Here is a 47,747-nt window from a genome sequence, read left to right as displayed (position 1 = left end):
AACGTACATTCATCGTCGCCTCCCTGTCGGAGGCCCGGGACGAATCGATCGATGAGTCAAAAATCAGGCGCCGCGCACTTTACTGAAAAGCAGGGCCACTACCTGGCCTTCATCTATACCTACTCGTACATGTTCGGACGGCCGCCTGCCGAAACCGATATGCAGCGCCACTTCGGCGTCAGCCCGCCCTCAGTCCATCAGATGATTGTCACGCTCGAACGCAACGGCCTCATTCGCCGTCAAGCCGGTGCCCCCAGAAGCATCGAAATCCTCGTGCCACCAGAAAACTTGCCGATCCTAGATTGGCTCGGTATCAAACCGTCAAAACCACTGTGACGAGCCACTAGATCCAAGCCTGTCTCCAGGGCTGCAAGTTTCTTCGAGACCGCAGGCTGAGTGATGTGCAGGTAGTTAGCCGCCCGCTGGATGCTTCGATACGTGTCGAGGGCGATCAATAGTCTCAAATGACTGAGATTCAGATTGTTTCGCAGAAAGAGCATGCGGCAGTCCATCTTCGATATAACCTAATGGTTATATTAAGCACGACAAAGCATCAATTGACTTCATATCATCACGAATGCCTAATTTCTCGCGTCGCATAAAAAATAGGCGGTGCGCGCACGGGGATGACCCGGCAGCGACTTCGTGGGTCGATCAAGCAAAAGGAGAAGGTCATGAAGTCGCTGTTGGGGATTGGAGTTGCAGCCTGCGCCGGCCTTGTGTTGGGAGCGATTTCGATCCCGGCGCCGGCCAAGGCGGGGGAATGGTACCCTCTTGCATTCAATGGAAAGAGCGTCGGCGGCAAAGAAGGCAAGTTCGACTATGTGCCGCTCAGTGCAACTGGGAAGGCCAGCAAGAATTGGTCGATTTGCGTCTCGTTTCCGCACATGAAGGACGCGTTCTTCCTAGCTGCAAACTATGGCATTGTGGACGAAGCCAAGAAGCTCGGCGTCAGTGTCCAGACGTTCGACGCCGGTGGTTACACCGAACTTGGCAAGCAAATATCGCAAATCGAAGATTGCGTCGCTGGCGGCGCGAACGCGCTTATCATGGTCGCCATCGCGCGCGATGGCATGGACAATCTCCTCGGCGAACTCAAGCGCAAGAACATCCCAGTAGTTGATGCGATCAATGGTGTTTCGTCGAAGGATACGGCCGTACGGGTCCTGACAAGCCCCTATGATGAAGGGCTCCGCGCTGGCCAATACCTGGCCGCAAATCATCCGGTGGGCAGCAAGCAAGTCAACGTTGCGTGGCTTCCTGGCCCCGCCGGTGCGGGCTTCGTCGTCGCATTTGACAACGGCTTCAAGGAGGGCATTAAAGACAGCGCGGTCCACATTGTCGAAACGAAATACGGCGACATCGGCAAGGAAGTCCAGGCGCGGCTTGTCGAAGACATCCTGCAAGCGCACAAGGATATCGAATACGTCGTCGGCACCGCGGTGATGATCGAGGGGGCGTATCCGCTTCTGCGAGCTCGCGGCATCGAGGACAAGGTCAAGCTCGTCTCCGTCTACACGACGCCCGGCGTCTACGAATTCCTTAAAACTGGTGGCATCGAAGCAGGCGGAGCCTCGCCCGTCGTCTCGACCGCCCGTATCGCGCTCGATGAGGCCATCCGCATTCTCGAACACAAGGTCGAGTACACGGACGTTGGTACGATCGGCAAGGTCTATTCCAATAGCGATATTGCTTCACTTGATCGCGGCACGGTATTGGCACCAAACAACTACCGCCCGGAATTCTCTTACAAACCGTAGCACAAACAGCGGGCAAGGCTGCCAACCGCGCGGAAGAGCTCAATGTCGACGCCGACTTCATTCCCCGTCGCGCAACCTATCGGCGCGCAGAAGTGGCCCGCCATGCGCGTCCGCGGTTTGACAAAGCGATACGGCCAGGCAGTCGCCCTGGACGATGTGTCGCTGGATGTACAGTTTGGCGAAGTCCATGTATTGTTCGGAGAGAACGGGGCGGGCAAGTCGACGCTCATCTCGCTGATATCCGGAGCGCGACAACCTAGTTCGGGATCGATCGCGATCGAAGGCCACGTCTGCCGGCTTGACTCCGTCGCGACGGCGCGAGCCCATGGGGTTCGCGCCGTATTTCAGGAGCTGTCCCTCGTCCCGCAACTGACGGTCGCCGAGAATATCATGCTTGGCGAGGAGCCGACAAACGGCCTTGGCCTGCTGTCCAAGTCGAAGGTTTTGCGAGAGGCGAAACGCCTGGTCGATGAGCTCGGCTTCGATCTCGATGTGGATGCGAAGATTTCGACACTTGCACGCGGCAAGCAGCAGATGGTCGAAATCTGCAAGGCCCTCCGGCAGAACCTCAAGCTCCTGATTCTCGATGAGCCGACTGCGTCATTGTCTGAGCACGACGCTCAATCTTTTTTTGCGCTGATCAGGCGTCTCAGGAGCCACGGCACCGCAGTCATCTATGTCACGCATCGGATGCACGAGATTTCCCTGCTCGGAGACCGGGTTTCGATCCTGCGCGACGGCCGCCACGTTAAAACCGTCAGAGGCGGAACGTCGAGCGATGAGCTCATTCGCCTGATGTCCGGACGTGAGGTGGCTGCACTCTATCCCGAGCCGGGGCCCGATGTCGGACCCGTTCAGCTGGCCATCGAGAACGTGACACTCGCGCAAGAGACCGGTGTCGTCCAGGTGATCGATGCAACCATCAAGATTCGAGCCGGCGAGATCGTCGGGCTCGCGGGCCTTGTCGGCTCCGGTAAAAGCGAATTGGCCCAGGCCTGCTTCGGGCTAAAGAAATTCGAGCAAGGCCGGATATTGATCGAAGGAGCGCCTGTGGCGATCCGCAGTCCTTCGGATGCTATACGGCAAAGGCTTTGGTACACGCCGGCCGACCGCAAGAACGATGGCCTGATGCTCGAGCGCAGTTCTCGTGAAAACCTTGCCCTGTCAAGTCTGGCCATGGGAGCTTTGCAGGGCGCGTGGATCAGGCCCAGGCGTGAGCTGGATTACCTATCTAACGTAGTCAGTGCTGTCGACTTCTCGATCGGGCGGTTGAAAGATCCAATCTCCGTACTGTCGGGTGGAAATCAGCAGAAAGTCCTCTTGGCAAAGAGCCTCGTTCAGGACGTGAAGGCGTTCGTTCTCGACGAACCAACCGTCGGCGTCGACATCGGCGCCTGCATGTCGATCTATCGTTACCTGTCCGAGTTGAGCGCGAGAGGCGCGGCCATACTCCTCGTTTCCTCGAACCTGCCGGAGCTGATCGGACTGACGCATCGCATGATGGTTATGTGTGACGGTCGTCTGGTCGCCGAGTTCAAACGCGAAGACTACGATGAGTATCGTATTCTCCAGACATTCTTCTGAGGGAGGGCGGCAAGTTGGACGGCGCAGCGCAGGGCATCGTGAATCGACCGGCGAAATCTCGTTCCGAACTTCTTAACCTTCTGGCGCAGAACCGGAATGCTATTGCTCTGCCGGTCATGTTCGTCGCCGCGGCGGTCGTGTTCACAATCGCATCGCCCAACTTCGGCACATTGGAGAACGTCGCAAACGTTGCAAGGCAGGCAGTCTACCTGCTGATCGTCGCTCTCGGTCAGTTGATTGTAATTGTGAGTGGAGGGCTCGATTTATCGGTCGGCTCCGTCATTTCGCTGACGTCGGTCGCGAGCGCGATGACGATGTCGGCAATGTACGCCGCGTTTCCGGACATGCCGTCGCTCGCGATCGCCGCCGGTCTTGGCGTGGGCGCGTCGATTGGCGCACTGGTCGGTCTCGTCAATGGTATCGGCGTCAGCGTGTTCCGTATCGTGCCGTTCATGATGACGCTCGGCATGTCATCCGTCCTGTTCGGAATCACCCTGATGATTTCGGGCGGGGTGCCCGTCTACGGTATGCCGCCGCTGCTTGGCGGGTTGTTCGGATTCGGGCGCATCGCGGGCTTTCCGATTCCTGCCATTGTTGCGCTTGCCGTCGTGGGAGCGACCTATGTCGTGCTCGAATGGACGCGGTTCGGTCGTTACCTCTACGCAACAGGTGGCAACACGCGTGCCGCGGAGTTGTCTGGCGTCAACACGCGCCGCGTCTGTGTCATTGCGTTCGTTCTCTCCGGCGCGCTCTCTGCCCTGTCCGGGTTGTTGCTAACAGCGCGATTGGGGACCGGCGAGGCCAATGTTGGTGCCAGCATGCCGCTGGATTCGATCGCCGCTTGCGTGATTTCAGGGGTGAGTCTTGCCGGCGGACAGGGACGGGCATTCGCAGTGGTGCTCGGAACCTTGTTGATCATCGTAGTTCAAAACGGGCTGAACCTTATGCAAGTCGGGGCCTATGCGCAATCAATGGCCGTTGGCGGTATTTTGATCCTCGCAATGGCCTTGGCCCGACGTTGAAGTCTTCATATCCAATCGAAATAGGCGAGCTTGCAAATGATCGGTGAAAACTCGATCGCCGCTGTTCTTCTAACGGAGAGATGACCAGGATGCCAAAAGCAATCGATTTAGCCTACGTCACCTACCAGGCGACCGACCTTGGTCTCATGGAAGAGTTCATGCACGATTTTGGACTCGTGACGGCGGAGCGACGTAATGACCTGCTGTTCCTGCGTGGTGCCGACTCCGCTCCGTTCGTCCACGTCACGCGCCTCGGCTCCAATAGCAAGTTCCTAGGCGGCGGACTACGGATGGCCAGCCGAGCTGATCTTGACGAACTCGCGTCGATGCCGGGCTCATCGCCGGTCGAGAAAGTCGAGGATTGGCCCGGCGGCGGATGGCGGGTTCGCATGATTGCGCCGGACGGTTTCATCGTCGACGCGGTCTGGGGGCAGAAGGAGGTCGAGACTCTATCGCATCGCCCTAGAAATCCGGTCAACTGGGGTGATAACAAGGAAAGGGTCAATGCCTCCCTGCGGCCCAAGCGCGAGGCAGGTCTCGTTCTCAGGCTCGGTCACTTCGTCCTGCGAGTGACTAACCACGCGGAAACGCTGTCCTGGTTCCAGACCCGCTTTGGTCTTCTGACGTCTGATGTGATGTGCGTCCCGGGCGATGAGAGCAAGATCATCGGAACGTTCGTGCGATTTGACCGCGGAAGCCAACCCGTCGACCACCACTGTCTGTTGATCAACGAGGCGTCCGAGATTGGTGTCCATCATTGCAGCTTCGAGATGCAGGATATCGACGCCGTTATGGGCGCGCATGACTATCTCGTGAGTAAGGGGCACAAGCTGGATGTCGGCGTCGGCAGGCACCTGATCGGAAGCCAGATATTCGACTATTGGCGCGATCCATTCGGTTTCCGCGTCGAGCACTACACGGATGGGGACGTAGCAAACAACAATTACAAAGGGCTCAACTATCAGGTGTCCGCCGAGGACACGACGCAATGGGGGAGTGATCCCACGCCCGACTTTTTTCACTGAAGCGACGCACGGCTCATTTGCGAAAATACTCCACCGATCTTCCGTTGGTGATCCCGTGGCATGACACCTCTCGAAGTTGGGATTCGACGGGCAGCTTCCTGTTGGATCCAGGAACGCTCGCGCAAGCAGGATAGGTAGATGTTCAAGACGAATGATGTGCTCAGGCAGTTCGAAATCGGAGCCGTGCAGGCTGGCGCTTGCTCGATGCCGCGTGGCTGGTCCAAGGCCCAGGGACGGGAAACCTTTGACGCCGTCTGCCCGGCGGACGAAACGGTCACTGTGAAGGTCGCCGGTGCAACAGCAGAGGACTATGAGACCATCGTCAGCGACGCGGCGGCGGCGCATCTCAAATGGCGCATGGTGCCTCCTCCGCGCCGCGGTGAATTCGTCGCGCGGATCGGCCGCCTGGTCGAAGAGCATATCGACGGCTTGGCCGCGCTCATTGCTCTAGACACCGGCAAGTCGCTCATGGAGGCGACGGCAGAGCTCAGGGAAGTCATCGACATGGCGGGCATGGCGGCCGGGCAATCGCGGATGCTCTATGGCTTTACCCAGCAGTCACAGCGATTCAAGCACAGGATGTACGACCAGTGGCTTCCGCTCGGCTTGGTCGGAATTATCTCAGCCTATAATTTCCCGGCTGCGGTCTGGGCGCAGAACGGCTTTCTCGCCGCGATCGGCGGCAACACCGTGATATGGAAGCCGAGTCCGAAGGTGCCGCTTACTGCCCTTGGCTTGCAGCACCTCTGCAACATTGCAATGAAGGAGTTCGGCTTCCACGGCGTGTTTTCGCTCTTCTTGCCCGCAGACAACGAGACGGCCGAATTGCTGGTCAGGGACAAGCGGATCGCCCTAGTGTCATTCACGGGCTCCAGCAAGGTCGGACAAAGGGTTGCCGAACTGGTCGGGACGACACTCGGTCGGCGATATATGCTGGAGTGTTCGGGCAACAACGGTTGCATCGTCGATGAGACCGCAGACCTGAAGCTTGCAGCGCGCAGTATTACGTTCGGGGCTGTAGGCACCACCGGTCAGCGCTGCACCAGTACTCGGAGAATTATCGCGCAACAGTCGATCATCACGCCGCTAGTTGATTTGCTGGTTCGCTCCTTCGGGCAAATTAGGGTCGGAGATCCGAGGGAGGAGGGAACCGTTGTGGGTCCCCTCGTCGATCGCGCGGCGGTCGCCCAATTCGAATCTACGGTGAAACAGGCGATCGAACTTGGAGGAAAGGTCGCTTGTGGTGGAAAGCGAATCGATCGTCCAGGCTACTATGTCGCGCCAACGATTATCACCAATGTCAGGCCGGAGTGGCCTTGCGCTCAGCACGAGACGTTTGCGCCGATCGTGTTTGTCATGGAATATGCCAACATCGAGGATGCCATCCGTATTCACAATGACGTGCCGCAAGGCTTGGCGTCCGGTATTCACAGTACTAGTCTCGCCAATATAGAACTGTTCCTATCCGCGGCTGGGAGCGACTGCGGGATCGCCAAGGTAAACATGGGAACGACGGGTGCGGACATCGGAGCGGCTTTCGGCGGGGAGAAAGAAACCGGCGGTGGACGAACGGCGGGTTCGGACTCCTGGAAGGGCTATATGCGTCGCCAGAGCGTATGCATCAACTGGGGTGGAGAATCTCCGTGGGACTCACGAATAAGCCTGTAGGCAAGATCATTGATTATCGCGTCGGTGGAGCAAGCGCGTGACCTCGTTTAATGTTTCTCCGATCGTTCCACTCGAAGCCGATTTGCGGGCGATGCTGGGCCGTTGCGGTGCTGCGAACTTGTCGAATGTCTTGCTGAAGCGGGGGTTTCGCAACACGTTCCTGCTTGGGTTGAAGTCTGTATCTGGAACTACAGATCCGATGGTGGGCCCGGCCTTCACAATGCGTTGGATTCCCGCGCGCGAGGATGTGGACAGTATGGACCTATATTCGCGAAATGATAGTCTTCATCGGCGCGCAATCGAAGAATGTCCGCCTGATTCGGTGCTGATAATGAGCACGGGAAATGACTCCCGTGCGTCGTGCATGGGCGACATGATGGCATTGCGATTGAAAATGCGTGGCGTGGCCGGTGTGGTGACTGACGGCGGTTTTCGCGATGCGCCGGGTATCCGTTCGAGCGGTTTGCCATGCTTCGAACTGGAGAGTTCTGGTCCCGCGACGCCGATTTGGTTGCATCCGGTCGAATTCAATACGCCCATCGGCTGTGCCGGCGTTCCAATTTATCCCGGCGACATCATCGTGGGCGACGGTGAGGGCGTCGTTGCAATCCCGCGTGGTGTGGTTCGCGAGGTCGCTGAAGAAGCAGTGCGTGTTGCCGAATACGAAGTCTTCGTTGCCATGCATCTTCGGCGTGGCCGATCCATCTATGGGCTGTTTCCGGCTACCTATGAGAGTAGATTCGAATATCAGAAATGGCTGAACGACGGTCGCCCGGGGGCAAGTGGTTGAACAGCGAGGTTGCTCGACCGCATCAGGGCGAGTGGCAAGGGGGCCTGACGAGCAGTCGGTGCCTAAGCGGCCGCTGTTTCATAAATGATGAGTGAGCGAGGCGTCCCTCAGTTTTTGAACCCAGGGACGCCACGCACTAAGCACTCGGTTCGAGTGAGCTGGTTTTGCAAGTTATCTGAACAGAGACGGAATTGCGCTTAAGGGCTTGCCGATCGGTTCCAGGATCTGGAGGCAACCGAGCTTCGCAGGCCATCGCGATCGTGTGAAATCCATCGGTCGCATAGCGGCGGACCGCGGGTGCCACCCGGCACCCGGCCTTCCCTGCGGCCTCTTAGCTCGAGAGGTTGACGCGACCACGCAAAGCTCGGACGATATCAGTCGCAAGAACGCAAGTTCCCGCCCGCTGATTGACGGGGTGGTCGATGACCGAGCGTTCGCGACACATCCAAATTCAAGCGGCCTGCGCGCCAGTTCTGGACGCGATCGATTGGTGGTGCAAACGCGTCTCTTGTGGATTCCACAGCGTCGACGGCGGCTTAAGTGCCATGGATGACCCGGCGTAGTCGGATCTCCCTTCTCGCCAGAGCTCTCAGCCCGAAATATGCTCTTGCGTTCGAGCGCCAGGTCGCAACTGACGTGGCCCCGGCACCCTTGCAAAAAATAATCGGGGTCAGCGATCCAGATAACGTTGCTTGATGAGCCAGGCGAAGAAGGCGAAGCATAGGGCTCAAGCAATCATGATGCTAAACGAAGGCAGCCCCACGCTATGCCTCTCACATTGCTCAAGTATGGGCTGAAACGCGACTACGTTCCGCACCGCGAGATTCCTGGGACGCCGGATCTGAGGCGCCGCTATGATGTGGTCATCGTCGGCGGCGGTGGGCATGGCTTGGCGGCTGCCCACTACCTTTCCAAGTATCATGGTATCCATAACGTCGCCGTTCTGGAGAAGGGTTACCTTGCGGGAGGTAACACGGCCCGTAATACGACAACCATTCGTTCAAACTACATCACAAATCAATCGATACGCTTCTACAAGGAGGCCGTTTCACTCTACGAGGACATGTCGCATGAGCTGAATTTCAACGTCATGTTTTCGCAACGCGGCCAGCTCACGCTCGCGCATTCAGAGGCGACTCTTCGATCCTTCCATCTGCGGGCCGAGATGGGCAAGCACCATGAAACGCGGATTTCGGTGGTGGATCCGCGCCAGGTGAAGGAGATCTGCCCTCATCTCAACATGGATGAAGGCGGTCAGCACGAGATCCTCGGCGGCCTCTGGCACGAGGACGGCGGCACGGCACGGCATGATGCGGTCGCATGGGGCTACGCGGCGCAGGCCGCCAAGCGAGGCGTGGAAATCCACCAGCGGACCGAGGTGCTCGGCTTCGACACGTTCGGCGACAAGGTGTCGTCCATCAGAACCAGCCGCGGAACGGTGAGCGTCGGACACGTGATCCAGGCAGCGGGCGGGGCCAATCAGCACGTTGCGAAATTGGCGGGCATAGATATGCCCATTCGGTGCTTCCCGTTGCAGGCCATGGTAACCCAGCCGCTGAAGCCGTTCCTCCACACGCTGGTGTCCTCGGCCAATCTGCATACGTATCTCGTGCAGTCCTCCCGCGGCGAAATCGTAATCGGCGGCGGTTCGGATCCGTATCAATTGATTTCGACGCGCTCGACCCTCGACCTGAAAGAGCAACTGGCTCACGGCGCCGTGCAGCTATTCCCGTTCCTGCATAACGTGAAGCTGCTGAGGCAGTGGGCAGGCATCACCGACATGACGCCGGACTACACCCCGATCATGGGCGCCAGTCCGTTCAAGAACTATTGGCTCGATTGCGGTTGGGGCACCTGGGGCTTCAAGGCGACGCCCGTTGCCGGAAAATACCTTGCCGAGACCGTCGCGAACGAGCGGGTCGCGGACATCCTGCTTCCGTTCAGTCTTGGCCGCTTCGAGACGATGGCTCTCATAAATGAAATGGGTGCGACGGCGGCAAGCCACTAGGATCTGTTGGATGAAAATCATGAATTGCCCGCTGAACGGGCCACGAAACATCAGCGAGTTCACCTGCTTCGGGCCCGTTCACGACGCCATCGATGCGCAATCGGCCAGCGATGACGCCTGGTGCCACTACCTATTCTACCAGGAGAACAAGGCTGGGATCATTCGCGAGTGGTGGCGACACACGCCTTCGAATTACTACTTCATCGCCGAACGACACACCGTCACCGACGAAATCATCACGACATACAGCGCGAGCGAGCTTTCTCGCATCGAGAACAAGTCATGATTCCGCGTTTGCCCCTGCCATATGGGACCCGTATCGATCGAAGCCAGGTCCTGACCTTCAAATTCGAAGGCAGGACATTTCGCGGGCTCTCCGGTGACACCCTGGCAAGCGCGCTCGTCGCTTCGGGACAGTGGCTCATCTCGCGGTCGTTCAAATATCACAGGCCGCGAAGCGTCATGACTATGGCGGGGCAGGACGCCAATACGCTGGTCCAGGTCGCCGGAGAACCCAACGTCCTGGCGGACGTCCATCCTCTCCGCGAAGGCCTCGAAGCGACAGCGCAGAATGTGAACGGGTCGCTCGAAAATGATCGCGACGCGCTCCTCGACCGGCTCGGCCGGTTTATGCCGGTCGGCTTCTACTACAGGACGTTTTTCGGTCCGGGCAAGAGCAGCTGGCTCCGGTTCTGGGAGCCGCTCATCAGAAAAAAGGCCGGTCTCGGCAGGGTCGATACCTCCGCTCCCCGAGTCCGCTATGAAAAGCAGAACCTGTTCTACGACGTTCTGGTCGTCGGCGGCGGCCCCGCCGGCCTTTCGGCCGCGATCGAGGCTGCGGAGGCGGGTGCGCGCGTCCTCGTGGTGGACGAGAACCCTGAGCTCGGTGGCTCGCTGACCTATGCGCGGTTCGACGACAAGCTGGAGGCCACCGCGCTGTTGCTGCGCGATTTGAGACGGCAGATCAAAGCGCATCCCGGCATCGATGTTCTCACCAATGCCGTCGCGAACGGCTGGTATGCCGACAACTGGATTCCTGTCATTACGGCGAACCGGCTGTACAAGGTGCGTGCGAAGGAGGTCATCCTTTGCACCGGCTCGCTCGACCAGCCGGTGCCGTTTCGCAACAACGACCTTCCCGGAATCGTGCTGGGATCGGCCGTACAACGATTGTTGCGACACTACGCCGTGAAGCCGGGCCGGCGCGCGTTGGTTTTCGCCGGCAACCGGGACGGCTACCGGGTGGCGCTGGACCTCGTGGAGGCCGGTGTCGAGGTGGCGGCGGTCGTCGATCCGCGCGCCACGCAGCAACACGCTTCATTCGCCGCAGAGCTCGAGATGAAAGGCGTGCGGATCATCCTCAACGCCAAGATAGCAGCGGCCGCAGGCACCGCGGGCAACAAGCATCTCAAGGCCGCCAGGATCACGCGCGCCGACGCGGATACGTCGGACTGGATCGATTGCGACCTTCTTTCGGTGTCCTGCGCCTATACTCCGACCTATCAGCTCGCTTTGCAGGCGGGTGCGAAATTGAGCTACGACGATGGCACGGCGCAGTTTACGCTCACCAACGTTCCCGCGCATTTGACGCTGGCCGGATCGGTCGCGGGCAATTTTTCCCTTCCTTCGGTTCTCGCGGCGGGACGCAAGGCAGGTGGGAACGCCGTGCAGGCACTGGGTCTTCCTTCGCGTGAAATCGAGGTGCCCGAGGACGAGGAACGAAGTCTCAGCAGCCTCGAGCTTCCCCTTGTCGGGCATTCCAAGGGGCGCGATTTCGTCGATTTCGACGAGGATCTCCAGGTCAAGGACATCGAGAACGCGGTTCGCACCGGCTACGACGAGCTTGAGCTCGTGAAGCGTTTCTCGACGGTCGGAATGGGGCCGTCGCAAGGCCGTCATTCGGCTCTCGCCACGGCCCGCATCGTAGCGCGTGCCACAAAGCGCAAGGTCGCCGATATCGGCGTCACGACATCGCGGCCGCCATTCGGCCCCGAAAAACTCGGGCTCCTCGCAGGGATTCAGCAGAGCCGTTATCGCTACACATCGGTCCATCATCGTCACGTCGAGGCCGGTGCGAAGATGACGCCGGTGGGAGCGTGGTGGCGCCCGTTGTATTACGGCGACCAAAAATCCGCCGATGCACTGATTGTCGACGAGGTGAACCGCGTCAGGCAGCGCGTCGGCATCCTCGACGTCTCGACCCTCGGCAAGATCGAACTGCGCGGACCGGACGCCGGGCTGTTGCTCGATCGCTTCTGTTCGATGAACTACGCCAAGCAGCCCGTCGGCAGGGTCCGGTATTGCCTGACGCTGAACGAGATGGGATCGGTCATCGACGATGGCGTGGCCTTCAGGGTGGCGGCGGATCACTACTACGTCACAGCGACGACCGGCGGAGTGGATCGCATCTATGCCGACATGTGCTGGCAGAACGTTCAATGGGGGCTCGACGTCGACATCCACAACGTAAGCGCCGGCTTTGCGGCCTTTAACCTCACCGGACGTCTCGCCCGGCAGGTTCTCGAGGCGGCAGGCGGCATGGATGTCTCCTCCGAAGAACTGCCCTTCCTGGGCGGGCGCATCGGCCGGATCGCGAACTGTCCCGTCCGCATCATGCGCATTGGCTACTCCGGCGAGCTGAGCTTCGAACTGCACACGCCTCAATCCTATGGAGAGGCCTTGTGGGATGCTCTGATGGAAGCCGGCAAGCCGCTTGGACTGCGACCCTACGGCCTGGAAGCGTCGCGAATCCTGCGTCTGGAGAAGGGGCACATCATCATTGGTCAGGATACCGATGCCGTCAGCACCGCGGACGAGCTGGGAATGGCGTGGGCGCTCGCGATGAAGAAGCCCTTCTTCATCGGCAAGAGGTCGACCGAACTGCTTCGCCGTCTTCCCGCCAGGCGTCGCCTGGTCGGGTTCGAGCTTGCATCGTCTGAGCAGGACAGGCCGGACGAAGCGTGCCTCATCCTGGAGCAGGGCGAGGCGGTCGGTCACGTCACGTCGACCTGCCTGTCGCCGACCTTGGGGAAATGGATTGGTCTCGCCTTCGTGCCGGCCGATCTGGCCGAGCAAGGCAGGGGCTTGCTGATCAAAACGCGGAAGGGCGCGCAGCTACGAGCTCGCATCGTCTCTCCGCACTTCTTCGACCCCGAAAACAAGCGGCAGGAAATCTGATATGGCTGTTCTCGCGGCAGGTCGGCGGACACCGCTCGGCGATGTGTATGCCGAACATTCGGATGGCATTCCTTCTTCCATCGATGCGACACTCGTCCGGACGACGGTCGTGCCTGAGAGGAAGGGCGAAGGGCCGATCGAAGTCTTGGATCTGACCCGGTATGCCCGCTTCGGCATCAAGGGCAGGGGCGCCAGCGATTGGCTGAGGTCCAAGGCGATTCCGCTGCCAGAGCCGGTCAATTCGCTTGCCCCGGTTGCCTCGCGAAAGCTCGACCTTGTTCGTCTCGGAGCCGAGGACTATTTGTTCCTCCCTCAATCCGTCGGGCAGTCGGCTTCTCTGGCTGCGTTGCGGTCAGAATGGGAATCCGACGGCCGCGAGCGCAAAGGCTTCAATGCCTGGCGAGAAGAGGTCTGGGCATGGTTCCACGTCCATGGAGCCAACGTGGCGGAATTTCTCGCAAAGACGTGCCCTGTCGATCTGAATGCCGATCGATTGCCGCTACGAAGCGTGGTGCAGACCCGCGTGGCGCAGATGGACTGCATCCTCGTACGTACCGACCGCACCAACGATCACGGCTTCGACTTGTTCTTCGACGTGGCCTCGGCAGATTTCATGATGTCGAGCCTGAAGGAGCTGGGTGCTGCGTAACTGAGCCGCGGGACCTACGGGGTCGACGTTCCTTTTTGAAACTCCTGCTTGAGCCAATCAAAAACCTTGTGCGCGGGATGCCACGAAGGTTTGTCGGGCGAGCCGGTGAGGGCGAGGCAAAGCGTGGTCTGAACCTTGGCCTTGCTCCAGGTCGCGACGCGCCCGTCCTTCAGATACGGCTCGCAATAGGAAGAGTAGGTAACGACGAAGCCGAGGTTCTGGGCCGCGGCCTCGAGCCCGGTCGCGGAATTGTCCACCTTCAGCGCGGGAACGTCGCCTTCCAGGTTGATGCCGAGCTTGGTCGCCCAGCGCTGCCAGACATTGTGTCGACCCTGAACGAATATTTTCCGCGATGAGTTCAGCACATCTTGCAGCGCGATCGTGGAAAGCGATCGCATGAATGCTGGCGCGCAGACGAGCTCCAGGGTCTCATTAGGTAGACGAGGAGTGTCGGCGTCCAGCTCCGAGGCGTCGCGAACTTCCACGACGATGTCGGCCAGGTCAGCGTTCGGGTCAGTCCAGATCGCACTGTTCAGGCGAATCTCGATATTCGGATTTTGGCTCAGAAACCCGTCGAGCCTGGAGGCAAGCCATAAGGTAACGAACGACAGGGGAGCCGATAAGGTCACGGTGCGCGGCACATTCTTGCCGCGCAGCCCCTCGGTTGCTGCAGCTGCGAGATTCAGTGCTTCGGCGACGCCCGGAAGGTAGGCTTCGCCCACCTCGGACAGTTGCAGTCCATTTTGCCTGCGTACGAACAGTTGCCGCGAAAGGTAGGATTCCAGCCCGCGTACACGCTGACTGACTGCGGCCTGTGTGCAATTCAGCTCCTTTGCGGCTTCCGTGAAGCTCAGATGCCGCGCTGCGGCCTCGAACGCCTGAAGCCCGCTCAGAGGAGGCAAGTTTCTCATCCAAAACGCCGCCAAATGAAAACAGGGTCACTGAGCCAGTTTTTATTTCTTGGAGCGTAATCAAGCAAGTACTACCGATTAGGGATGGGTTGATCCTCGCGGCAAAAAGGGCCCACGTGCTTGAGTGTGCGATGCCCAACTAGCAGTCAGCGATTGGCGGATCAATGGGCAACGGTGGCGAGCGTATGATGAATTCGATCCAGAGAAAATTCGCCGAGCTCGCAACCGAAAATGCTCCGGGCCAGGAGGTTCGGCTCACCGCGCAAGCTGCTGACGGTGCCCTTCTCGGCGGTGTGATCGAAGGCAGGCCGGTCGATTTTTCTCACGGCGACGTAGATGCGTTCCTGCCGGCTCCGGGGGCGCTCGAGGCGTTTCTGGAAGGCTATCGCCGCGGCGGATCCCAGGCCTACACCGAGTATCTCGGCGACGCCGCGGTTCGTGGCGCCGTTGCGGAGAGGCTGGGTATCTTTACCGGTGCGCCCCTCTCGGCCACCGAGGACCTGATCGTGACGCCCGGAACGCAGGGCGCACTGTTTCTGGCCATGGGGGCGACGGTCGCCTCGGGGACGAAGGTCGCCGTGGTCGAGCCGGACTATTTCGCCAACCGGAAACTCGTCCGCTTCTTCGACGGCGTCCTCGTCCCGGTCGAGCTCGACTATCTCCGAGCGGCCGGCCGGGCAGGCTTGAACCTCGACCAGCTCGAGTCGGCATTCAGGGACGGGGCACGGGTTCTCGTCTTCTCCAATCCCAATAATCCGACGGGCGTCGTCTACTCGGATGACGAGATTGACGCGATCGCCCGATTGGCCGGCAAGTTCGGTGCGACGGTCATTGTCGACCAGCTGTACTCGCGCCTGCTCTACGCCGGACAGGCGTACAGCCATCTCCGCGCCAAATCGTTAGCCCGCGAGAATCTGATTGCGATCATGGGGCCGTCAAAGACCGAGTCGCTCAGCGGCTTTCGCCTTGGCGTGGCTTTCGGATCGGCCTCGATCGTCGAGCGCATGGCCAAGCTGCAAGCCATCGTATCACTGCGCGCGGCAGGCTACAGCCAGGCCGTTCTGAACGTCTGGCTTGCCGAACCGGACGACTGGATGCGTGACCGCATTCAGCGGCATCAGGCAATCCGCGATGATCTGATCGCTATCCTCGGGAAGGTTGACGGACTTGCGCTGCGAAAGCCCGAGGGTGGCAGCTATCTGTTCCCAAGGCTTCCCGAGCTGACGATTGCCCCGATCGATTTCGTCCGCGCCTTGCGGTTGCAGGCCGGCGTCACGGTGACTCCGGGAGTGGAGTTCGGCCCGCACAGTTTCGGGAGCATCCGGTTCAATTACTCGCAGGATCACGAAGCGGCCGTCGCCGCGGTGGAACGGGTCGCTGCGTTGATCGACCGATATCGTGTTCGACGTGTTGCGCGGAGTGCGTGAAGCGTATCGCCATACATGAGCGCTCGGGCGGGTGGTCCGCTCCTACCGACAGGTTACTCGTGATGAAGTACCGTAAGATTGGCATCATCGGCGCGGGCCTGATCGGAAGATCCATCTATCGAGAAGTTGCTCGTTCCCGAGCGGCCGAAATCGCGTACGTCCTCGTGTCCGGCAAGAAGGCCGCTTCCGAGCGCGACGTCGAGGGCGTTGATCCGGCGTTGTTGGTGTCCGATCTCGACGAAGCAATGGCGCGGCCGGTCGACCTTGTGTTGGAGGCGGCCCACGCCGACGTGCTTGCGGCAGTCGCGCCGCGCGTGCTGAAGTCTGCCGATCTTTGCGGGTTCAGCTGCTCCGCCCTTGCCAGACCCGAAGTCGAGCGCGCCGTCGATGAAAGTTGCCGCGCGAACGGCACGCAGTTTTTCCTGCCTCACGGCGCGATCCTGGGACTTGATGGGTTCGTCGATGGGCGTGACAGCATCGAAGACGTCACGATCACCACGACAAAAAGCGCTGCGGGTCTCGGCCTTGAGACCGGCGTCTCTGGTGTTGTCTTCGAGGGGAGCGCCCGGGAAGCCTGCCGGAAATTTCCGAGGAACGTGAACGTGCATGCCGCCATCGCAATCGCGGGCATCGGCTTCGACCGGACCAAGAGCATCGTCGTAGCCAAGCCCGGGACTGACGAGATGCGTCATCGCATTCAGGTTTCGGGGCAAGGTTTCGCTTGGGACTTCTCCGTCGCATCGCATTCCCTTGGCGGCGTGACGGGGGCCTACACTCCTAAATCAGCCGCGGGGTCGGTGCGGCGTATTCTGGCGTCCAGCGGAATCGTCAACAGCTGAGAGAGACAATGGCAATTCCTACGACAGGCACGCCAAACGGGACTCCGGGTCATGCAGCCTCGATGAAATCGTCATCGACCATTGCGCGTTGCGAGGATGGCCCCTGGGCAGACGCCGCAACGATTCAAGCATTCACGTCAAGGTAGGGCGGATAGGCAGGCCGACAATGCTTCAGCAGAACAGCTCAAATCCAAACTGGGTCGTCGGTGTCGATGTCGGCGGTACCTTTACCGACTTTTCGGCCAGAGATCTGACGACAGGCCGCGTCCTGATTCACAAAAGGCCCTCGACACCGGACGACCCCTCGCGAGCCGTCCTGCAAGGATTGCGCGAGCTGACCGAGAAGTACGAGATCGATCCAGGCGCCATCACGCGTTTTGCGCACGGGACCACCGTCGCGACCAACGCACTACTTCAGCGGAAGGGCGCCAAGGTCGCTCTGGTCACAACCAAGGGCTTTCGCGACCTCGTCGAGATCGGCCGCCAGGTTCGGCCGCACATCTATGATCTGCAATTGGATGCGCCGCAGCCACTCGCTTCCCGGGCGCTTCGTTTCGAGATCGATGAGCGCATCGGCCCGACCGGTGAGGTCGTCCGCGAGCTATCCGATACTTCGATCGACGCCTTGGTGGCGCAGTTGAGGAGACAGCCGGAGATCGAGGGCGTTGCGGTCTGTCTGATCTTTTCGTTCCTCAATCCCACGCACGAAAAGCGGATCGCCACCGCGCTGCGTGAGGCATTCCCGAACATGTTCGTCTCGGTTTCCAGCGAGGTGCAACCGGAGTTTCGCGAGTTCGAAAGGTTCTCGACCACGCTGATCAATGCGTTCCTTCAGCCCGAGGTCGGGCGTTACATGAACCGCCTGAAGCTCGAGGTGACGACGGTCGCGCCCAACGCGGAGTTCGGCATTTTCCAGTCCAGCGGCGGATTGATGTCGGTCGACAGGGCCGCGCAATTTCCGGTTCGCACCGCGCTCTCGGGACCTGCCGCGGGGGCGGTCGGTGCGGCTGGCGCCGGCGCGATGTCTGACATTCCCGATATCATCACCCTGGATATCGGAGGAACCAGCACGGACGTCTGTCTGATCCAGGCCGGCAAGACCGCCATCGCGAGCACCCGCGACATCTCGGGCTTCAGGATTCGGCTGCCGATGGTGGACATTCACACGGTCGGCGCGGGCGGCGGATCGATCGCTCGGCCGGGCAGTGACGGGCTCCTGAAGGTCGGGCCCGAAAGCGCCGGGGCCGTGCCGGGACCGGCCTGCTATCGCCGCGGTGGCACGCTGCCGACCGTCTCGGATGCCAACGTCATTCTCGGGCGGTTGCCGGTAACGCTCACCGGCGGGGGCATGACCATCGATCGTGACCTTGCCGTCAAGGCCGTTGCACCGATCGCGTCCCAGCTCGGGCTCAGCGTCGAAAAGGCGGCGCTCGGCATCGTCGGGATCGTCACATCCAACATGGTCCGCGCCATTCGGGCGGTGACGATCGAAAGGGGATACGATCCGCGCAAATTCGTCCTCATGCCGTTCGGCGGCGCGGGCGGGCTGCACGCCGCCGATGTCGCGCGCTCGATCGGCATCAAGCGCATCATCGTTCCACGTGCTCCGGGAATTCTGTGCGCCGAAGGTCTGATCATGTCGGATCTGCAGGAAGACTTCGTCGCGAGCTGTCGGGTTCGTGTCGGTGGGGACATGCGGGCCGCCGCAAGCGTCGTCACGGACCTCGTGAAGCAGGGAGAGGGTTGGCTTGCCCAGGAAGGCGAGGGCGCTCTCGAAACCCGTCTCGTCCTGTCGTTGGACATGCGGTATGTCTGCCAGAACTACGAGCTTGCCGTTGAGGTCGCAAGCGGCTCGGGCGCTCCGGTCCTGCCGGATGCCGAGCAGCTGCGCGCAGCATTCTTCGCGGCATATTTGAGGGCTTATGGCCACTACGACCAGCAGGCACCGATCGAGATCGTGAACGTCCGGCTTCGGACGATCGCCAAGCTGCCGCAGAGCCAGTCGGTGACGGAAAATCCTGCCGGAAAGCTCGAGCCGTCCGATACCAAAGACGTCTGGTTCGACGAAGCGGGGCCCGTTTCGACGCCGATGTACGACCGCTCCGGCCTGCCCGTTGGAACCGTCATCAAGGGCCCGGCCATTATCACGCAGCTCGACTCGACCACGGTGATTCCGCCGTGGGCCGCGATCACGGTCGATGCCGCCCTCAACATGATCATGGAGATCGACAATGTCTGAGATCGTGATCGACCCGATTTCGCTGGAAATCGCCTGGAACGGGCTGAAGTCGATTGCCGACGAATGCTTCATCAGCATCATGCGAAGCGCGTTCTCCACCAACGTGAAGGAGCGCCATGACCATTCCACGGCCATTGCCGATGCGCAGGGCAGGCTGGTCGTGCAGGCGGAAATGGCGCTGCCGATCCATCTTGCATCGATGCGAGGACTGACGAAGTTCATCCTGGACCGATATGGCAGCGATATCCACCCCGGCGACGTCTTCATCGCCAACGATCCGCACGTTGCGGGAGGTACGCACCTTCCGGACATCAACATGGCGATGCCGGTTTTCGAGGGCGATCGCCTCATCGGGTTCGTCGCCAACATCATCCACCACGCCGATGTCGGCGGCGCGGCGGTCGGATCGATGTCGGGAGGTCTCAACGAGATCTACAAGGAAGGGCTGCGGATTCCGATCATGCGGCTCTATTCCAAGGGCGTGCTCGATCAGGATCTGCTGACCCTCCTGCTGCTCAATATGCGTCTGGAGGAGGAGCGACGGGGCGACCTCAACGCCCAGATCGCGGCCTGCAAGCTGGGCGTTGCCAGGCTCGAGGACATGTTGCGCGAGCATGGCGGCGACCGGATTTCGGCGATCTTCTCCGAGGTGATCGCACGCACCGAAAAGCGGATGAGGAAAGCCATCGCATCGCTTCCTGACGGTGTCTACGCCTTCACCGACTACATGGATGATGACGGCGCGGGCACCGACAATATCAAGATCGCGGTGAAGATCGAGAAGACCGGCGACCGTATTCTCTTCGACTTCGAGGGCAGCGATCCGCAGGTCCCCGGCAATTTCAACATGGTCTTCAACGCGACCCAGTCGGCGGTGTGCTACGCGCTCAAGGCCCTGCTCGATCCGAACGTGCCGAACAATCAGGGCATCTTCGATGCGATCGAAATCAAGGCGCCGCTCGGTTCGTTCGTGAACTGCATCGCTCCGGCCGCGGTCGCCTTGCGTGCCAACTCCTGTCAACGCGTCGTCGACTGCGTATTCGGCGCCCTGGCCGAGCAGGTGCCGGACCGCGTGGTCGCGGGCACGAACGGTGCAAACACCAGCGCCGTGTTTGCAGGCATAGATCCTCGAACCGCCCAGCTCTACGTCTATCTCGAAACGCTTGGCGGCGGCATGGGGGCGCGCGCGACCTTCGATGGCAAGGACGGCGTCCAGGTCAACATCACCAACACCTCCAACCTGCCCGTGGAGGCCATCGAGCTCGAATACCCGCTCCGCGTCGAGGAATACTCGTTGATCGAAAACACCGGTGGTGCGGGGCGCTTCCGCGGCGGCCTGGGCATCCGGCGCACCATTCGGCCGATCGGTCACGTCTGCGAGTTCAACGGTGTCGGCGAACGCTTCGTGCACAAGCCTTGGGGACTGTTCGGTGGCGAAGACGGCTCGACAGGACGGTTTTACGTTCGCTCGGATGCCGGTCAGGTCACGGAGCTTGCCGCCAAAGCCTGCTGCGTGCCTCTGGAGCCCGATGCTGTTGCAGTGCTCGAGACGGCAGGAGCGGGTGGCTATGGCCCGCCGGCCGAGCGGCTCGCCACAGCAATCCAGGAAGACCTCACTTCCGGTAAGTTCTCCGAGGAATTCGTGAAACGATATTATCCCAAAGCGTCTTGAGCGCGGCAGGAAGCCTGCCCGGAGGTCTGGGCAGGCGAGACATACAAGACTCCGAAGACGGGCGTGACCATACATTGTTCAACGTGAGACAGGAGAATTCCATGCCGAATTTGACGCGACGCAAGGTTCTGGCTCTTGGCGCCCTGGGTGTGGCCGCGCCATGGGTCAGCAAGGCAAGTGCTCAGGAAAGGAAGATCACGGTCGCCGCCTATAGCGATATCTTCGAGGACATCTACAAGCGAACCGTCATCGAGCCCTTCATGAAGGCAAATCCCGGCATCCGCGTGGACTACATGGGAATGCCGACGTCTGCCCAAAACCTCGGGATGCTGCGAGCGCAAAAGGCGGCGCCTCAAATCGACGTCTGCATCATGGACGTCGTGGTCGCCAAGGCCGGCGGCGACGAAAACATCTACAAGCCCGTGACCGCCGAGCAGCTGCCGGTAATGAAGGAGTTGGTCCCCTCGGCCCTGATCCAGGGCGTGCCTGGTCCCGCCGTGACGTTCGACGCGCTCGTCCTGATGTATGCCCCTGGCAAGTTTCCAACGCCGCCGACATCATGGAAGGAGCTTTGGGACAAGAAGCATGCGGGTCGCATCGCAATCGATGCTCCCCCGAACCTGGTGGGGGTTGGACTGACGCTGATTGCCAACAAGCTGGCCGGAGGTGGTGACTATCGCCAGTCGATAGACAAGGGAATTCAACTGCTGGCAGAGATGGCGCCCCTCGTGCAGACGTGGGATCCCAAGCCCAATCCCTATGCGGCGGTGGCGAACGGGGTCGTCGATCTGGGGGTCGGATACAATGCGCGAGCGCAGACTGTTTCGAAGCAGAATCCGGATCGCATGGCGGCCGCGATGCCCGAAGAAGGCTCGATCTCCCAGATCAACACGATCAATCTCGTCAACGGATCCAAGCAACCCGAGGCGGCCCTCCAGTTCATGTCATACGCGTTGAGCGGGGAAACGCAATCGAGGTTCACTGAAGAGCTCTCCTACGTTCCAACGAACAAGAACGCATCAATTTCCGAGGACGCGCGGAAACGGACCGCTACCACGCCGGAGCGGATGGCTCGAATGATCGATGTGGATTGGATCGAGGTCGCCAAGTTCAGGGACAAGATCACCGAGCAATGGCGCAGGAACGTTATTAGCCGCAGTTAGGCATCTCGTTCCAGGATCGGCACCGCGGGAGCGTCACGCAAGTGACGGGAAGACATTGTATCTAGAGGTTGAATCACTAGAGAAGCGATACGGTCACTTGGCGCCGTCGGTGGCCAATCTGTCCTTCTCGCTCGGGCAGGGCGAGTTGCTCGGCCTATTGGGCCCGTCCGGTTGCGGCAAGACCACGACCCTTCGGATGATCAGCGGCCTCGTCCAGGCGACGTCGGGTAAGATCAAGGTCGGCGGTCAGGATGTCACCCGCCTGCCGACCTACCGACGCAACATGGGAGTGATGTTCCAGTCCTACGCTCTATTCCCGCATATGACCATCGCGGAGAACGTCGCGTTCGGACTGCAAATGCGCAAGATAAGAAAGCCGGATATCGCAAAGCGGGTCGCATCGGCGCTCGCGATGGTTCGTTTGGAGGGCGTCGCGGGTCGCAAGCCCCGCGAACTTTCAGGCGGCCAACAACAGCGCGTCGCCCTCGCCCGGGCGCTGGTGGTGGAGCCCGATATTCTGCTGCTCGACGAGCCTCTCTCGAATCTCGATGCGAAACTGCGTGACAACATGCGCAACGAGATCCGGGAGATACAACAGCGCCTGCGGATGACCACCGTCTTCGTCACGCACGATCAGACGGAAGCCATGGCAATATGCGACCGGATCGTCGTGATGAACCGCGGCAAGTTGGAGCAGATCGGAACTCCCCTCGATATCTACGAGAGGCCGGCCACACCGATGGTGGCCGAGTTCGTGGGGCGCATCAACCGATTGGACGGACAATGGCGTAACGACGGCGCCATCGCAGTCGGCGACTCGCTCATCCGCGCGAACGCCAGCGCTGGCGCGGGGCGTGTCCTCATCATGATCCGCCCTCATCGCATCGATCTCGAAGCGGCCGGTGAAGCAAGTGTGGGCTCGCCGGAGGAGAATATCGTTGTCGGAACGATCCGACACATCACCTACGTCGGGGATACGCTCCAGTATGCGGTCGCGACGGCAGCTGGTCTCTTGCAGGTTGAAAAGGCCACGAGCTCGGCGACGGATCCCTTTCAGCCCGGCGATTCCGTTACGCTGCGATGGAAAACGCGAGACACTCTTACCTTCTCCTCGGAGGCGACGGGATGACCGTTTCCGCGCTCGAAGCGAACGACGCAAAGAGCGGAGGGGGATCGTTGCTGTCCGCCCTCCTGCTCCCGATCGTTCTCGTGAACATCCTGGTCTTCGTCGCGCCCGTGGCGAATCTCGCAGCCATGTCGTTCCGCAGTGCGGCGGCTACGGGAGCGATGAATGAGGGTTTTGATCTGTCGACCTGGAGTTCATTGATCTCGGACGCATACTACTGGTCGATGTTGTGGCGAACGGTCTGGATCGGGGCGCTGATCACGCTCGTCACGCTGGTGCTGTCCTATCCTCTCGCATTGTTCGTCAGCCGTGCGACAAAGGCCAAGGCGCTTCTCATCGTGCTCTGCATCTCGCCGCTATTGATCTCGGCCGTGGTGCGTACCTACGGTTGGATGGTGATCCTCGGCGACCAGGGCTTCTTGCCGGCGGTGTTGCGTTCGCTCAACCTGACGCCGCCGCGGTTGATCAACAATCAGCTGGGCGTCATCATCGGCATGACCGAAATCCTCATGCCTTACATGATACTGTCGCTTCTCTCCGGATTCGGAAAATTGGATGCAACACTGGAGCAGGCCGCGGAGACGCTTGGAGCCGGCCCTTTTACCGTATTCCGCCGGATTGTTCTCCCACTCAGCATGCCGGGAATTCTGCTGGGATGCCTTCTCTGCTTCGTTCTCGCGGTGAGCAGCTTCATTACGCCCAAGATGCTGGGAGGCGGGCGGGTCGCGCTGCTGGCAACCGAGATCTACGACCAGGCCATCGTCACGTTGAACTGGCCAGTTGCTGCGTGCTTGTCGGTCCTGATTCTGATCGTGTTCGGAACAGCCCTGCTGTTCTACGGGCAACTCTCCAAGATCGTAGAGTAGGGGGCTCGGTCGTGCTGCCAAAGATCGCGAGAGGCATTCACGCATTGGGCATCATTTTGATAATGATGTTTCTGCTTGCGCCGGTGATCCTCGTATTCCCCATATCATTCTCCGCCGACGCTTATGTCGCTTGGCCACCATCGGCCTGGAGTGCCAGGTGGTACGTCGCTCTTCTTCACAACGAAGAGATGGTGACGGCATTTCGGAATAGCCTGCTGATCGCGGCTTGCGTGACCGTCATAACGCTCGTGGTCGCGATGCCCGCTGCCGTGGCCTTGACGCGATGGAGTTTTCGGGGGCAAGACGCCTTGATTTCCCTGTTTACCGCGCCGCTCTTGCTTCCAAGCATCGTCCTGGGCCTGGCGATCCTCGTCATATTTGCCGGATACGGCCTAGTGAGCAGTTGGCCCGGGGTCGTGATTGCGCACCTGGTCATTACCCTGCCTTATGCCTTGAGAGTGCTGATGACGGGCCTCGGCACCATGCCGTCATTCGTGGAGGATGCCGCTGGAACGCTCGGCGCAGCGCCCTGGCAGGTCTTTCGTCAGATCACTCTGCCGCTCATGACGCCTGCACTCGTCGCGTCGGCAGCGCTGGCCTTCATCGTTTCGTTCGATGAAGTCGTGATTTCGCTGTTCATTGCGGGAACGCAGCTCAAACTGCTCCCCGTCTCGCTCTACCATTACGTGGAGAGCTGGACCGATCCGCTCGTCGCCGCGGTCTCCGCGCTCCTCGTGCTCGGCACGCTCGGCATCGTGCTCATCGTGGAGTGGGCCATCGGGCTCGGAAAGGCCGTCTCAAAGTGATCATCGGAGTGCGGGGCCGGTACGAGACGGCGGCGCAGAATAGCCCGGGTCGTCCCACCGATAGCAGGCATTCGTTCAAATTGATCGGAGCAGCGTAATGAAACGTGGAATTATCGATGGAAAGGCCGCTGCAGCCCAGATCCGCCGCCGGGCAGCGGACACTGCCACGAGGCTACGCGAAGAGCACGGGGTCATCTGTGGCCTGGCCGTCGTGCTCGTGGGCGAAGATCCCGCTTCCCAAGTCTATGTGCGCAACAAAAGCAGCCAGACCCGCGAAGTCGGAATGAACTCGTTCGAGCATCGGCTGCCCGCCGCTACGTCCGAGGAGGAATTGCTGGCGCTGGTCGCGAAGCTGAATAACGACGCGGCTGTCGATGGCATACTGGTCCAACTTCCGCTCCCGCCACACATGAACTCGGGTCGCATCATCAACGCGATCGCACCGCACAAGGACGTCGACGGCTTCCACATCTCCAACGTTGGACTTCTGGGGACCGGACAACGGGCCTTGGTGCCGTGTACGCCCCTCGGCTGCATGATGCTGCTGAAGGAGGTCCACGGCGACCTTTCGGGCCTCGAGGCCGTGATCGTGGGACGGTCGAACATCGTCGGAAAGCCGTTGGCGCAGCTTCTCATCGCAGCGAATTGCACGGTCACCGTTGCGCACAGCCGAACGCGTGACCTTCCGTCGGTGTGTCGGCGAGCCGACATTCTCGTCGCCGCAGTCGGCCGGCCCGAAATGATCCGCGGCGATTGGATAAAGCCGGGTGCTTCCGTAATCGACGTCGGCATCAATCGTGTCGAACGTAGCGGAAAGTTCCGTCTCGTCGGCGACGTCGACTTCGGCGAGGCGACTTCCGTCGCCGGCGCGATCACGCCTGTTCCGGGCGGTGTCGGTCCCATGACCATCGCGTGTCTCCTCGTCAATACCCTGACCGCGGCGCATCGAGCCAGAAACCTCCCCGAACCCGTCGGCTTGACGGCCTGAGTGCCGCAAGCGCTTCACCATCCGGCGACAGCCGCAACCCTTCGAGTTCTCTTCATGGCCAATTTTCTCCTCACCGTGACGTGCCCGGCAAGGCGCGGCATCGTTGCCGCGATCTCGACGTTTCTTGCGCAGAACGGTTGCAACATCACGGACAGTTCGCAATTTGACGACGCGCAGACCGACCGCTTCTTCATGCGGGTGAGCTTCCTCTCGCAGGAAGGCGCGAAGCTATCGACATTGCGCGACGGCTTTCCGGCGGTCGCCGAGCAGTTCGACATGAAGTGGGCCATTCACGACGCGTCGAAACGAATGAGGGTCGTTATCATGGTGTCGCGCTTCGGCCATTGCCTGAACGATCTTCTGTACCGCTGGCGAATCGGCGCGCTCCCGATCGACATCGTTGCCGTGATTTCGAACCATCTCGATTACCAAAAGCTCGTTGTAAACCACGACATTCCCTTCCATTACATTCGTGTGACAAAGGAAAACAAGCCGGACGCCGAAGCTCAGCAGATGCGCATCGTTGAGGAGGCCGGAGCCGAGCTCATCATCCTGGCGCGCTACATGCAGATTCTATCCGATGAAATGTGCAAGAAGATGTCCGGACGGATAATCAACATCCACCACTCGTTTCTGCCTTCCTTCAAGGGCGCCAATCCATACAAGCAGGCATTTGAGAGGGGCGTGAAGCTCATCGGGGCGACGTCCCACTATGTCACGGCGGACCTGGACGAGGGACCGATCATCGAACAAGACACGATTCGAGTTACGCATGCGCAAAGCCCAGAAGACTACGTTAGCCTGGGAAGGGACGTCGAAAGCCAGGTTCTCGCCCGCGCCGTCCACGCGCACATCCATCGCCGGGTGCTGGTCAATGACGATAAAACGGTCGTCTTTCCGGCCTCGCCGGGATCGTATGCGGCGGAACGAATGGGCTAAATGTCGGGTGATGAGTACAGGATAAGTTCGGGCATGCCGGTGCGGGCTCATTCAAGGGGCTGGCACCACGCGTCGTTCTGTCGATGCGATGCCGGCCTGCTCGCGGTCCGGCACCTGGTCACGCGGCCATCTGCTCGCGGGTCCTGGGCCCGAAAATGCCGATCACCAGCATGACGATCACCATCGCCGTCGTTATCGTCGCAAAGACGCCTGAGACGCCGGAATTGCGCAGGCGCCAGGCCACGGGCTGGGCAATGTCATCAGAAGCGGCTGTCGTGCAATGGCTGGCTGATCGACCTTCGCCTGCGCGAGCTGCGTGATCCGGTAGGGACGAAAATTGCGCTTACCGGCGCCGAGTTCGAGCTTCTGGAGGTACAGGCGGTTGCGGCGGCGAAGACCTGTTCCGCGGCAGGCTGATCGGCGATCAAAGATCTTGTCCGACAAGGTGCCTTGTCCGCCGTAGAGCAGCGCAAGCATCAGGGGTCCAGCCGATCGACGAAGAGAGCCTCGAAAAGCAGCGCCATGGCGAGCAGATCTGCTGAGCCGCCCGGACTGAGATTGCGCGCGACGAAAGCCTGGTGGATGCCGTCGGCGTGTTCGCGCCAGCCTGTGCGACCGACACCGCCCACGGTAAACAATGCCGAAGCGCTGGCGTGCGCGAAACGCAGCCCGTCAGCCCGCCCCCGGTGCAGCAGATTGGTGTCGGCGACATCCGCGATGAGCGCCATGTAGGTCTGAACCCGGACTGCCTCCTTATCGTGCGGCGCGAGTGTCCGCGCCGCACGTAGCGCGGGAAGGGCGATGCGATAGACGGAGGGAAAGCTGCGAGCAGCTTGCCCGGCCGTAATCTCCGCCATCTCTTCCGGTCGTGGCTCGCCGGCGGTCGACCTTTCCCACCATCGGTCGACATCTACGTTGAGACCGGATTCGTCTGGATGCTTGTCGGCGGCCCAAGACACCGCGGCGCGGAAATAGGTGACACACTTTTCGCGCTGCCGATGTACGCCGGCGCGCTTGTCGGGATCTCGCGGCACAACGCCGTTGCGTGCTTCGTTGAGCAACGGCCTGTTGAGCTCCGTTAGAAGCAGGGGGGGAGCGCTTGGTAGGATGGCTTGGCGAACGCAAGGCGTAGTCGTCACACGTTCCTTTGCTCGCCGGTTTCATGCGTCGGTTGATCCATCGCGGCTTGGCAATCATGGCCTGGGACTTGCGATCAAGATCGGCCCACGTCCAGGTGGGCGGCTTGACCACCTTCGGCGGGGTCTCCGGAGGCGCCTCGTCAAGTTTGCCGCCGGCCATGTCGGCATAGACTTGCTTGGCTTTCTCGCGCGCGTCTCGAAGCGAGAGATAGGTCGGATCGATATGGATTCCCGTGGCGGAGCCGATCTTGCGCGAGAGGCCGTACGCCCGCACGATCCAGCGCACCGATCGCCCGCGCTGGCGCAGGGTCAGATATCGCTGCTCCGTTTCGTTCCAATCTGCTATTCGACCGCTGTCCGTTGCCTTTTTGGCCGCGGCAATCGCCTGGTTGACGACCGCCGGCGTGATCCGCTCGATCGCAATGCCGAGCCGGAGCCACCACACCGAGCTTTGAGCGACTGAACAAGGCATTGGCACTGGCAAAGGGCACGCCATTGTCGGAGCGGATGGCAAGCGGCAGACCGCGTTCGCGAAACAGGCGCTCGAAAGCCGTAATTGCAGGATCTTCGCGGGTGGAATCGAGCGCCCCGCAGAGCAGCAGGAAGCGCGAGGCATGGTCAGTGACGGTCAGGGGATAACAGTATCGGCCATTGCCGAGCTTGAACTCGCCCTGGAAGTCGGCGCACCACAGATCGTTGGGAAGCGTGCCCTGCGACAGCGGCGTGCCGCGCGCGCGATGGCGCGGCCCGCCGCCGCGCTTGACGAGGCCGTAGCGGTCGAGCACCGCGTGGATGGTGCTTTTGGCGGGAACCTTGATGTCGCCATCGAGCCGACGCACCAGCAGCTCGCGGATCTTGCGGACGCCCCAGTGCGGCTTCTCGCTCTTCAGCCGGACGATCAGGGTCTCGAGCTGTGGCGGAAGCTGGTTGGCATAGCGTATCGGCCGCCTGGAGCGGTCGCTCAACGCCTCAATCCCGTGCTTCTTGTAGCGATCGAAAATCTTGTAGCCGGTCTTGCGGGAGATGCCGAACTCCCGGCAGACCTCGGTCATGGCTTCCCCATCCAGAAGCCGGGCGACAAAGCGCAGCCGCTCTTCCATTACCGAACTCGCTTTCCACGGCATCCACACCACAAGGGCGGCTATTTCAGCTTCCAGCCGCTTTGGGACTGGATCACGGAAGCCGAGCCGGATCTCTTCAACTAAGAGCATCGCTTCCGAGCCGGGAAGCAAGCTCTACGCATTGCTGTCGTATATCTGGCACGGCGATGATCTCCCAGAATGCGGCCCGCGTGAGCGGGCCGACGGCGTAGAGACGGCGCGACGCAGACCCATGTGCATCGACAATGGCGCAGTCCGGCGTGACCTCGATGCCGATCCGCAGCGGGTCGATCCGCGAAAGGCCATTGTCGAACAGGCTGCGCACCGCCGGGTTGTTGCTGGCGCCTGGGTCCTTCACGATGCCCGTGCAGTCCACGATCGCTCCGACCTGAAGCTCGGACAGATCGCTCTGGCCGCGCCTACGATAGCTGACGTGCACACCACTCTGGTTCGGCGTAACGGTGGCGAGCTTGCCGGAGACAACGGTCAGACGACCGGTCGCCAGCGCCTCCGCGATGCGGGTCTCCACCTCGGGCGCCGTACGATGGCGATGGACGTCCCACCAGGCGCGGGCGTGCTCCAGGAATCTGCGCCGTGACTCCAGCGGCAGCTCCTGCCAGAGCCGCTGGGTGTAGGGCCTGATGGCATCGATCGCGCTGCGCCAGTCGCCGCCCTCGGCGACGTGTGCTTCGATACGGTGGCGAAACCAGTGCAGCAGGGCGCCGATCCGGGCACCGAACGGGATTTCGCTCTCAGCGAGACGCATCGGATCGATGCGGCGGTGGGCTCTCGGCAGTAGTCCGCGCCGCGACAGGGCGACGATCTGCCCCCGGTGTCCATGGCGGAGCAGCGACAGCACGTAATCGACCATCGAGAGGCCGGTGCCGAGGATCAGCATGGTCGCGTTGCTATCTATGCCGGCGTCGGCTGGGGCGATCCAAGGATCGACATGGCCGGGCAGGCGCGACGCCGCGGCGTCATGGCCGGTCGCGAGAATCGCGATGGCACCGGTCAGTAGCGTTCCGTCTGCCAGCGTCACCGCGACGTCGGACGGCGTTTCGCGAATGGCGATGCACTCACCCTGGATGATGGTGAGGCCCCGCCTTTCGTCGTGCGATGTCAGCGGCGCGATCAGGTCGGCGAGATAGTCCCCGTAGCTCTGCCGCGGAACGAAGCAGTAGGGATCAGGACACATCGGCCCCACCGGGCCGCGCGCACAGCCACTCCCAGAAATGCCCGGGGTCGTCAGGCAGCGCGCTCATGTTTGAAACGCGCACGTTGAGGAGATGCTCGGGATTGCCCGCGTGATAGGCAAGGCCGCGGCCGATCTCGGGTCGCTTCTCGATCAGCGTGACATGAAGACCGGGCGGAGAGGTCTTCAAGAGTTGAAACGCCATCAAGGCGCCGCTCGCGCCGCCGCCGATGACAATCGCGTGTCGCCCCTTCGGACCCATCGTGCCGCCCCCCGCTTTCATCGGTCGGTTAACGTCGCAGGACTGGGATTGGTTCTATCGCTCAATTGCGATGATAGTCGGACGGCTCCCGAGATCATTGTCGTGGCCGAACCGAAGTAATGTTTCTTCTGTCGAACTGGGCTCTGGTGGAATTATTATATCGGCGCGAGCGGTTGCTATTGCGTGGTCGCTGGCGTGCGGTCGGTCACAGCGTCTTGCAGACGCGATTGACCAACTCGATGAACCAGCGCAGCGCCGGGTTGGCCGCGGCGCGGCGTGTGTGGAGCAGGTCGATGGTGAAGGCCTCGACATCATAGGGAACCGGAGCGATGGACACGCCGGCGCTTGCGGCGAAGCGGCTGGCGATACGCTCGGCCACCGTCGCCACGAGATCGGTGCCGGCGATTGCAAACGAAACCGCGACGACATGCGCGAGCGTGATGGCGATCCGGCGCTTGCGCCCGTGCCGGGCCAGCATAGTATCGATTGCGCCGGGAAGCCCGTCGCCGCCCGCCGATGAGAACAGCGCATGCGGGAGGTCGGTATAGTCGTCCCTGGTGAGTTGGGCTTTCCGTCTGGCGCGCTTAGCGTCGCGGATGCAGACGAAGTTCTCTTCGAACAGCACGCATCGTGTAATACGCGCGGAGGCGGGGAGATGACCGTCGATCAAGGCGTCGATCTCGCCGTGTTCGAGGCTCGCAACACTCGTGGCGGCGTCAATGAGGGGCCTACCACGAGATCGATACCGGGCGCCTCCCGTCGCAGCGCTGCGACCAGCGGCGGTATAACGACAAGGTCGCCGTAATCAGTCACCGCGATGGAGAGGCGGCGGCGGGCGATTGCAGGATCGAAGCTTGATCCGGGCTCCAGCACGCCCCTGATCTGCCCGAGTGCCTCGCTGATCGGCCGGGCCAGCGATAGCGCCTTGGCCGTCGGCTGCATGCCCGAGGCAGATCGCACGAACAGATCGTCGCCGAAGAGTGCCCGCAGGCGGGTCAAGACGCCGACCCTTAAGCCTAAGTTCAAATGACCGCAAAGTGGTGTTCATTCACGCCCGGTTTTTTTGGCAAATCTTCCCAGCAATGCTCGCCGGCTTAGGTTCTCATCATAGCGTCAGGGCTCGTTTGAAATCTCCGCACCGACGAAGGGTGTCGTAAATACCAATTTCTTGGACGAGAAAGCAGCCACGCCGCACCGCCATGCGGCGCAAGATCGCGGCGCGCTATAGATCGCACGAAATCTGGGGTCTTCAGCCGCAATGACGCAGGCCAACGCGAGGCTCCAGCCAATCACGACCGCCGGCCTCCGGGCCCCAGCGATCATCGGCTTTTCGATCCCGTGTAGCTGACACCGAGAGGACGGGCGAATTCCTCCTAATGCGAACGCCTTGCGCGCGCGTTTTTGACTTTGGGCGGCCTTGATCTCGATCGCTTGCTCTCTTGAGCGGCGGTGGCTTCGGACGCACGGACTTTCCTGGTTACTCGCTTTGCAATTGCGCGTGCCAAAGCGTCACGGCTTTCGAAGCGAACTATTCCACGGCGCGCGCGAGCTCTTTCGGAAAATGCTATGGTCCGCACTGCGTTCCCATCGGTTGATAGCAGCACATAATCGCGCACGGACTTGTTATGCTCAGCCAACCTGACAGCGGCTATCCAGCCACGAGGCAAGCGTGCCTCACGCCGAATTGTCCAATATGGAGCACGATTTTCCTTAGTACACCAGCGCGCCGCTCGAATTGAGATGCTGGCCGATCCATTCACGCGCAAGCAATCCGTCAAGCCTGGGGTGCTGCACCCGCCCGCCTTTCGGACTGCCATAACGATTTCGGAGGCAAGTCTAGCCCTTTCCTCCGCCCAGAGTGGCCGCGAGTCAATGAACTCATAGTTTCGTTTGGGAGTATAGCCGATCAGCCGATACACGTTTCTGATGCTACCGAAGTGCGTTTGATAGGTGGAGACGCAGGGAAGGCCGATCGTCCCCTCTATGATAGCGGGGCTCAGGCGTCCTTCCTTGAGCAACGTTCGGCGCAATCGCGCAAGCATCTCCTCCCTTGTAATGTCGACGCGTCGCTCCTCAATGATCTTGTTGGCCTTTATGAATACTTCACGATCGATGATCGGCTCGATACATCCCTCGCTGGTAATCCAAAGCTCTGGCGGATTGTCGGTGCTGCAGGTCCGCCGCAATTTGCGCGATCGGCGGTTAAAGGTCAGGTTTCCGATGTAATTCTCGTTTCTAAGAACCCTGTTAACTGCCGCACGCGTCCATCGCACTCCTGTGCTCGTGGGTACGGCTTTCCGATTTAGCTCCCAGGCGATCGCGGTTTCGGACCTTCCCTCCAGGAATCGTTCGAAGATCCACCTCACGACGGCAATTTCTTCGGGAGTGCCCGGCCGAAGTCGGATGTGATCGGTGGTGACGTACTTCCGATCACCGTTTTTCAGCACGCCTTTTGACTGCTGGCTCGAATCGACCAGCATCCGCAAAAGAGCATAACCAGGACGTCCTCCGAGCTTGAAGCCAAGTCGGGCGAAACGGCATTGCCCAGCGTGAACCTTTACCGAAAGCTCACGGCTGTACTCCGCGGCCATGGCACGTTTGATGTTCTTGACGATGCTGGAGAGCATGCTGCCGTCATTGTCAAACTGCTCGGCGCAATACGCAATCTTGATACCCGCCTGCTTGCAGACAAACTCGTAATGCGCACTCTCATCAAGGTCCTGAAAGCGGCCCCATCGGCTTACATCATAGACCAATACGTGACCAAAATCGGCTTCTCCGAGTTGGACATCATCGATGAGCTGGATAAGGCCGGCCCTGTTCTTGATCATTAGACCGCTCTCACCCTCGTCACGATAGGTTCGAACGATCGTAAGATTATGGGCATGGGCGTATGCCGCGATCACAGCGGCTTGATTTTGGATCGAATATTGCTGCCGGTCTGTCGACATGCGGAGATATTGAGCCGCTCGTGTATCAATGTGTGAATCTGGCAACTGAGCCTTGTGGACGACGGGCAGGTTGGCCATCGATCGTTCCTCCGAATGTTGCCCCGCAGAGGTAGATCAAAGCTTTGCACGAGGTCTGTGGCAATAGCTACTCGGCGCGATATCGTGGTCTTGACGTACTAGACCCTATGTTTGCCCTCTGAGGTGACGGGCGGCCCGCCCCGCGGCAAGCTCCTATCGAGGGTTGCGCCGGATGGTCCGGCGCCGAGCCTCATAGCATGGGGAGCGGGCCTGATGAACGATAGCATTTTCTTGGGGCTGGATGTGCACAAGGCGACGATTCGGTTGCAATGGCCGAAGCGATGCGCGGCGGGGAGGTTCGTAACTTGGGGATCATCCCTAATTGCGCCGATTAAATCGCTAAGCTGGCGGACAAGCTTGGCAAAGGTGACCGGAAGGTGAGGTTTTGCTAGGAAGCGGGTCCCTGCGGATATGGCCTGCATCGACAACTGACGGGACTGGGGCACAACTGCATCGTGGTGGCCCCCTCGCTGATCGCGATGAAAGCCGGGGATCGGGTAAAAACCGACCGGCGCGATGCGGCGATGCTGGCCAAGCTGCACCGGAGCGGCGAGCTGACAGCCGTGTGGGTTCCGGATGCGGCGCATGAGGCCATGCGCGACTTGGTGTGAGCCCGCGCCACGGCGATGCGTGTGCTCGGCAAGGCGCGGCAACATCTCCAAGGCTTCCTGCTCCGACATGGGCGCATCTATGCCGGGAAGAAGGGGGGACTCTGGCTTATCGTCGCTGGCTTGCCCCCGCATCCGATAGAGCGCTCGAGTGCCCGCTTCGCTCAGAATGAATGCGTCGTTTTCCGCAATGTTTCGGTTGTTTGCCTGCGGAAAACAATCGTCTTTATGCCTCTTGCAGGCGTCGGTACCGATGAACGCCCATTAGGCGGCCGAACCGCGGAGGGCCATTCCCGTTGCGGAAAACCGGCTGACCCGCGGCGCTCCAACCTGTAGCGCGTTCGTCAGCTACCCTTGAGGGTGATAGACAAGATGAACGTAATAACTTGGTTGAGAAGCGAAGAGCCGGTTCGGATCGGCTTCCCTTTGCCATCCTTGAACTCGAAGTTGCGCGAAACGACCCAGACGTCGTACAGGTCTTTCATACGGCTATTGGCTCGGCCCAACATAACCATCGCCTGAAATTTCTCGGCGATAACTGTCTCGCGGGCGTAGGCTCGGAAATGTGGTGCCGGAAAATCCAAAAAAGAACAGGCGGGTCCATTTCTTGAAGACCAGATTATTCGAACCACTTTGTAAGCAGCATCGCTCCTTTCAGAAATGAAACGGTCGTGATGCTTGGTTTGACTCGGGCGATAATGAAGTCGCTCGAGAACGTAGTTGTTGAGCAGCCTGTCGGTGGCGCGCGTCCGGTATGCTTGCGTGTGTTTGCCGGGTTCATGTCCTCGCTCGCCGGCGCCTTCCTGTCGATCGGCGACCTTCACCGAAGGCATGACGCGAGGGGCGGGTACCTTGCGATCGCGTCCGTCATATACGGCAAATGGCGGATCGGCGGAACGCGCTTGCATGCCTCCTGTTCGGCGCCGCGACCCTGGGTGAGCGCCTATCGGCGCTGACCTGCGTCTACTAAAGCTGCGCTGAAACCGGGTTCATTGGCTGAAAACCGACATCGAAATTGGCATTATCCCTCGCTTGCGGGCAGCAAGCTCGCCAAGGCCTTGGCTTCCGATTTGAGAGCGTCGAGCGCACTCTTGCGCGCATCGGTGTCGAAGCGCGTTCTGATAGCGGAGACCGAAAGCGCGCCCCGCAGCTTGCCATGCACGTCCATCAACGGTACGGCCGCGGCGGCGACCTCCGGATCGCGCTCGCCGATCGAAACATAAAAGCCTCGATCCCGAATCTTCTTCCCTTCCGTGCTCGTCGGCTCGCGATATGCAGTGAGAATCCGGCCGGCGGCGCCGCGGTCAATGGGCAATCGTTGACCTTCTTCAAGGTGGTGTCGAACTGAACGTGGAGAATTGACGCGATAGAGGCAGATGCGTTCATCACCATCCGCAACATAGAAGGACGCGGTTTCCCCGGTTGCTTCGACCAGACGACGAAGTGAAGGCCGGATGACTTCGCCTAGATCCAGCCCACGTTGATAAAGCGCCCCAAGGCGCCATAGCTCGGATCCCGGCCGAAACAGGCGGTCCGCTCCGCGGACCAGGAAACCGTCAGCCTCCAGTGTGGAGGCCAGCCGCAGGACCGTGCTCTTATAGAGGTCAGTCGCTTCCGCAATTTGAGTTAGCGTCAGCGCGGCCCGCTCCGCGCTGAAGGCTTTTAGAATTGCCAGTGCTCTGCCGACAGCGTCAACGCCTGTCTTGCTCATCTCACCCCCAGTTCTGCTGTGTAGAACAAATATAGAAAACGTGCGTCAAAATCCAGCATTTCGTCAGAAATTGGTTCTGTAGCTCAGAATTAGGTTGACTCTCACCGGGCGCGAGACTATCGGTTGCGTATAGCAGAACAAGTTCTATGGAGCGAAACAATGGAGGGGCAGCCGGTGCTGGCCGTTGATCTGCGTGACGTGATGATCCGCTTCGGAGCCTTCACCGCGGTCAAGAGCATGAATCTGCAGGTGGGCGACACGGAATTCGTTGCGGTCGTGGGACCGACGGGCTGTGGCAAGTCCACCATCCTGAACACCGTCACGGGGCTCTTGAAGCCCGTGTCGGGAGACGTCCGGATCTTCGCTAAGCCGCTCACGGGCCTGAACGACCAATCCGGCTATATGCTCCAGCAGGAGGGGCTGCTCCCGTGGAAGACCGCGCAGGACAATGTTGGCCTCGGGCTTGTATTTCAGGGCAAGTCGGTCGAAGAGGCGCGTGCGCAGGCCCGAAAGTGGCTTGCCAAAGTCGGGCTGAAAGGATTCGAAGAGCGCTATCCGCATCAATTGTCAGGCGGACAGCGCAAGCGCGTCGCAATGGCGCAGACGTTGATCATGGAGCCAAGAATCGTCCTCATGGACGAGCCTTTCTCGGCGCTCGACGTCCACACCCGCCGGCTGATGCACCGAATTCTGCTCGATCTTTGGCAGGCCGAGCGCCGCTCGCTCATCTTCATCACCCACGATCTCGATGAAGCGATCACGCTGGCGGACCGCGTGGTCGTCATGTCGGCGGGCCCCGCGAGCCGGATGGTCGGCGACGTCAAGATCACCCTGCCTCGTCCGCGAGACGTCTCCGCGTTGCAGACCACGAATGAATTCGTCGCCCTCTATCGCGAAATCTGGTCGCTGCTCGGCGCCGAAGTGGAGAAGAGCTATGCCACGCAGAACTAAGGTTGCCGTCACGCAGGTCGCGATCGTCCTCGCGCTCCTTCTGGTCTGGGAGTTCGGCGTGCGGTCAGGAATGATCGATTCGTTCTTCTTCCCGGCGCCGTCGACCCTCGTGGGCCGCATAAGAGAGTGGGCGTCGACCGCCGATTTCTGGAACGATGTCGGTATTACGCTGGTCGAGACGATCCTGTCCTTCGTCGTCGGCATTGCGATCGGCACGGCGCTCGGGATCTGGCTCGGCCTGAGCCCGTTCGCCGCTGATGTCGTTCAGCCCTTCATCAAGATGTTCAACGCGATCCCGCGTATCCTGCTGGGGCCGATCTTCGTCATCTGGTTTGGCCTGGGACTGACATCCAAGGTCGCGCTCGGCGTGACCCTGGTGCTGTTCGTCGCGTTCTTCAACACCTTCCAGGGTGTCCGCGAGGTCAATCCGGTCGTCTTGGCAAACGCGCGCCTGTTGCGTGCATCCAAATCCTCGCTGTTGCGCCACGTCTATCTGCCGTCCGCCACGACCTGGATCCTGTCGAGCCTGCGGGTGTCCGTCGGCATGGCGGTCATGGGCGCAGTCGTAGCCGAATATCTCGGCTCATCCGCCGGATTGGGGCACCTGATAGCGCAGGCCGAGGGGGTGCTCGACGCGACCGGCGTATTCGCTGGCATCGTCGTGTTGTCCGTCTTCGTCATTGCCCTCGACGCTATCGTCGATCGCGCAGAAAAGCGCCTCCTCGTCTGGCGGCCGGCCCCCGCTCACGAAACCTGAACTGCTGCTTCGTCAATCATGGAGATGCACATGCGCGCTTTGATGCGACTGTTCCTGGGTGTGGCGGCTACCGGCCTCTGCCTCTTGTCGGCTCATGCCGCCGAACCCGAGAAGGCGAAACTGAAGATCGCCGTCGGTTCTCAGATTCTCAACTATATGCCTCTCGAACTGGGGGTAAAGCTCGGCACCTTCAAGGAAGAAGGCCTCGACGTCACGGTCGAGAACTTCCAGGCCGGCGGCTCCAAGGCCCTCCAGGCGCTGATTGGCGGCTCTGTCGACGGCACCGTGGGCTTCTATGATCACACGATCCAGATGCAGGCGCAGGGCAAGGCGATCTCCTGCGTCTTCCTCCTCAATGACATACCCGGAGTTCTTCTCGGGGTGCGCGGCGATCTCGCCGACAAGGTGAAGACCGGCGCCGACCTCAAAGGCCTGAAGCTCGGCATCACGGCCCCTGGTTCGTCGACGGACACGATGGCACGTTATTACATCAAGAAGTCAGGGTTGGGACCGCGTGACGTCAACATCATCGCGATCGGGAGCGGGGCGCCGGGCATGGTGGCGCTCGAAGCCAAGAACATCGACGCGCTGGTCTATTTCGATCCCATCGCCACGCTGCTCTCAAGGAAGAATGCGGCCAAGCCCCTGTTCGATGCACGCACGATCGAAGGCTCCAAGATTGCTTTCGGAGGCATCTATCCGACTGCCTGTCTCTACCTGCAGCAATCGTTCATCGACAAGAATCCCGAGACCGTGCAGCGCCTGGTCACTTCCTTGCTGAAGACCCATCGCTGGATCAACTCGGTGTCGACTGAGCAACTCGTCGACGCGATCCCTGCCGGATACAAGACCGACAATCGCGAAGTGAACATCGAGATCATGAAGGCGTCAAAAGCGCTGTTTTCCCAGACCGGCCTGATGGACGCCGAGGCGGCCAAGGTTCCGCTGGCCGTGCTGGGCGATTTCGATCCCAAGATCGCCGCGGCAAACATCGACCTCAGCAAGACTTTCACCAATCGCTTCGCGGAACGCGCGGCGCAGCAACTGAAATAACAACCGCAATCTCGGCCGAACATACCTTAAGGAAGGCTTTGTCAGATGTCTCTGCCGCTCACCGGCATCCGTGTTCTCGACCTGTCGAATGTATTGGCCGGTCCGTTCTGCGGCTACCATCTCGCGCGTCTTGGCGCGGAGGTCATCAAGGTCGAAAACCCGAATGGCGGCGATCTGGCGCGTCGCCTCGGCGCCGATCCGCAAAGGGCGGAGCGGCTACAGGGCCTCTCCTTCGTCGCTGTCAACGCCGGAAAGCAGTCGGTCGCGCTCGACCTGAAATCGCTGGCGGGCAGGGACGTGTTTCTTCGGCTCGTCTCCGAGGCCGACGTCGTTCTCGAAAACTTTCGACCCAAGGTCATGGAGCGGCTTGGTCTCGGTTTCGACGTTTTGGGCAAGCGCAACCCGCGCCTCGTCTATTGTGCGATCTCCGGCTTTGGACAGGACGGCCCTTGGTCGGCTCGGCCCGCCTATGACCAGATCGTCCAGGGCCTTTCGGGCGCCATGAGTGTCACTGGCAATGCCTCCACGGCTCCGCTCCGAACGGGCTTCCCGATCTCTGATACGATCGCCGGGCTGACGGCGGCCTTTGCCATTGCAGCGGCTCTCGTCGAACAGCGGCACACGGGGCGAGGCCGCTTCATCGATGTGTCGCTGCTCGAGGCCACCATTGCGGCGATGGGATGGGTGGTTTCCAATCACTTGAACGCCGGCGTCGAGCCACAACCGATGGGGAATGAGAACTTCACCGCAGCGCCCTCCGGCACGTTCCGGACGGCGACGGGTCCGCTGAATATCGCCGCGAACGAGCAGAAGCAGTACCAGGCCCTTTGTGACCTGGTGGGGCGACCGGACCTGAAGGCCGATCCGCGCTTCGCAAAGCGCGAGGCGCGGAAATTGAATCGTGCGTTGCTGAACGAGGAATTGAACAAGGCATTTCGTCGTAAGTCTGCGGAAGAATGGGAGGCGCAGTTGAACGCGGCTGGCGTTCCTGCCGGCTGCGTGCTGACCGTTCCGCAAGTGTTGCAGCAGCCGCAACTGCTGGACCGCAGCTTTGTGGAGACACTACCGACTGAGAGGGCTGGCGAGCAGCCCTTGCGGATCACGCGACCGGGCTTTCGGTTGGAGGAAGATTTTGCCGTTCCCTCGGTCCCTCCCGTGCTCGGTGCCGACACCGAGCGGTGGCTGGCGCGGCTGGGCTACACCTATCAGGAGATCGAGCAGATCATCTCCAGTGGTGCCGCCGGTACGCCACGCCAGGGAGAGGCACATTTTCCGCTGGTTCGTGCGGCTACGGACGGAGCGTCGTGAACGTAAGCGGTGAGTTGCGTGCGGGCGGGGCTAACCCGGGCGCATGCTGACGGGATTGGAAAACAGAATGAGCGAAGCAGAGCTGCGAGAGCGGGCCGCCCATTGGTGGCGGACCTCAATATGCGACATGGCCCCGGGCCGGATCGCCTACCGCGGATACCCGATCGAGGAATTGATAGGGCGCATTTCGTTTCCCGCGATGATCTGGCTGATGCTGAGGGGAGATTTGCCCGCACCGGTGCAGGAAGGACTGTTGCAGGCTGCGCTGGTCGCCTCGGTGGACCATGGTCCGCACGCGCCTTCCATCGCCATTGCCCAGATGGCAGTCAGTTGTGGGCTGCCGCTCAACGGGGCGATGGCGTCTGCAATCAACACGCTCGATGACGTGCATGGCGGAGCGGGCGAGCAGGCGATCGAGGTCTATGAGGACGTCCTGCAACGTGGCGAAACGGCAAGCATTGACCAGGCCGCGGCCGATGCTATCGATCATTTTTCCAGCTCACGCAGCAAGTATCTGCCCGGTTTCGGTCACAGGTTTCACCCCGTTGACCCCCGTGCCGAACCGCTGCTCAAATTGGTCGATGCCGCGGTAAGCGAAGGTGCCGTCAATGGTCGCCATGTCGAGGCTGCGCGCGCGATCGAGCGCGTCCTGCGAGAACGCAAGGGCAAGCTCATCCCCATGAACATCGATGGAGCTACCGCCGTGATCTATGGGGAGCTGGGATTTGCCGCGCCTCTTGCGCGTGGCATCTTCTGCCTGTCGCGTGCAGTGGGCATCCTGGCGCACGCATGGGAGCAGACCGGGCGCAAGGATCGCAACAAGGGACCGATGCCAAAACAGTTTGCCTACAAATACGAGGGGCAGCCGAAGCGAAGCCTGAAGGCCGCGCCATGATGTACCTCGACGAGCCGCCGCAGGTCATCGAAACGCGTGTCTTTGCGACGATGCCGGCCGAATTCCGCCGGCCTGGGGTGCGCTCCGATTGGGCGGACGCTAACCGCGGTGGCAAACCGGTGGACTGCTTCATCGAGGGACCTTCGTTCGATGCGGCCGGAAATCTCTATGTGGTCGACATTCCATTCGGCCGCATCTTCAGGATTGCAGCCGATGGCTCCTGGGCCTTGATCATCGAATACGATGGCTGGCCAAACGGCCTGAAAATCGCGCCGGACGGCCGCATCCTGGTTGCCGATTACATGAACGGCCTTATGGAGCTTGATGCACGTCGCGGCACGATCCACAGCTTGCTCGGTCACCGCAATTCCGAGTCGTTCAGGGGGTGCAATGACCTGCATATAGCTTCGACTGGCGATATCTATTTTACGGACCAGGGACAAACTGGACTGCACGATCCGTGTGGTCGCGTCTTTCGCCTACGCCCCGATGGACGACTTGATTGTCTGATCTCGAACGGACCAAGCCCGAACGGTCTTGTGCTTGATCCGGACGAGTCCGTGCTGTTTGTGGCGATGACACGGGACAATAGCGTCTGGCGCTTGCCCATGATGCGAGATGGCGGCGTGGCAAAGGTCGGTAGGTTCAACGCGTTCTTCGGGACAAGCGGTCCGGACGGGTTGGCGATGGATGGCAAAGGCCGATTGTTCGTGGCTCATGCATCTCTCGGCCATGTCTTCGTGCTGGCACCTAACGGTGAATGTGTCGCGCGCGCCAAGTCCTGCGCGGGCTCGACCTGCACGAACGTTGCAATACAGACAGCAAACAACGCGTTGGCTATTACTGAATCGTCGACTGGTTCTGTATTGATAGCGAGTCTAAGCGCTCTTTGAGGCTCAAAGTCGGTAGTCAGGCCGGCCAGACTGCGATTTTCCGCGATGTTCTACGGCATTGTACGATGCCGCCCCGTCAGGCGACGCTGTTCCGCTCGATGACTAATTGCTCACCAGCCAGCGAAGTTTGTGACTTGGCGGACCAAATTCGCACAATGTGCGGTCATCGAATCCCGTTGAGTTTGTCGATGATCGCGAGCGCACCGCGCCCGACCGCGTCAACCTGATCCTGCGTCAACACATATTGCGGGACGTACCGGATTCCTGACGGGTCTATTGCAGCCATCCGGCTCGCCAACAAGCCTTTGCCCTTACCGAGTTCTTTGGCGATGTATTTCGAAAGTATCCGCGGGGTGCCTGCATCAGCCGTGCGGCAGACCGACACATCCGCGAGCCAATCGCCATAGACGACCCATGCATGCCCGTCCCAATCGACGTTCGAATTCGAGAACAGCTCTTTGCCGTCGAACTCGTTGTCTTCGCCAAAGACACGTTTGTCGCCAATGTAAAGCGAACCGGCCACGACATAGCTGCGCTGCGAACCGAGCTTCTCCAGCGCCAGTGAATACAACGCGCTCATCAAGGCGCACTGGCCCGGCATCCGGCCGGGAAAGATTTTCAGCACCTTGAGCGCAGCCTCGTTGAGAACCCGCTTATCGGCTTCACCAACTGTAAACTTGCTCCACGCATTTGCCGCAGCGGCGTCGAATGACGCCGTTATTAATTCTCTAAGATTCCCAGGCATTCTGATCTGCCACGCCGCTATGCGAAAGAGGTTTGCGTGTCGGTCCTCAACTGTGCCCCTATTGTGCCCCAGCTTTTCTGGGGCACGCATCTAGGGAAGCAATCCAATAAGTCTTTGATCATTAAGGTTTAATGGTGGGCGCACAAGGGATCGAACCTTGGACCTCTCCCGTGTGAAGGGAACGCTCTCCCGCTGAGCTATGCGCCCGGGACCATCATGCAGGCGGCCGGACCTTTCGGCCGGCCGGCACATTCGGTGGAGCCCGCGATTTAGAAGTGCGGGCCCAAGGTGTCAAGTTTCCAGGTGGTCTCGAGCCTGAAAACCTTCCGTAGATCGCGAAATTCGCAAATCAAACCGCGCTTTAGGCCCCCTGCTGGCGGGCGCGGGAGGCGTGGGCCTGGAGCGCGCGGATGCGCTCGGCGAGCGTTCCGCCGCCCTCGGGCAAAGTGGCCGCGGCCACGCCGTTCGTCGCGGCGTCGTTGGCCGGACGCGGGGCGGGCTTCGGGGCCTGGCCCGCTTCGGCCGCGAGCAGCGCCTCGATCGGCGAGTTCGGACCTTCGAGCTGCATCGCGAGCTTGGCGACTTCCGCGGCGATGTCGTTGATGCGCTCGCGCAGTAGCGCATTCTCCATGCGCTCGGTCGCCCAGGAGCTCTCCGCCTGTTGCTGGATCGCGTTGATGTCGCGCTGGAGTTTTCCGCGCTCGTCGCGCGCCGTCCGCAGCTGCTCTTCAAGCGCCGACTTCTCCGCGCGCAGTGCCTCGAATGCGGCCGATGATTTGCCGCCGCTCAGCGCGGCGAGCTCGACGCGCAGCTCCTTGACGGTGCGATCGGTGGCCTCATTGACCTGGCGCAGCTGATTATTCTCGTAGTCGCGCTCGGCCAGAAGCTTGCCCTGGGTCGCCAGCCGCCCTTCGAGGTCGGCGACGCGGCCCGAGAGCATCTCGGCCTCTTTGACCTGCACGATGAGCTGGCGGTCGAGATCGGTGACGCGCTGGCTCAGATTTTCGACGCGGCCGCGCGCGTCGGAAAGTTCGCGCGAGGCGGTCTCCGATTCCGTGCGTTCCTGTGTCAAACGCGCCTGGGTCGCCGTGAACTCCTTCTCGGCATCGCCAACGCGGTTCTTCAATTTCTCGATCTGCGCGCGCACTGCGACGAGCTCGACCTGGCGGCTCTCCGCCATCATCGAACGGTCGGAGAGCTCCGAGTTGATCTTGGCAAGCTCGCCCTGCTTGTCGGTCAGCGCCTGCTCGGCGCCGCGCAGGGCCTCGGTCTTGGCGTTGAATTCCTCTTCGGTGGCGCGGAGCTGCTCCTTCACCGCCTTCTCGCGCGCCTCCAGCGCGAAGATCGTGGCGTTCTTCTCGCCGAGCTCGATCTTCATGCGGTTGATGGCATCGCTCTTCTTGCCAAGCTCGGCGAGCTGGCTCGTGGTCTTGTTCTTGAGCTGCTCGACGCTCATCTCGAGCCGTCGCGCCGACATGGCGAATTCGGCGCGGAGCTGGTCTTTGTCCGCCTGGATCTCCGCCATCGACAGGGGCGTTGCGGCCTCGAGCCGGCGTGTGGTCAGCCGAACCGCCCGGTTGTGCACCAGCGGCACGACCGCGAGCCCGCACAGCATCGAGAGCAGGAAACCGATCGCCAAGTACATGATCGGTTCGACCATGGGGCAGGACTCCGCAAATCAAGGAAAAATTTACCAACGACAATGCCATGGGCGGCCGGCAAAAAGCCAGCCCCGGCCTGTCGTTAACGTTGATCTGTCAGCGGACGGGAGGAGGGGACCCTTTAGAATGGGTTCCAGGTCGCCCGCGGGGTGTATTTGAGGTAGCCGATATTGGCTCCCAGCCGCAGGCCGAGGCCGGAGCGGATCGGCACCAGCACGATATTATTGGCGGTGAGCGCCGTCATGCCAAAGCCGCCGATGATGTAGGCCGAGCCATCGATGCCGCCGAAGCGCTGGTAGATCGCATTGGTGGCGGGCAGGTTGTAGACCAGCGTCATGGTGCGGGCGCCGTCGCCGCCCCAGTCGAAACCGAGCGACGGACCCTGCCAGTAGACCCGCAGATCACCCGCATTTTTGGTGTAGAGCGTGCCTTCGCCATAGCGCAGGCCGGCGACGAAGGCGCCGGAACCCTCCTCGCCCAGGATATAGCCGTTGGGCAGGCCCCACTGGCTGACGGCCTTCTCGATGATCGAGGCGAGCCCGCGCGAGACGTTACCGAAGAAGCGGTGGCCGGCCCCCACCAGCTCGTCCGGCCCATAGGTGTTGGGCGTCGGGGTCCGCTGCGGCGGCGGCAGGTTGGGCGGCGGCGGCTGCTGGGCGGAGGCCGGCACGATCCAACCCACCAGCGCGGCAAGCGCGACTGCGGCAAGGCGTGATGCGAAAGTCATAAAAAACCCCTGGTACCGAATTCGGTCGCTTCCCTTAACCTGACGCCAACAGGCACGGCTCTAGGTTTGCGCCGAATGTCCCCTCGACTCGGATGTTATCCGCAGCAACTATGACGGCACAACGGCAGGACGCTAGCCCTTTGCGCCCCGGAATTGCCTTGATCGGCCTCCTGGTTTGCCTCCTGGCGGGCATAGGGGCCATCTGCTCCGGGTGTCCGGCGGAGGCCGCCACCACGGAACGGATTGTCGTCAACCGCTTCAGCGGGGTGGCGATCGAAGGCTTCGACCCCGTGGCCTATTTCGTCGACGGCCGGCCGGTCCAGGGGACGGCGGAGTTTGAAGCGAACCTCTGGGGCGCGGTCTGGCGCTTCCGCAACGAGGGCAACCGGGCCTCGTTTCTGGCCCACCCCGAAGTCTACGGGCCGCAGTTCGGCGGCTATGATCCGGCCGATATCGCCCGCGGCGTGACCGTTGCCGGCAATCCCCGCTTCTTCGTCATCTCGGCGCAGCGGCTTTATCTGTTCAGTCGGGAAGACAATCGCAACGCCTTTGCCGCGGACCCGGAGCGCTTCCTGTACGAGGTGGGTAAGCGCTGGCCGGCGCTCCAGGAACAGCTCAGTCAGTAGAGCCGTACCGCCTGCGCGTCACCCCAGGCGATGAACTCCGGGATGATGAAGCCGGTGTCGCCGCGCTCGCCGAATCGGAGCTCGCCGCCTTTGCCGTCCGTCACCCTGCCGCCGGCCGCGGTCACGACCGCACAGCCGGCTCCGACGTCCCATTCCGAGGTCGGCCCGAAGCGCGGGTAGATGTCGGCGGTGCCCTCTGCGATTCGGCCGAACTTCACGGCAGAGCCGACCGTCCTTCTCACGGCGTTGGGCCGGGCGTCGATGAACGCCTCACTCTTCTTGTCCCCATGCGAGCGGCTCACCGCCGCGACCCAGGGCTCGCCCTGTCCAGGCAGCTTGCGGGTATGGATCGGCTCGGCCGCACCGATGACAGCGCCGTCAAATGTCACGCGCTCGGCGCCACGCCCGACGATGCCGCGCCAGAGCTGCCCGAGCGCGGGCGCGCTGACGATGCCAAGCAGCGGCACGCCACGCGTGACGAGGGCGAGATTGACGGTGAACTCGTCGCGGCCGGCGACGAACTCCTTGGTTCCGTCGAGCGGATCGATCAGGAAGAAGCTGTCGCGAAACGGCGGCGAGGCGAGCTGGGTTCGCTCTTCCGACAGCGTCGGCACGTCGCCTGCGAGCTCCGCGAGGCCGTCCGCGATGATCCGGTCGGCGGCGAGATCAGCTTCGGTCACCGGCGAGCCATCCTGCTTGCCGTCGACGCGCATCGCCGCGCGGTTGACTGCGAGGATGGCTTCGCCCGCCTGCACCACCAGTACCGTCAGGGACTCCATCAGGCCGGCGGCGGCCTCGGCGTCGATGATCCGCTTCACCGCGGTGCCTCATTCATCGGCAAATTACACCCTCTGTTCGGTTGATTCGGCCCGGCATTACGGCCGCTTCGAACCTATCGCAAGCTAGCTGCGATGGGCTTGCGAATGTTAGAACCCGCCACCCGTCACGCATGCGTGATTCGCCGCGTCCGCGCCGTGCAATACCAGGAACCCTCCAGGACCCCTTTAATGTCTGGCACCTCGTCACCCGGTACCGCTACTGCTCCCGATATGCTCGAACTCGCGGCACTGCTGTGCTCGCGCGTCTGCCATGATCTCATCAGCCCTGTCGGCGCCATCGTCAACGGGCTCGAGGTGCTCGACGACGATCCCAAGCCCGAGGATCGCGACTTCGCGCTCGAGCTGATCCGCAAGAGCGCCAAGACAGCGTCGGCCCGCTTGCAGTTCTGCCGCCTTGCCTTCGGTGCCGCCGGCTCCTCCGGCGCGCAGATCGACCTCGGTGACGCGCAGAACATGGCGCGCGGCCACATCGAGGATGGCAAGTGCACGATCACCTGGAATCTGCCGCGGCTGTTGTTGCCGAAGAATCGCGTCAAGCTGCTGCTCAACATGCTCGTGATCGCGCAGCACACGATCCCGCGCGGCGGCACGCTGACGGTCGATCCGATCGGCGAGGGCGAGACCATGAGCTTTCGCGTCACGTCCACCGGCCACAATGCGCGCCTGCCGCAGAACATCGCCGAGCTCCTGAGCGGCGAGCGTGGCCCGGCTGCGGATGCACACGCGATCCAGCCTTATTATACGCGGCTTCTGGCGCAGGCCTGCGGTCTCACCGTGACGCTCGCGCCGGAGGGCGAAGCCATCATCGTTACCGCTTCGTAAACGCGGCGTCGCAGGCGGTTAATGGAATCTTTACGAGGCGCTTCGGCTTGTCCGGAGCGCCTTATCTATTTGTTGGTTCCGTTCTTTTGCACTTACTCAACCAATATTAAACGCTTTGCGGTGAAGCTGGCCCCATTCTGAAGGCGCATACGCGTCGTGCGTGCCCTCCCTGTATGAAGGCCTGTTTTCATGGATGATCTGTTGCGGGAGTTTTTGACGGAGACCAGCGAGAGCCTGGACACCGTCGACAATCAATTGGTGAAGTTCGAGCAGGAGCCGAACAACGCCAAGATCCTGGATAACATCTTCCGCCTGGTCCACACCATCAAGGGCACGTGCGGCTTTTTGGGATTGCCGCGTCTGGAAGCGCTGGCGCATGCCGGCGAGACCTTGATGGGCAAATTCCGCGACGGCATGCCGGTGACGGGGCAGGCGGTGACGGTGATCCTGTCCTCGATCGACCGCATCAAGGAGATTCTGGCCGGGCTCGAGGCCACCGAGGCCGAGCCCGAGGGCAACGACCGCGACCTGATCGACAAGCTGGAAGCGATGGTCGAGCAGGGCATGGCGGCGATGGCCGCAGGTGCCGCGCCCGTCACTGAAGCGCCGCCGCTGGCGCCGGACGCCCCCGCCGCTGCGCCGGCCAAGGAGATGGCCACGGGCTCGCTGGTCGACCAGACGCTGGAGCGCCCCTTGCGCCCGGGCGAGGTGTCGCTCGACGAGCTCGAGCGCGCCTTCCGCGAGACCGCGATCGAAGTGCCGGCGCCGGT

Annotated in this window: 45 protein-coding genes, 1 tRNA gene and 2 pseudogenes; 31 read left to right on the top strand and 17 right to left on the bottom strand. The window is 61.2% G+C overall.

Annotated features, from left to right (window positions below; translation table 11 throughout):
* The first annotated feature begins 51 nt into the window (after positions 1 to 51).
* A complete protein-coding gene (locus K289_RS49400; RefSeq protein WP_027555782.1) occupies positions 52 to 336 on the top strand; it encodes a LexA family transcriptional regulator in 285 nt (94 codons plus the stop codon).
* Here K289_RS49400 and K289_RS53190 read toward each other — a convergent pair.
* Positions 240 to 500 carry a LysR family transcriptional regulator gene (locus K289_RS53190; protein ID WP_198024830.1) on the bottom strand — a complete coding sequence of 87 codons (261 nt, stop codon included), beginning with the start codon at positions 498 to 500 and terminating at the stop codon, positions 240 to 242. The two genes, K289_RS49400 and K289_RS53190, sit on opposite strands and share 97 nt — an antisense overlap.
* A 174-nt stretch (positions 501 to 674) precedes the next feature.
* Here K289_RS53190 and torT point away from each other — a divergent pair, with 174 nt between their 5' ends.
* The 10 genes from torT (at position 675) to K289_RS0135410 (ending at position 13,683) form a co-directional block, all read left to right on the top strand.
* Positions 675 to 1,760: a TMAO reductase system periplasmic protein TorT gene (torT, locus tag K289_RS0135455; RefSeq protein ID WP_027555781.1), complete on the top strand. Its 1,086-nt coding sequence runs from the start codon at positions 675 to 677 to the stop codon at positions 1,758 to 1,760.
* A gap of 42 nt (positions 1,761 to 1,802) precedes the next feature.
* Positions 1,803 to 3,344, top strand: coding sequence for a sugar ABC transporter ATP-binding protein (locus K289_RS0135450; protein WP_051311134.1), 1,542 nt, complete (start codon positions 1,803 to 1,805; stop codon positions 3,342 to 3,344).
* Positions 3,345 to 3,358: 14 nt separating this feature from the next.
* Positions 3,359 to 4,366, top strand: coding sequence for an ABC transporter permease (locus K289_RS0135445; protein WP_051311132.1), 1,008 nt, complete (start codon positions 3,359 to 3,361; stop codon positions 4,364 to 4,366).
* An 89-nt stretch (positions 4,367 to 4,455) separates the two neighbouring features.
* Positions 4,456 to 5,391, top strand: coding sequence for a VOC family protein (locus tag K289_RS0135440; RefSeq protein ID WP_027555778.1), 936 nt, complete (start codon positions 4,456 to 4,458; stop codon positions 5,389 to 5,391).
* Between the two features lie 138 nt (positions 5,392 to 5,529).
* Positions 5,530 to 7,059 (top strand): aldehyde dehydrogenase family protein, encoded by a 1,530-nt coding sequence (locus K289_RS0135435; RefSeq protein WP_027555777.1) that lies wholly within the window; start codon positions 5,530 to 5,532, stop codon positions 7,057 to 7,059.
* A gap of 37 nt (positions 7,060 to 7,096) precedes the next feature.
* Positions 7,097 to 7,849, top strand: coding sequence for a dimethylmenaquinone methyltransferase (locus K289_RS0135430; RefSeq protein ID WP_035686987.1), 753 nt, complete (start codon positions 7,097 to 7,099; stop codon positions 7,847 to 7,849).
* Positions 7,850 to 8,615: 766 nt separating this feature from the next.
* Positions 8,616 to 9,857 carry an FAD-dependent oxidoreductase gene (locus tag K289_RS0135425; RefSeq protein WP_027555775.1) on the top strand — a complete coding sequence of 414 codons (1,242 nt, stop codon included), beginning with the start codon at positions 8,616 to 8,618 and terminating at the stop codon, positions 9,855 to 9,857.
* Positions 9,858 to 9,867: 10 nt separating this feature from the next.
* Positions 9,868 to 10,143, top strand: a complete 276-nt coding sequence (locus tag K289_RS0135420) for a sarcosine oxidase subunit delta (RefSeq protein WP_027555774.1) — start codon at positions 9,868 to 9,870, stop codon at positions 10,141 to 10,143.
* Positions 10,140 to 13,034, top strand: coding sequence for an FAD-dependent oxidoreductase (locus K289_RS0135415; RefSeq protein WP_156918356.1), 2,895 nt, complete (start codon positions 10,140 to 10,142; stop codon positions 13,032 to 13,034). The genes K289_RS0135420 and K289_RS0135415 overlap by 4 nt, the downstream gene beginning before the upstream one ends.
* Position 13,035: 1 nt before the next feature.
* Positions 13,036 to 13,683: a hypothetical protein gene (locus K289_RS0135410; protein ID WP_027555772.1), complete on the top strand. Its 648-nt coding sequence runs from the start codon at positions 13,036 to 13,038 to the stop codon at positions 13,681 to 13,683.
* Between the two features lie 14 nt (positions 13,684 to 13,697).
* Here K289_RS0135410 and K289_RS46265 read toward each other — a convergent pair whose 3' ends face one another.
* On the bottom strand, positions 13,698 to 14,594 hold the full coding sequence (locus K289_RS46265) for a LysR family transcriptional regulator (protein WP_051311128.1): 897 nt from the start codon (positions 14,592 to 14,594) through the stop codon (positions 13,698 to 13,700).
* A gap of 188 nt (positions 14,595 to 14,782) precedes the next feature.
* On the opposite strand from K289_RS46265, the gene K289_RS0135400 reads away from it, so the two are divergent.
* From K289_RS0135400 to purU, 10 genes are all read left to right on the top strand, one after another.
* Entirely contained in the window at positions 14,783 to 16,021 is a 1,239-nt protein-coding gene (locus K289_RS0135400; RefSeq protein ID WP_027555771.1) for a pyridoxal phosphate-dependent aminotransferase, read from the top strand.
* Positions 16,022 to 16,083: 62 nt separating this feature from the next.
* On the top strand, positions 16,084 to 16,860 hold the full coding sequence (locus tag K289_RS0135395) for an aspartate dehydrogenase domain-containing protein (RefSeq protein WP_035687011.1): 777 nt from the start codon (positions 16,084 to 16,086) through the stop codon (positions 16,858 to 16,860).
* A 166-nt stretch (positions 16,861 to 17,026) separates the two neighbouring features.
* Positions 17,027 to 19,099, top strand: a complete 2,073-nt coding sequence (locus tag K289_RS0135390; RefSeq protein WP_027555769.1) for a hydantoinase/oxoprolinase family protein — start codon at positions 17,027 to 17,029, stop codon at positions 19,097 to 19,099.
* A complete protein-coding gene (locus tag K289_RS0135385; protein WP_027555768.1) occupies positions 19,092 to 20,771 on the top strand; it encodes a hydantoinase B/oxoprolinase family protein in 1,680 nt (559 codons plus the stop codon). The genes K289_RS0135390 and K289_RS0135385 overlap by 8 nt, the downstream gene beginning before the upstream one ends.
* Positions 20,768 to 21,934, top strand: coding sequence for an extracellular solute-binding protein (locus tag K289_RS0135380; RefSeq protein ID WP_245284087.1), 1,167 nt, complete (start codon positions 20,768 to 20,770; stop codon positions 21,932 to 21,934). The genes K289_RS0135385 and K289_RS0135380 overlap by 4 nt, the downstream gene beginning before the upstream one ends.
* Before the next feature lie 109 nt (positions 21,935 to 22,043).
* The gene (locus tag K289_RS0135375; protein ID WP_245284086.1) at positions 22,044 to 23,063 is read left to right on the top strand and encodes an ABC transporter ATP-binding protein; all 1,020 of its coding nucleotides are present in this window, start codon (positions 22,044 to 22,046) and stop codon (positions 23,061 to 23,063) included.
* Positions 23,060 to 23,926 carry an ABC transporter permease gene (locus K289_RS0135370; protein WP_027555765.1) on the top strand — a complete coding sequence of 289 codons (867 nt, stop codon included), beginning with the start codon at positions 23,060 to 23,062 and terminating at the stop codon, positions 23,924 to 23,926. Before K289_RS0135375 ends, K289_RS0135370 begins: the two co-directional genes overlap by 4 nt.
* An 11-nt stretch (positions 23,927 to 23,937) precedes the next feature.
* Entirely contained in the window at positions 23,938 to 24,732 is a 795-nt protein-coding gene (locus K289_RS0135365) for an ABC transporter permease (protein WP_245284085.1), read from the top strand.
* Positions 24,733 to 24,829: 97 nt separating this feature from the next.
* Entirely contained in the window at positions 24,830 to 25,720 is an 891-nt protein-coding gene (folD, locus tag K289_RS0135360) for a bifunctional methylenetetrahydrofolate dehydrogenase/methenyltetrahydrofolate cyclohydrolase FolD (RefSeq protein ID WP_027555763.1), read from the top strand.
* Positions 25,721 to 25,774: 54 nt separating this feature from the next.
* On the top strand, positions 25,775 to 26,659 hold the full coding sequence (purU, locus tag K289_RS0135355; protein WP_027555762.1) for a formyltetrahydrofolate deformylase: 885 nt from the start codon (positions 25,775 to 25,777) through the stop codon (positions 26,657 to 26,659).
* Positions 26,660 to 26,851: 192 nt separating this feature from the next.
* Here purU and K289_RS53185 read toward each other — a convergent pair whose 3' ends face one another.
* The 8 genes and pseudogenes from K289_RS53185 to K289_RS46240 all read right to left on the bottom strand — a co-directional run bounded on the left by K289_RS53185 (position 26,852) and on the right by K289_RS46240 (position 33,381).
* Positions 26,852 to 27,136, bottom strand: a complete 285-nt coding sequence (locus tag K289_RS53185) for a hypothetical protein (RefSeq protein ID WP_156918355.1) — start codon at positions 27,134 to 27,136, stop codon at positions 26,852 to 26,854.
* Complete coding sequence (locus K289_RS53180) at positions 27,136 to 27,720, bottom strand: triphosphoribosyl-dephospho-CoA synthase (protein ID WP_371260892.1); 585 nt, start codon at positions 27,718 to 27,720, stop codon at positions 27,136 to 27,138. Before K289_RS53180 ends, K289_RS53185 begins: the two co-directional genes overlap by 1 nt.
* 478 nt (positions 27,721 to 28,198) lie before the next feature.
* A pseudogene (locus tag K289_RS46255) lies at positions 28,199 to 28,922 on the bottom strand (helix-turn-helix domain-containing protein); the annotation flags it as partial.
* 73 nt (positions 28,923 to 28,995) lie between these two features.
* The gene (locus K289_RS46250) at positions 28,996 to 30,093 is read right to left on the bottom strand and encodes an FAD/NAD(P)-binding protein (protein WP_256380035.1); all 1,098 of its coding nucleotides are present in this window, start codon (positions 30,091 to 30,093) and stop codon (positions 28,996 to 28,998) included.
* Positions 30,083 to 30,352, bottom strand: coding sequence for an FAD-dependent oxidoreductase (locus K289_RS52915; RefSeq protein WP_256380034.1), 270 nt, complete (start codon positions 30,350 to 30,352; stop codon positions 30,083 to 30,085). The genes K289_RS46250 and K289_RS52915 overlap by 11 nt, the downstream gene beginning before the upstream one ends.
* Positions 30,353 to 30,557: 205 nt before the next feature.
* Positions 30,558 to 31,022, bottom strand: coding sequence for a LysR substrate-binding domain-containing protein (locus tag K289_RS52555; protein WP_051311126.1), 465 nt, complete (start codon positions 31,020 to 31,022; stop codon positions 30,558 to 30,560).
* On the bottom strand, positions 31,019 to 31,351 hold the full coding sequence (locus K289_RS52550; RefSeq protein ID WP_051311124.1) for a hypothetical protein: 333 nt from the start codon (positions 31,349 to 31,351) through the stop codon (positions 31,019 to 31,021). The genes K289_RS52555 and K289_RS52550 overlap by 4 nt, the downstream gene beginning before the upstream one ends.
* A gap of 374 nt (positions 31,352 to 31,725) precedes the next feature.
* Positions 31,726 to 33,381, bottom strand: coding sequence for a recombinase family protein (locus tag K289_RS46240; protein WP_063614252.1), 1,656 nt, complete (start codon positions 33,379 to 33,381; stop codon positions 31,726 to 31,728).
* Between the two features lie 455 nt (positions 33,382 to 33,836).
* On the opposite strand from K289_RS46240, the gene K289_RS53175 reads away from it, so the two are divergent.
* Positions 33,837 to 33,992 carry a hypothetical protein gene (locus K289_RS53175; RefSeq protein ID WP_198024829.1) on the top strand — a complete coding sequence of 52 codons (156 nt, stop codon included), beginning with the start codon at positions 33,837 to 33,839 and terminating at the stop codon, positions 33,990 to 33,992.
* A 422-nt stretch (positions 33,993 to 34,414) separates the two neighbouring features.
* Here K289_RS53175 and K289_RS52540 read toward each other — a convergent pair.
* Together K289_RS52540 and K289_RS0135305 are read right to left on the bottom strand one after the other, a co-directional pair.
* A pseudogene (locus K289_RS52540) lies at positions 34,415 to 34,579 on the bottom strand (nucleotidyl transferase AbiEii/AbiGii toxin family protein); the annotation flags it as partial.
* A 431-nt stretch (positions 34,580 to 35,010) separates the two neighbouring features.
* Positions 35,011 to 35,700, bottom strand: coding sequence for an IclR family transcriptional regulator (locus tag K289_RS0135305; RefSeq protein ID WP_027555759.1), 690 nt, complete (start codon positions 35,698 to 35,700; stop codon positions 35,011 to 35,013).
* A gap of 159 nt (positions 35,701 to 35,859) precedes the next feature.
* Here K289_RS0135305 and K289_RS0135300 point away from each other — a divergent pair, with 159 nt between their 5' ends.
* The 6 genes from K289_RS0135300 (at position 35,860) to K289_RS0135275 (ending at position 41,557) form a co-directional block, all read left to right on the top strand.
* Positions 35,860 to 36,651 carry an ABC transporter ATP-binding protein gene (locus K289_RS0135300; RefSeq protein ID WP_035686981.1) on the top strand — a complete coding sequence of 264 codons (792 nt, stop codon included), beginning with the start codon at positions 35,860 to 35,862 and terminating at the stop codon, positions 36,649 to 36,651.
* Positions 36,635 to 37,408, top strand: coding sequence for an ABC transporter permease (locus K289_RS0135295; RefSeq protein ID WP_027555757.1), 774 nt, complete (start codon positions 36,635 to 36,637; stop codon positions 37,406 to 37,408). Before K289_RS0135300 ends, K289_RS0135295 begins: the two co-directional genes overlap by 17 nt.
* Before the next feature lie 30 nt (positions 37,409 to 37,438).
* Complete coding sequence (locus tag K289_RS0135290) at positions 37,439 to 38,461, top strand: ABC transporter substrate-binding protein (protein WP_035686997.1); 1,023 nt, start codon at positions 37,439 to 37,441, stop codon at positions 38,459 to 38,461.
* A 45-nt stretch (positions 38,462 to 38,506) separates the two neighbouring features.
* Complete coding sequence (locus K289_RS0135285; protein ID WP_027555755.1) at positions 38,507 to 39,769, top strand: CaiB/BaiF CoA-transferase family protein; 1,263 nt, start codon at positions 38,507 to 38,509, stop codon at positions 39,767 to 39,769.
* Positions 39,770 to 39,836: 67 nt separating this feature from the next.
* On the top strand, positions 39,837 to 40,664 hold the full coding sequence (locus K289_RS0135280; protein ID WP_027555754.1) for a citryl-CoA lyase: 828 nt from the start codon (positions 39,837 to 39,839) through the stop codon (positions 40,662 to 40,664).
* Positions 40,661 to 41,557 (top strand): SMP-30/gluconolactonase/LRE family protein, encoded by an 897-nt coding sequence (locus K289_RS0135275; protein ID WP_027555753.1) that lies wholly within the window; start codon positions 40,661 to 40,663, stop codon positions 41,555 to 41,557. The genes K289_RS0135280 and K289_RS0135275 overlap by 4 nt, the downstream gene beginning before the upstream one ends.
* Positions 41,558 to 41,720: 163 nt before the next feature.
* On the opposite strand, the gene K289_RS0135270 is transcribed toward K289_RS0135275, so the two are convergent.
* The 4 genes from K289_RS0135270 to K289_RS0135255 all read right to left on the bottom strand — a co-directional run bounded on the left by K289_RS0135270 (position 41,721) and on the right by K289_RS0135255 (position 44,690).
* A complete protein-coding gene (locus K289_RS0135270; protein WP_156918354.1) occupies positions 41,721 to 42,302 on the bottom strand; it encodes a hypothetical protein in 582 nt (193 codons plus the stop codon).
* Positions 42,303 to 42,434: 132 nt separating this feature from the next.
* Positions 42,435 to 42,509, bottom strand: a tRNA-Val gene (locus K289_RS0135265).
* Positions 42,510 to 42,663: 154 nt separating this feature from the next.
* A complete protein-coding gene (locus tag K289_RS0135260) occupies positions 42,664 to 43,962 on the bottom strand; it encodes a hypothetical protein (protein ID WP_027555751.1) in 1,299 nt (432 codons plus the stop codon).
* Positions 43,963 to 44,084: 122 nt separating this feature from the next.
* Positions 44,085 to 44,690 carry a DUF1134 domain-containing protein gene (locus K289_RS0135255; RefSeq protein WP_027555750.1) on the bottom strand — a complete coding sequence of 202 codons (606 nt, stop codon included), beginning with the start codon at positions 44,688 to 44,690 and terminating at the stop codon, positions 44,085 to 44,087.
* 140 nt (positions 44,691 to 44,830) lie between these two features.
* On the opposite strand from K289_RS0135255, the gene K289_RS0135250 reads away from it, so the two are divergent.
* Positions 44,831 to 45,316: a YHS domain-containing (seleno)protein gene (locus K289_RS0135250; protein WP_027555749.1), complete on the top strand. Its 486-nt coding sequence runs from the start codon at positions 44,831 to 44,833 to the stop codon at positions 45,314 to 45,316.
* Here K289_RS0135250 and K289_RS0135245 read toward each other — a convergent pair.
* The gene (locus K289_RS0135245; RefSeq protein WP_027555748.1) at positions 45,310 to 46,134 is read right to left on the bottom strand and encodes a 3'(2'),5'-bisphosphate nucleotidase CysQ; all 825 of its coding nucleotides are present in this window, start codon (positions 46,132 to 46,134) and stop codon (positions 45,310 to 45,312) included. The two genes, K289_RS0135250 and K289_RS0135245, sit on opposite strands and share 7 nt — an antisense overlap.
* A 189-nt stretch (positions 46,135 to 46,323) precedes the next feature.
* On the opposite strand from K289_RS0135245, the gene chpT reads away from it, so the two are divergent.
* Both chpT and K289_RS46230 read left to right on the top strand, forming a co-directional pair.
* The gene (gene chpT, locus K289_RS0135240; protein WP_027555747.1) at positions 46,324 to 46,977 is read left to right on the top strand and encodes a histidine phosphotransferase ChpT; all 654 of its coding nucleotides are present in this window, start codon (positions 46,324 to 46,326) and stop codon (positions 46,975 to 46,977) included.
* 189 nt (positions 46,978 to 47,166) lie between these two features.
* A partial coding sequence (locus tag K289_RS46230) for an Hpt domain-containing protein (RefSeq protein ID WP_035686022.1) occupies positions 47,167 to 47,747 on the top strand: 581 nt, incomplete at its 3' end.

The organism is Bradyrhizobium sp. Cp5.3, assembly GCF_000426265.1.
Classification (GTDB): domain Bacteria; phylum Pseudomonadota; class Alphaproteobacteria; order Rhizobiales; family Xanthobacteraceae; genus Bradyrhizobium; species Bradyrhizobium neotropicale.
The sequence above is the reverse complement of the archived record's forward strand: the minus strand, read 5'-3'. Positions and strand labels throughout refer to the sequence as shown.

Excerpts from the sequence above, each read along its gene's own strand:
- K289_RS0135290 (WP_035686997.1), top strand. The coding sequence starts at position 37,439 with ATGCGCGCTTTGATGCGACTGTTCCTGGGTGTGGCGGCTACCGGCCTC.
- K289_RS0135440 (WP_027555778.1), top strand. The coding sequence starts at position 4,456 with ATGCCAAAAGCAATCGATTTAGCCTACGTCACCTACCAGGCGACCGAC.
- torT (WP_027555781.1), top strand. The coding sequence starts at position 675 with ATGAAGTCGCTGTTGGGGATTGGAGTTGCAGCCTGCGCCGGCCTTGTG.
- K289_RS46265 (WP_051311128.1), bottom strand. The coding sequence starts at position 14,594 with ATGAGAAACTTGCCTCCTCTGAGCGGGCTTCAGGCGTTCGAGGCCGCA.
- K289_RS0135415 (WP_156918356.1), top strand. The coding sequence starts at position 10,140 with ATGATTCCGCGTTTGCCCCTGCCATATGGGACCCGTATCGATCGAAGC.
- K289_RS46250 (WP_256380035.1), bottom strand. The coding sequence starts at position 30,093 with ATGTGTCCTGATCCCTACTGCTTCGTTCCGCGGCAGAGCTACGGGGAC.
- K289_RS0135255 (WP_027555750.1), bottom strand. The coding sequence starts at position 44,690 with ATGACTTTCGCATCACGCCTTGCCGCAGTCGCGCTTGCCGCGCTGGTG.
- K289_RS0135400 (WP_027555771.1), top strand. The coding sequence starts at position 14,783 with ATGAATTCGATCCAGAGAAAATTCGCCGAGCTCGCAACCGAAAATGCT.
- K289_RS0135270 (WP_156918354.1), bottom strand. The coding sequence starts at position 42,302 with ATGCCTGGGAATCTTAGAGAATTAATAACGGCGTCATTCGACGCCGCT.
- K289_RS53185 (WP_156918355.1), bottom strand. The coding sequence starts at position 27,136 with ATGCTTGCGCTGCTCTACGGCGGACAAGGCACCTTGTCGGACAAGATC.
- K289_RS0135420 (WP_027555774.1), top strand. The coding sequence starts at position 9,868 with ATGAAAATCATGAATTGCCCGCTGAACGGGCCACGAAACATCAGCGAG.
- K289_RS49400 (WP_027555782.1), top strand. The coding sequence starts at position 52 with ATGAGTCAAAAATCAGGCGCCGCGCACTTTACTGAAAAGCAGGGCCAC.
- K289_RS53190 (WP_198024830.1), bottom strand. The coding sequence starts at position 500 with ATGCTCTTTCTGCGAAACAATCTGAATCTCAGTCATTTGAGACTATTG.
- K289_RS0135280 (WP_027555754.1), top strand. The coding sequence starts at position 39,837 with ATGAGCGAAGCAGAGCTGCGAGAGCGGGCCGCCCATTGGTGGCGGACC.
- K289_RS0135305 (WP_027555759.1), bottom strand. The coding sequence starts at position 35,700 with ATGAGCAAGACAGGCGTTGACGCTGTCGGCAGAGCACTGGCAATTCTA.
- K289_RS0135395 (WP_035687011.1), top strand. The coding sequence starts at position 16,084 with ATGAAGTACCGTAAGATTGGCATCATCGGCGCGGGCCTGATCGGAAGA.
- purU (WP_027555762.1), top strand. The coding sequence starts at position 25,775 with ATGGCCAATTTTCTCCTCACCGTGACGTGCCCGGCAAGGCGCGGCATC.
- K289_RS0135300 (WP_035686981.1), top strand. The coding sequence starts at position 35,860 with ATGGAGGGGCAGCCGGTGCTGGCCGTTGATCTGCGTGACGTGATGATC.
- K289_RS0135450 (WP_051311134.1), top strand. The coding sequence starts at position 1,803 with ATGTCGACGCCGACTTCATTCCCCGTCGCGCAACCTATCGGCGCGCAG.
- K289_RS0135410 (WP_027555772.1), top strand. The coding sequence starts at position 13,036 with ATGGCTGTTCTCGCGGCAGGTCGGCGGACACCGCTCGGCGATGTGTAT.
- K289_RS0135285 (WP_027555755.1), top strand. The coding sequence starts at position 38,507 with ATGTCTCTGCCGCTCACCGGCATCCGTGTTCTCGACCTGTCGAATGTA.
- K289_RS46240 (WP_063614252.1), bottom strand. The coding sequence starts at position 33,381 with ATGGCCAACCTGCCCGTCGTCCACAAGGCTCAGTTGCCAGATTCACAC.
- K289_RS0135385 (WP_027555768.1), top strand. The coding sequence starts at position 19,092 with ATGTCTGAGATCGTGATCGACCCGATTTCGCTGGAAATCGCCTGGAAC.
- K289_RS0135260 (WP_027555751.1), bottom strand. The coding sequence starts at position 43,962 with ATGGTCGAACCGATCATGTACTTGGCGATCGGTTTCCTGCTCTCGATG.
- folD (WP_027555763.1), top strand. The coding sequence starts at position 24,830 with ATGAAACGTGGAATTATCGATGGAAAGGCCGCTGCAGCCCAGATCCGC.
- K289_RS0135295 (WP_027555757.1), top strand. The coding sequence starts at position 36,635 with ATGCCACGCAGAACTAAGGTTGCCGTCACGCAGGTCGCGATCGTCCTC.
- K289_RS52915 (WP_256380034.1), bottom strand. The coding sequence starts at position 30,352 with ATGGGTCCGAAGGGGCGACACGCGATTGTCATCGGCGGCGGCGCGAGC.
- chpT (WP_027555747.1), top strand. The coding sequence starts at position 46,324 with ATGTCTGGCACCTCGTCACCCGGTACCGCTACTGCTCCCGATATGCTC.
- K289_RS0135390 (WP_027555769.1), top strand. The coding sequence starts at position 17,027 with ATGCTTCAGCAGAACAGCTCAAATCCAAACTGGGTCGTCGGTGTCGAT.
- K289_RS0135275 (WP_027555753.1), top strand. The coding sequence starts at position 40,661 with ATGATGTACCTCGACGAGCCGCCGCAGGTCATCGAAACGCGTGTCTTT.
- K289_RS0135370 (WP_027555765.1), top strand. The coding sequence starts at position 23,060 with ATGACCGTTTCCGCGCTCGAAGCGAACGACGCAAAGAGCGGAGGGGGA.
- K289_RS0135425 (WP_027555775.1), top strand. The coding sequence starts at position 8,616 with ATGCCTCTCACATTGCTCAAGTATGGGCTGAAACGCGACTACGTTCCG.
- K289_RS0135435 (WP_027555777.1), top strand. The coding sequence starts at position 5,530 with ATGTTCAAGACGAATGATGTGCTCAGGCAGTTCGAAATCGGAGCCGTG.